General features: G+C 66.1%; 41 protein-coding genes (1 of these 41 only partly in view). 20 read left to right on the top strand and 21 right to left on the bottom strand.

The window, feature by feature from the left end; translation table 11 throughout:
- The 8 genes from C5689_RS08975 to C5689_RS09010 all read right to left on the bottom strand — a co-directional run.
- A protein-coding gene (locus C5689_RS08975) for a winged helix-turn-helix domain-containing protein (protein ID WP_108916931.1) crosses the window boundary here: on the bottom strand, positions 1 to 180 show its 5' end (the start). The gene continues 237 nt to the left of window position 1, outside the view; the window shows 180 of its 417 coding nt (coding positions 1-180); its start codon is at positions 178 to 180; its stop codon lies beyond the left edge, outside the window.
- An 88-nt stretch (positions 181 to 268) separates the two neighbouring features.
- Complete coding sequence (locus C5689_RS08980) at positions 269 to 1,138, bottom strand: xanthine dehydrogenase (protein WP_108916932.1); 870 nt, start codon at positions 1,136 to 1,138, stop codon at positions 269 to 271.
- Positions 1,139 to 1,306: 168 nt separating this feature from the next.
- Positions 1,307 to 1,642, bottom strand: coding sequence for a cupin domain-containing protein (locus C5689_RS08985; protein WP_108916933.1), 336 nt, complete (start codon positions 1,640 to 1,642; stop codon positions 1,307 to 1,309).
- Positions 1,643 to 1,687: 45 nt separating this feature from the next.
- Positions 1,688 to 2,872: a site-specific DNA-methyltransferase gene (locus tag C5689_RS08990; RefSeq protein ID WP_108916934.1), complete on the bottom strand. Its 1,185-nt coding sequence runs from the start codon at positions 2,870 to 2,872 to the stop codon at positions 1,688 to 1,690.
- 142 nt (positions 2,873 to 3,014) lie between these two features.
- Complete coding sequence (locus C5689_RS08995) at positions 3,015 to 3,641, bottom strand: ribonuclease HII (RefSeq protein ID WP_108916935.1); 627 nt, start codon at positions 3,639 to 3,641, stop codon at positions 3,015 to 3,017.
- Between the two features lie 81 nt (positions 3,642 to 3,722).
- Positions 3,723 to 4,904: a PA0069 family radical SAM protein gene (locus C5689_RS09000; RefSeq protein WP_108916936.1), complete on the bottom strand. Its 1,182-nt coding sequence runs from the start codon at positions 4,902 to 4,904 to the stop codon at positions 3,723 to 3,725.
- A gap of 282 nt (positions 4,905 to 5,186) precedes the next feature.
- Positions 5,187 to 6,635, bottom strand: a complete 1,449-nt coding sequence (locus C5689_RS09005) for a sensor histidine kinase (RefSeq protein ID WP_108916937.1) — start codon at positions 6,633 to 6,635, stop codon at positions 5,187 to 5,189.
- Positions 6,632 to 7,309: a response regulator gene (locus C5689_RS09010; RefSeq protein WP_108916975.1), complete on the bottom strand. Its 678-nt coding sequence runs from the start codon at positions 7,307 to 7,309 to the stop codon at positions 6,632 to 6,634. The genes C5689_RS09005 and C5689_RS09010 overlap by 4 nt, the downstream gene beginning before the upstream one ends.
- A 254-nt stretch (positions 7,310 to 7,563) precedes the next feature.
- Between C5689_RS09010 and C5689_RS09015 the strand changes: the two genes are divergently transcribed.
- Together C5689_RS09015 and C5689_RS09020 are read left to right on the top strand one after the other, a co-directional pair.
- Positions 7,564 to 9,810, top strand: coding sequence for a TonB-dependent siderophore receptor (locus tag C5689_RS09015; protein WP_108916938.1), 2,247 nt, complete (start codon positions 7,564 to 7,566; stop codon positions 9,808 to 9,810).
- A gap of 8 nt (positions 9,811 to 9,818) precedes the next feature.
- Complete coding sequence (locus C5689_RS09020; protein ID WP_425293396.1) at positions 9,819 to 10,667, top strand: DJ-1/PfpI family protein; 849 nt, start codon at positions 9,819 to 9,821, stop codon at positions 10,665 to 10,667.
- 12 nt (positions 10,668 to 10,679) lie between these two features.
- Here the strand turns inward: C5689_RS09020 and C5689_RS09025 are convergent, their stop codons facing one another.
- Entirely contained in the window at positions 10,680 to 11,126 is a 447-nt protein-coding gene (locus C5689_RS09025) for a cytochrome c (protein ID WP_108916939.1), read from the bottom strand.
- Between the two features lie 192 nt (positions 11,127 to 11,318).
- On the opposite strand from C5689_RS09025, the gene C5689_RS09030 reads away from it, so the two are divergent.
- Complete coding sequence (locus tag C5689_RS09030; protein WP_108916940.1) at positions 11,319 to 12,833, top strand: ATP-binding protein; 1,515 nt, start codon at positions 11,319 to 11,321, stop codon at positions 12,831 to 12,833.
- Positions 12,834 to 12,900: 67 nt separating this feature from the next.
- Here C5689_RS09030 and scpA read toward each other — a convergent pair whose 3' ends face one another.
- The 3 genes from scpA to C5689_RS09040 all read right to left on the bottom strand — a co-directional run bounded on the left by scpA (position 12,901) and on the right by C5689_RS09040 (position 17,312).
- A complete protein-coding gene (gene scpA, locus C5689_RS09035; protein ID WP_108916941.1) occupies positions 12,901 to 15,066 on the bottom strand; it encodes a methylmalonyl-CoA mutase in 2,166 nt (721 codons plus the stop codon).
- 318 nt (positions 15,067 to 15,384) lie between these two features.
- Positions 15,385 to 16,092 carry a hypothetical protein gene (locus tag C5689_RS18205; RefSeq protein WP_146188366.1) on the bottom strand — a complete coding sequence of 236 codons (708 nt, stop codon included), beginning with the start codon at positions 16,090 to 16,092 and terminating at the stop codon, positions 15,385 to 15,387.
- Between the two features lie 338 nt (positions 16,093 to 16,430).
- Positions 16,431 to 17,312 (bottom strand): retropepsin-like aspartic protease, encoded by an 882-nt coding sequence (locus C5689_RS09040; RefSeq protein WP_108916942.1) that lies wholly within the window; start codon positions 17,310 to 17,312, stop codon positions 16,431 to 16,433.
- A gap of 168 nt (positions 17,313 to 17,480) precedes the next feature.
- Between C5689_RS09040 and C5689_RS09045 the strand changes: the two genes are divergently transcribed.
- Positions 17,481 to 18,056, top strand: coding sequence for an EF-hand domain-containing protein (locus C5689_RS09045; RefSeq protein WP_108916943.1), 576 nt, complete (start codon positions 17,481 to 17,483; stop codon positions 18,054 to 18,056).
- Positions 18,057 to 18,063: 7 nt separating this feature from the next.
- Here C5689_RS09045 and C5689_RS09050 read toward each other — a convergent pair whose 3' ends face one another.
- The 5 genes from C5689_RS09050 to C5689_RS09070 form a co-directional block, all read right to left on the bottom strand.
- Positions 18,064 to 18,960 carry a PhzF family phenazine biosynthesis protein gene (locus C5689_RS09050; protein WP_244594645.1) on the bottom strand — a complete coding sequence of 299 codons (897 nt, stop codon included), beginning with the start codon at positions 18,958 to 18,960 and terminating at the stop codon, positions 18,064 to 18,066.
- 150 nt (positions 18,961 to 19,110) lie between these two features.
- Positions 19,111 to 21,003, bottom strand: coding sequence for a methyl-accepting chemotaxis protein (locus C5689_RS09055; RefSeq protein ID WP_108916945.1), 1,893 nt, complete (start codon positions 21,001 to 21,003; stop codon positions 19,111 to 19,113).
- Positions 21,004 to 21,244: 241 nt separating this feature from the next.
- Positions 21,245 to 21,580 carry a c-type cytochrome gene (locus C5689_RS09060; RefSeq protein WP_108916946.1) on the bottom strand — a complete coding sequence of 112 codons (336 nt, stop codon included), beginning with the start codon at positions 21,578 to 21,580 and terminating at the stop codon, positions 21,245 to 21,247.
- A 36-nt stretch (positions 21,581 to 21,616) separates the two neighbouring features.
- Positions 21,617 to 22,834: an LL-diaminopimelate aminotransferase gene (locus C5689_RS09065; RefSeq protein WP_108916947.1), complete on the bottom strand. Its 1,218-nt coding sequence runs from the start codon at positions 22,832 to 22,834 to the stop codon at positions 21,617 to 21,619.
- Between the two features lie 81 nt (positions 22,835 to 22,915).
- The gene (locus tag C5689_RS09070; RefSeq protein WP_146188367.1) at positions 22,916 to 23,287 is read right to left on the bottom strand and encodes a hypothetical protein; all 372 of its coding nucleotides are present in this window, start codon (positions 23,285 to 23,287) and stop codon (positions 22,916 to 22,918) included.
- A gap of 204 nt (positions 23,288 to 23,491) precedes the next feature.
- Here C5689_RS09070 and C5689_RS09075 point away from each other — a divergent pair, with 204 nt between their 5' ends.
- The 6 genes from C5689_RS09075 (at position 23,492) to C5689_RS09100 (ending at position 30,029) form a co-directional block, all read left to right on the top strand.
- On the top strand, positions 23,492 to 25,738 hold the full coding sequence (locus C5689_RS09075) for a class I poly(R)-hydroxyalkanoic acid synthase (protein WP_108916949.1): 2,247 nt from the start codon (positions 23,492 to 23,494) through the stop codon (positions 25,736 to 25,738).
- Positions 25,739 to 25,946: 208 nt separating this feature from the next.
- Positions 25,947 to 27,044 carry an acyltransferase family protein gene (locus C5689_RS09080; protein ID WP_108916950.1) on the top strand — a complete coding sequence of 366 codons (1,098 nt, stop codon included), beginning with the start codon at positions 25,947 to 25,949 and terminating at the stop codon, positions 27,042 to 27,044.
- 134 nt (positions 27,045 to 27,178) lie between these two features.
- Positions 27,179 to 27,439, top strand: coding sequence for a zinc-finger domain-containing protein (locus C5689_RS09085; RefSeq protein ID WP_108916951.1), 261 nt, complete (start codon positions 27,179 to 27,181; stop codon positions 27,437 to 27,439).
- Positions 27,440 to 27,449: 10 nt separating this feature from the next.
- Positions 27,450 to 28,613 (top strand): FAD-dependent monooxygenase, encoded by a 1,164-nt coding sequence (locus C5689_RS09090; protein ID WP_108916952.1) that lies wholly within the window; start codon positions 27,450 to 27,452, stop codon positions 28,611 to 28,613.
- 126 nt (positions 28,614 to 28,739) lie between these two features.
- Entirely contained in the window at positions 28,740 to 29,597 is an 858-nt protein-coding gene (locus C5689_RS09095) for a MipA/OmpV family protein (RefSeq protein ID WP_108916977.1), read from the top strand.
- 45 nt (positions 29,598 to 29,642) lie between these two features.
- Complete coding sequence (locus tag C5689_RS09100) at positions 29,643 to 30,029, top strand: hypothetical protein (RefSeq protein WP_108916953.1); 387 nt, start codon at positions 29,643 to 29,645, stop codon at positions 30,027 to 30,029.
- Between the two features lie 539 nt (positions 30,030 to 30,568).
- Here C5689_RS09100 and C5689_RS09105 read toward each other — a convergent pair.
- The 3 genes from C5689_RS09105 to hppD all read right to left on the bottom strand — a co-directional run bounded on the left by C5689_RS09105 (position 30,569) and on the right by hppD (position 34,148).
- On the bottom strand, positions 30,569 to 31,588 hold the full coding sequence (locus C5689_RS09105; protein WP_108916954.1) for a fumarylacetoacetate hydrolase family protein: 1,020 nt from the start codon (positions 31,586 to 31,588) through the stop codon (positions 30,569 to 30,571).
- A gap of 8 nt (positions 31,589 to 31,596) precedes the next feature.
- Positions 31,597 to 32,895 carry a homogentisate 1,2-dioxygenase gene (gene hmgA, locus C5689_RS09110; RefSeq protein ID WP_108916955.1) on the bottom strand — a complete coding sequence of 433 codons (1,299 nt, stop codon included), beginning with the start codon at positions 32,893 to 32,895 and terminating at the stop codon, positions 31,597 to 31,599.
- A gap of 176 nt (positions 32,896 to 33,071) precedes the next feature.
- A complete protein-coding gene (gene hppD / locus C5689_RS09115) occupies positions 33,072 to 34,148 on the bottom strand; it encodes a 4-hydroxyphenylpyruvate dioxygenase (RefSeq protein WP_108916978.1) in 1,077 nt (358 codons plus the stop codon).
- 87 nt (positions 34,149 to 34,235) lie between these two features.
- Here hppD and maiA point away from each other — a divergent pair, with 87 nt between their 5' ends.
- Together maiA and C5689_RS09125 are read left to right on the top strand one after the other, a co-directional pair.
- The gene (maiA, locus tag C5689_RS09120; RefSeq protein WP_108916956.1) at positions 34,236 to 34,868 is read left to right on the top strand and encodes a maleylacetoacetate isomerase; all 633 of its coding nucleotides are present in this window, start codon (positions 34,236 to 34,238) and stop codon (positions 34,866 to 34,868) included.
- A 124-nt stretch (positions 34,869 to 34,992) separates the two neighbouring features.
- The gene (locus C5689_RS09125) at positions 34,993 to 35,772 is read left to right on the top strand and encodes a L,D-transpeptidase (protein WP_108916957.1); all 780 of its coding nucleotides are present in this window, start codon (positions 34,993 to 34,995) and stop codon (positions 35,770 to 35,772) included.
- A gap of 1 nt (position 35,773) precedes the next feature.
- On the opposite strand, the gene C5689_RS09130 is transcribed toward C5689_RS09125, so the two are convergent.
- Positions 35,774 to 36,064, bottom strand: coding sequence for an acyl carrier protein (locus tag C5689_RS09130; RefSeq protein WP_108916958.1), 291 nt, complete (start codon positions 36,062 to 36,064; stop codon positions 35,774 to 35,776).
- Between the two features lie 203 nt (positions 36,065 to 36,267).
- On the opposite strand from C5689_RS09130, the gene egtB reads away from it, so the two are divergent.
- The 8 genes from egtB to C5689_RS09175 all read left to right on the top strand — a co-directional run bounded on the left by egtB (position 36,268) and on the right by C5689_RS09175 (position 45,556).
- Complete coding sequence (gene egtB / locus C5689_RS09135; protein ID WP_108916959.1) at positions 36,268 to 37,608, top strand: ergothioneine biosynthesis protein EgtB; 1,341 nt, start codon at positions 36,268 to 36,270, stop codon at positions 37,606 to 37,608.
- Positions 37,605 to 38,567 carry an L-histidine N(alpha)-methyltransferase gene (gene egtD, locus C5689_RS09140; protein ID WP_108916960.1) on the top strand — a complete coding sequence of 321 codons (963 nt, stop codon included), beginning with the start codon at positions 37,605 to 37,607 and terminating at the stop codon, positions 38,565 to 38,567. Before egtB ends, egtD begins: the two co-directional genes overlap by 4 nt.
- A 58-nt stretch (positions 38,568 to 38,625) precedes the next feature.
- A complete protein-coding gene (locus tag C5689_RS09145; protein ID WP_108916961.1) occupies positions 38,626 to 38,895 on the top strand; it encodes a ribbon-helix-helix domain-containing protein in 270 nt (89 codons plus the stop codon).
- A gap of 462 nt (positions 38,896 to 39,357) precedes the next feature.
- On the top strand, positions 39,358 to 41,154 hold the full coding sequence (locus C5689_RS09155) for a PHA/PHB synthase family protein (RefSeq protein WP_108916962.1): 1,797 nt from the start codon (positions 39,358 to 39,360) through the stop codon (positions 41,152 to 41,154).
- Positions 41,155 to 41,223: 69 nt separating this feature from the next.
- On the top strand, positions 41,224 to 41,916 hold the full coding sequence (locus C5689_RS09160) for a Crp/Fnr family transcriptional regulator (protein ID WP_244594646.1): 693 nt from the start codon (positions 41,224 to 41,226) through the stop codon (positions 41,914 to 41,916).
- Positions 41,917 to 42,106: 190 nt separating this feature from the next.
- On the top strand, positions 42,107 to 42,496 hold the full coding sequence (locus C5689_RS18680; protein WP_174800259.1) for a hypothetical protein: 390 nt from the start codon (positions 42,107 to 42,109) through the stop codon (positions 42,494 to 42,496).
- 142 nt (positions 42,497 to 42,638) lie between these two features.
- A complete protein-coding gene (locus C5689_RS09170) occupies positions 42,639 to 44,870 on the top strand; it encodes a CHASE2 domain-containing protein (RefSeq protein WP_108916964.1) in 2,232 nt (743 codons plus the stop codon).
- Positions 44,867 to 45,556 carry an HD domain-containing protein gene (locus C5689_RS09175; protein WP_108916965.1) on the top strand — a complete coding sequence of 230 codons (690 nt, stop codon included), beginning with the start codon at positions 44,867 to 44,869 and terminating at the stop codon, positions 45,554 to 45,556. The genes C5689_RS09170 and C5689_RS09175 overlap by 4 nt, the downstream gene beginning before the upstream one ends.
- Positions 45,557 to 45,790: the final 234 nt, after the last annotated feature.

The raw sequence follows: 45,790 nt of genomic DNA on the forward strand, positions 1-45,790 counted from the left end.
GAGCGCATCCACCGACAGCCAGCATTTGCGATAGGACACGCCGAGCGCACGGCTCGCCCCGATGATCGATCGCTCCTTGCGCAGCGCGTCGATCAGTTCAAGGTCCGCCGGAGCGAGAACTCCGCCATTGGGCAGCTTCAAAATCACGCCGACCTGCGGCGCATCCGCGTCTGTTCGCATCGTCCCGGGCCTCCTTAAGACGCCGCGATCTGTATCGAACAAAATATAGCTGAAATACGACGCTGCTGTCACATACGGGACAGGATTGTCAGTGGGCGACGAAGGGCCCCTCGATCCGCGTCGCATTCTGCTTGGCGAGTTCGATGCGAATCGCCCGGCTGACGCCGCTCGCGACCAGCGCCGAACGCTCGTCTATGCCGGTCCATTTGGCCGAGCGGCCGCGTGGATCGATCTCGAGCAATTTGACCCCGGCGGGAATATGCAGCCCGTCGCGGACGACGCCGCGCAGCACGCCGTCGAGCGGCGCGGTCACCGGCTCGCCGTTCAAATGGCCGACGACGAAATCCTTGAACACGCGGACGCCGATATCGACGGCGGAATGCCACAGGCCCGGCTTTTGGGAATAGGCGAAGCGCTCCTCGCCGACATCGCCGAGACGATTGGGGACATGGTCCGCCGGCTCGGTGGCCCCCTCCTGGATAATGAGGCCCTCCTGCGCAGGCTTGGTCTCGATCGCAATGTCGCAATTGCGGCCGACGGCGAAATTGGGCCCGAGGCCGACCGCCACTTTGGCCAAATGGCGCAGATCGGGCGTGGCCCGATATTTCTGCATCCGCGCATCGACCAGCGCATGGGCCGTCCGAATGGCCACGAGATCGTGGAACTGCAGCGGCGTCACGGCGACCTTGGTCGTGTAGTCGAGAATTTCGACGAGTTCGATCGTCGAATCGGCGCGTTCGGCCTCTACCTCTTCGAGCGTGATGCGCTCGCCATAGAGGCAGTCGTTGAACGCCATCTGGCGGCGGATGACCGGCGGAAACGCGTCATGGCTGAGCACGCAGGCCCAGCCGATCCGATTCATATGCACGGCGACCGCCGAGGCGATCTCATTCGTTCCTAAAATGACGGCCAGCGGTCGTTTCCGCCGCGGCGTCGCAATTTCGTGTCGAGGGCGCATCGCTCACTCCTGATCTGGGCAGTCGGAAGCAAGCGGCGCGCCAGCGCTAAGGCGGATATATTATTATTATTTTTCAATATGATATAAAAATTCACAGCGCCCGCTCACGCGACGCACCTATATTGTCGCGTATATAACAGTGGCGGTTTCCGACCGTTTGTCGGGCGCTCAGGCGCCGTCGGCGCGAAAATGTGCGGCGAGCCAGACGGTCGGCAGCGTCGCATCGGTCCATTCGACGCGATGGCGGCGATGCGCGGGGATTTCGAGATAATCGCCGGGCGCGAGGGTCAGAACCTCGTCGCGATCGGCGAATCGAAGACCGGCGGAGCCGGCGAGCAGGATCACCCATTCGGCCTCCTCCTGATCGTGCCAGAAGCCGGGCGGACTGGCCTGGCCGAAGGAGACGATTCGCTCGAGGCGGACGCCCGGCGCGGCGAGCAGAGGCAGAAACTGCTCCTGCTCCGCCTTTTCCGGCAGATCGACGAAAATATTCCCGAGGCGCATATGACCTCCGCTGCGGGCGTTGGTCCGCGCATCGCCGCGATGCGACTATTCCGCGGCGTCGCGCAGACGTGCGCGCGCCACCGCGCGCAATTCGTCGATCGGCGCGAGACCGGCGCCGGATTCGAAATGCCAGAAGGTCCAGCCGTTGCAGGCGGGCAGGCCTTGAACCAAGGCGCCGGTCTTGTGAATCGAGCCGACGATCGGGCCGATCGCCAAAGCGCCGTCGGCGCGCACGACGGCCTTGTGGTGCCCCTTGGCGTCGGTGAGCGTCACGCCGGGGGCGACGAGCCCCGCCTCGACGACGCTGGCGAAAGCGATGCGCGGCTCATTGCGTTTGGAGGGCGCCGGCGCCACCGCCACGGCGGGAAGCGGCGTGATCGCCGCAATTCGCGCCCGCGCCGCCTCGGCATAGGTCTGCTCGCGCTCTATGCCGAGGTAATCGCGGCCGAGCAGCCGAGCGACCGCCCCGGTCGTGCCGGAGCCGAAGAAGGGATCGAGCACGAGATCGCCGGGATTGGAGGCGGCGAGGATGATCCGGGCGAGGAGAGCCTCGGGCTTTTGCGTCGGATGCGTCTTGCGGCCGGCCGAATCCTTGAGGCGTTCTCCGCCCGAGCAGATCGGCAGCAGCCAGTCGGAGCGCATCTGGCAATCCTCATTGCCAGCCTTCAGCGCCTCGTAATGGAAGGTGTAATTGCGCGCCGAAGCGTCGCGCGCCGCCCAGATCAGCGTCTCATGCGCATTGGTGAAGCGACGGCCGCGGAAATTGGGCATGGGATTGTTCTTCCGCCAGACGATGTCGTTCAATATCCAGAACCCGAGGTCCTGCATGATCGCGCCGACGCGGAATATATTGTGATAGGAGCCGATGACGAAAATAGTGGCGCTCGGCTTCATCGCCCGCCGCGCCGCCGCCAGCCAGTCGCGGGTGAAGGCGTCATAGGCGGCGAAATCGGCGAATTTGTCCCAATCGTCATCGACCGCGTCGACGACGCTCTGATCCGGCCGGGTGAGCCGGCTGGCGAGCTGGAGATTATAGGGCGGGTCGGCGAAGACGAGATCGACGCTCGCCTCCGGCAGGCCGAGCATCGCCTCGACGCTGTCGCCGACGACGACCTCGTTACGCGACATCGCGCGCTTCGGCGCGCGAGGCGACCCGAAATTCGACATCCCAGTACGCGAGACCTTTATCTGGGACTTGGGGCGGGTCGCCCCGACGCGCGCGCTACTCATGGACAATCACCGGCTACGCAACCAACGCTGCGAACAATGCCCGATCGCGGTAAAAGCCGGGTTTAGAGAGCCCATGCGCGGCTGTCTCTTTTCCGCACGCCTTCGTTAAGAAATCGCAAGTTCACCAGTTATTTACGAAACATCATGACACGCCGGCGCCGCCGAGGCGCGGCTCCCGCAGCGGCGCGAAGCTCATGCGATGGAAGGGCGTCGGGCCATGTATGCGCAGTGCTGCGAGATGCTCCGCCGTGCCATAGCCTGCGTTGGTCTCGAATCCGTAATGAGGATAGAGCGCGGCGAGCCGGCGCATCTGGCGGTCGCGCGCGACTTTGGCGACGATCGACGCCGCCGCGATAGAAAGCGACAGCGCGTCTCCTTTGACGATCGCCTCGCCCGGGCAAGCGAGCTTCGGCAAATCACGGCCGTCGACCAGCACGTAATTCGGCGTGACATGCAGCGCCCCCACCGCCCGCCCCATTGCGAGCAGCGTCGCCCGGCGGATGTTCAGCCGGTCGATCTCCTCTACGCTGGCGAAGGCGACGCCGATCGCCAGCGCGCTCGCGGCGATGCGCTCGAAGGCCGCCTCCCGCGCCTTGGCCGACAGCGCTTTGGAATCGTCGATCCCCTCCGGCAGGCGGCGTGGATCGAGAATCACCGCCGCCGCCGCGACCGGCCCCGCGAGCGGGCCGCGTCCGACCTCGTCGACGCCGGCGACCGGCCGAGCGCCGTCGCGCAGAATGCGCGTTTCGGTGAGAAAATGTGGGGGCATATGCGCTCGGCTCGGTCGAAAAGGGGGCGGCTGAAAAAAACACAGCGGCGGGATCGAGGCAATCGATCGGCGAGCGGGCCGTCAAAAAAGGCTGAGCTGCTCGGCCCCGCAGCTGGGCGGCCGAAAAAGATCGGCGCGCAGCCGCGTGCGGGAGAAGCCGAGCCGCGTCGAAGCGAGCTCGAAACGTCGGCCTACCATCCATGCGTAGGGGCCGTCCCCCGTCATGCGCTTGTCGAAGGAGGGATCATAGAGCTTGCCGTCGCGCGCCGAGCGCACCAGCGACAGCACATGCCGGGCCTTGGCCGGGAAATGGGTGACGAGCCATTCGCTGAACAGCTCCCGCAGCTCGAGCGGCAGGCGCAGCATCACATAGCCGGCCTCGCGCGCGCCGGCGGCATGGGCGCGCGTCAATATGGTCTCGATCTCGGCGTCATTGAACGCCGGAATGATCGGCGCGACCAGAACCGCGACCGGAATTCCGGCCTCGGCCAGCCGCTCGATCGTGGCGAGGCGGCGCTCCGGCGAGGCGGCGCGCGGCTCCATCGCCCGCGCCAGCGCCGGATCGAGCGTCGTCACCGAGATCGCGACCTTGACGAGGCCCTTGCGCGCCATGGGCGCGAGAATGTCGATGTCTCGAACGACCAGCGAGCTCTTCGTCACTATGCCGATCGGATGATCGGCGCGGCTCGCTACTTCGAGCAGGCCGCGGGTGATGCGATAGCGCTTCTCGAGCGGCTGATAGGGATCGGTGTTGGCGCCGATGGCGATGGTCTTCGGCGAATAATTGCGCGCCGACAATTCGCGCTCCAGCAATTGCGCCGCACCCTCCTTGACGAAAATCTCCGTCTCGAAATCGAGGCCCGGCGAGAGGCCCATGTAGGCGTGGCTCGGCCGCGCATAGCAATAGACGCAGCCATGCTCGCAGCCGCGATAGGGATTGATGGAGCGATCGAAGGAAATATCCGGCGAGTCGTTGCGCGTGATGATCGTCTTCGCCCGCTCGGCATGGACATTGGTGCGGAACTCGCCGAGTTCCTCGATCGAGCTCCAGCCGTCATCGGTCTCGATGCGTCGCTCGCGTTCGAAACGGCCGCTCTCATTGGAGAGCGCGCCGCGCCCGCGCCGCCGCGCCGGATCGACGATCGGCCGCTCCTCGGAGGAGAAATTCACCACCGCGCCGATCGCCTCCCGGCTCAGCTGCGCCGCTTGGCGCCAGTCGCTTTTTTCCGATTTTTCGATCAGACGTTTCGCCGAGCTCGCCATGGCGACAATCTCCTTGCCGGCCTACTCCACCGGCGTCTCGGCCGGCCTTTCGCCGGCTCGCGGCGTCGCTTCGGCTCGCGGCGCGACACGCCCATGCGCGACACTGGGGCGCCTCGCGACCGCGAGCCTCGATGCGACGCTTACAACTCGAGGGGACTTGTTTACCGACGCAAAGAACATTTACCGAACGACAGAACATATATGGAACATTTCTGGGGCCGTCAAGCCTCCTCGTCTCGTTCGATCGCGCCTCTTCGCGCAGCCGAGCTCCGGTCGACTATTTCAGGCCGCATCCTCGGATCGGCGCCTCGCGTCGGCGACGTCCGCGAGCGGACGGCCGGGCGCCTCGCTGCTCTGGGCGGCGCTTCTGCGCAGCGTGATGCGAAAGGTGGCGCCGCCGCCGCTGGTTTCGTCCACGCCGATCGATCCGCCCATCTGCTCGACGAGCGTCTTCGAAATGGCGAGACCGAGGCCGATTCCATTGCTCTTATTGTCGCGCCGCCAGAACGGCTCGAAAATCTTCTCGCGATCGGCGCGCGGAACGCCGGCGCCATGATCGACGACCTCGACGACCGCGGTCGACGACGCGCGGACCAATATGAGGCCGCCGCGCGGTTCGGCGCGCAGCGCATTGTCGAGAAGATTGGCGACGACGCATTCGAGCGCCCATCCGTCGCCCGTGACGATCGTCGGCTCGCGTGGCGGCTCGAATTCGATGCGCCGGCCGTTCTCGATGATGAGCGGCGTATGATCGGCGACCATTGCGAGAACGACGGCGCCGAGATCCATGTCGACATCGGCGCGAGCGTCGCGCATCGAAAATCGCGCGCTCGCCAATAATTGCTCGACGATCGTCTGCACGCGGCGAATGTCGCGCTTCATATCGCGCCGAAACGCGGCGTCGTCGGGATTGTCCGCATGGGCGCGCATGATCGCGATCGGCGTGCGCAGCTCATGGGCCGCATTGGCGGTGAAGCGGCGCTGCGCCGCGACGCCCGCATTGAGGCGCGTCAGCGCGTCATTGACCGCCTCGATGAAGGGCGCGATCTCCTTCGGCGCGTCATCGGCTTCGATGCGCTTGTGCAGCGTGTTCACATCGATCGCCGCCACATCGGCGGCGGCGGCGCGCAATGGCGAAAGACCGCGCCGCACGACGATCCATGCGATGGCGAGCGCGCAGAGCACGGCAGGCGCGACGACAGCGGCGCTGTGCGGCGTCAGGAACAAGGCCGCCACAGCGAAGAGATCGTCCCAGGCGAAACGATAATTATAGGCTGCGATCGCGCAGGCCCCGACGGCCGCCGGCGCGCGCCGCAAAAAACCACGGGCGCGAGGATCGGCGTCGCCCGGAATGCGGAACTTCAACGTCGTCGCGCCGATGCGATCGAGGCCGCCGAGCGCTTCGACCAGTTCCGGCGCCGAGCCGCTCAACGCCGCGCCATTGCAATCGAAGGCGGCGTAACGCGCTTGCGGATTGACCTCGCGATAGGCGCGCAGCGCAGCGCTCGGCGCGAGAATGGCCTCGCCGGTCTCGGTTTTCGTCACCGAGCGCGCGACCAATCCATAGATGCGATGCTCGCCCCAATCGTCGGGCGCGACCTGCCAGCCCGGCGCGAGGCCGGAGGCGGAGATCAGAAAATCGGTGATCGGCACCAGAAGCAAAATGCCGACCATCTGCACGACCGCGAGAGAGACGATCAAGCGCAGCGCGAGCGAGCGACGGCGCCTCACGAGGATGCTCTCGCCAACATATAGCCGATGCCGCGCGCCGAATGAATCTCGACCTCGGCGCCGAGATCGCCGAGCCGCTTGCGCAAGCGCGACACCAGAATGTTCAGCGCATTGACGTCGACATTGTCGTCGAAGCCATAGACCTCCTCGACGAGCCGCGCGCGCAGCACGATGCGGCCGGCGCTGCGCACGAGCGTCTCCAGCAGAGCGAGCTCGCGCCGGTGCAGCACGGCGGGCGCGCCATCGACGAAAACCTCGCGCGCCGCGAGATCGAAGGAGAGTCGGCCGATGACGACGGGCGGAGCGACGGCGCCCAGGGCGCGGCGCAGGCAGGCGCGCACGCGCGCCATCAACTCGTCGAAGTCCACCGGCTTGGCGAGATAATCGTCGGCGCCGGCGTCGAGCCCGCTGACGCGCTCGCTCACCGCCTCGCAGGCGGTGAGAATGAGAATGCGCGCGTCCGGCTGCAGACGACGCAATTCGGGCAGAAGCTCGAGTCCGTCGCCGTCCGGCAGACGGCGATCGAGAATGGCGAGCCCATAGCGATGGCAGGCCAGCGCTTCTCGCGCATCGACGAGAGCGCCGACATGATCGGCGATGAAGCCCGAACGCCCGAGCCGCAGCGCGAGCGCATGGGCCATCTCCGTTTCGTCCTCGACGAGCAGCACACGCATCAAGGCGCGCCCTCGCTCGCCGCGCGCTCGGGAGACGCGCCGCTCGGCAGGAAAATTCGTGACATTGTTTCGTCGCTCCGCCGCACGCGAAGACTCAGAGCATAGGACAAAGCGCGCATCGAGCGCAACCGGCGACGGCGAGCGGAAATCGACGTTCTCGTCGTCCCATGTTATCTCCATGAAAGGTTGGCTTCCTACGCCCGGCGGCGATGCGGCGTGTCCCGCGGGACGAATTGAGCGACAAAGGAGGCCCTATGCTCGATCGCGATCTTCTGCGAAGCGTCGGCGCGAATGCGTTGGCCATTGTTCTCCTCGGCGGCGGGGCGCTCGCGCAGGAAGCGCTGCCGCCGATCGACATAGACGCGGCGCGGCAAAGACACAGCGCCGAGGCGGAGCGGCAGGGACCGGGGACCGTGCAGACCACGGCCGGCCCGGTGCGCGGATATCAGGCGCAGACCGCGACGGCGACGCGCCTTCCGACGCCGATCAAAGAACTGCCTTTGTCGATAGAGGTGATTCCGCGCAAGCTCATCGACGACAGCCAGGCCGTTTCGCAGAGCGAGGCGTTCCGCAATGTCTCGGGCCTGATTGCGATCGATCCGCGGTATCCCGGCGGCATAGGGCCGAGCCTGCGCGGAATGCGCGCCGAGCGCTATGTGGACGGATTGCCGAACTATTACGATCTCGGCGTGCGCGATCTTCTCGCCAATGTCGAGCGCATAGAGGTGGTGAAAGGTCCGGCGAGCATTTTGTTCCAGGGCGGCGCGAGCCCCGTCGGCGGCGTCGTCAATATCGTGTCGCGAATGCCGACGGCGGAGCGTTTCGCAGAAGCCGGCGTGCGCGCCGGCGGCTATCGTTTCGTCAGCCCCTATATAGACGTCAATCAGCCGCTCGCCGCCGATAAGAGCGTGCTGTTCCGCGTGACGGCGCAATATGAATCGACGCATTCCAACATAGACGTCGTGCATCGCCGCAGCTATTCGATCGATCCGACGCTGAAATTCGCACCCAACGAGGACACCTCGCTGACGATCCAAGGCCATCTGTCGCGGCGCGATCAGCCCGATTATCCCGGCCTGCCGGCGACGGGAACGATCGACCGCTCTTTCTATTCGCTGCGGCCGACGAGCTTCCTCGCCAATTCACGGATTCCCGATGCGACGACGGAATCCTCCGGCGTCACCATTCGCTTCGATCATCGTTTCGACGAGACTTTCTCGACCTTCACCAGCGCGCGCTGGACGTCTTCGCGAATGTACGAACCTTCGCAGATTCCCTTCGGCGGCAATCAGCCGAATTATTCGGTCAATCCTTCCCTCGGCGCCTATGGCGGGCCGAGTCAATTCGTCATGCTGAACACGATACTCGCGCAGCAGCTCGAAGAATTCGCCATCACCTCCAATGTCGTCGCCAAATTCGACGCTGGGCCGACACGCAATCGTCTGCTCATCGGCGGCGATTTCAATCGCGTCTGGGAGCGCGGCCAGCTCGCCGCCTCCTACGCCGCCGGACCGGATTCGAGCATTTACGGAGCGTTCGGCTTTCCGAAGCCGACGGATTTCCGTTCGCAGGCATTTCCGCTCTACGCCTATCCGCTGCCGGGCCAATCGGGCTATAGCGTCTTCAATCAGAGCAATAATCAATATCAGAACGCCGGCGCCACTGTGCAATTGCAGTCGACGATCTTCGATCGCCTGCATTTCCTCGGCGCCTTGCGCGTCGCAATGATCGACATCGACAGCTACGAGGGCGCCTATTCGCCGCCGCAGACTTTCTCCACCAGCGAGACCAAAGTGCTGCCGCGTGCCGGCGCGACCTATGATCTGCTCGATTGGCTGTCGATCTATGGAAGCTATTCGCAGGGCCTGCGCGCCGTCACTTTCTTCAACAGTCCGAATGGCGCGGCGCCCAAGCCCGAAGGCTCCGAGCAATTCGAGGCGGGCGTCAAGCTCGACGGACTTTATGGCCTTTCCGGCACGCTCGCTTTTTTCGATCTGAAGCGCACCAATGTGCCGACGACGGCGCCCGGCGGCCTCACGCAGACGCAGGCCGGCGAATGGCATTCCTCCGGCTTCGAGGCCGATCTCGTCTGGCAGCCGACCGCGGAATTTTCCGTGCTCGCGAGCTACGCCCATATCGACGCGAAAATCTCGCGCAATGCGAATCCGAAGCTGCAGAATGTGCCGCTCAATCTGGCGCCGGCGGATTCGGGACGACTGTGGGGCAATTACGCCTTCACCGGCGCGCTCGCAGGATGGTCGCTCGGCGCCGGCCTCTATGCCTCCTCTGGACAAGTGGTCGAGCTCGGCAAGCCGTGGATGACCAGCGGCTATGTCGTCTTCGACGCGGCGCTCACTTACAAGCACGAGAATTTCACCTTCGCGCTCAACGCCAAGAATCTCGGCGATCGGCGCTATCTGACGGCCTATCCCTATCTCTCGGGAAATCTCGCGGCGGCGGAAGGACGAACCTTCTTCGCCACACTCTCCGCGCGCATGTAGGAGCGACGATGAGCGACATGGACAGCCATATCGATCGACGCCGTTTCGGCGAAGGAATTGCGGCTTTCGCGGCATTGCTCGCGAGCGCCGCGCCCACGTTTCGCCCGAGCGCTGCGCGAGCCGCAGCATCCTCGCACGACATGTCCTCCATGCCGGCGCATTGGATGGGCAAGGAGAAGATCGCCTTTGTGATCTATCCCGGCTTCACCGCGCTCGACATGGTGGGGCCGCAATATATGCTCGCCAATCTGATGGGCGCGAAGATCGAGATCGTCGCCAAGACGAAGGAGCCTGTGCGCAGCGACACAGGCCTCGTCTTCACCCCCTCGGCGTGTTTCGAGGATGCGAAAGAAATCGACATTCTCTGCGCGCCCGGCGGCTCGAATGGCACGCTCGCGGCCATGCGCGACGAGGCGACTCTTGCCTTTCTGCGCGAGGCGGGACGCAGAGCGAGCCATGTCACCTCCGTCTGCACGGGCTCCATGCTGCTCGGCGCGGCGGGATTGCTCGACGGCTATCGCGCGACCTCGCATTGGGTGACGAAGCCGCTGCTGCCGATTTTCGGCGCGACGCCCGCCAATGGCCGCGTCGTGCAGGATCGCAATCGCATAACGGCGGAAGGCGTGACGGCCGGGCTCGATTTCTCGCTGGCTCTGGTCGCGCAGCTGCGCGACCGCACTTACGCGGAAGGCGTGCAGCTATTGGCGCAATATGCGCCGGAGCCGCCCTTTTCCGCCGGCGAGCCGGAGACGGCGCCGCGCGCGGTCACGACGATGATCGAAGGAATGTTCGTCGGGCTGAGGCAGGACATGAGCGAAGCCGGCAAAGCCGCTTTCGCCAAAATGCGCGAGCGCTGATGTGCGTCGCGCTCAGTCGCGCGCGTCGACGATCCGATAGGATTCGTGGCAGGCGACGCAATTGCGCATCAGCTCGCCGAGACGTGCAAGCGAGCGCGTCTCATTCTCGCCCTCCGTGAGGCCCTTGGCCAATTCGTCGAAGCCCTTGCGCATCGGTTGGCCGAAGCTGCGCCGTGTCTCCGGAAATTTTGGTCCGAGCGTAGGCGGCATGGCGTTTTCCGCCTGAAAGCGCTGCGCGCCGCGCGCAGCGGCCGCCTCCGCGGCCGCCGCTCTATCGCTCACGGAGAGCGCCGAGACGATCTGCTCGACGCTCTTTACGAAAAGGCGCATCTGGCCGAGAACGAAAGCCTTCTCCGGCGCCGTCATGGCGACGGCGACGCGCTGATCGGACTCGTCGCCGCGCGCGGCAATCGTCGAAAGAGACAGGCAGAGCACAACTCCCGCTTCACGCCAGCGCATCGCGCCCCCTTGTCGATCTCAGCTATATACTCACAGTATATGTTGAGATCCTGTCGAGCGACAGGCCAAAATCCAGGCGCCTTCGAGCGCTCTTGTCCACAGGCGCCGCGGCGCGGTTGAACGGGCGGTGCGAATCGATGTTTAACTCCGCGCCATGATCTTTCCCTCCTTCACGGCCGGAGCGGCGCCGCGATGACGGCGCCCGCCAAGGTTTCCATCGATCTCGGGACCCGCGCCGATGGCGGCGTCGCGACGCTCGATCTCGAGGAGCTTCTGGCGACGCGCCTTCTGGTGCAGGGCAATTCGGGCTCCGGCAAATCGCATCTGCTGCGGCGCCTGTTGGAGCAGAGCGCGCCCTGGGTGCAGCAGGCGATCATCGATCCGGAAGGCGATTTCGTCACGCTGGCGGAGCGTTATGGTCATGTGGTGGTGGACGCCCGCTGCGGCATCGCCGATCTCACGCGCATCGCCGCGCGGGCGCGGCAGCACCGGGTCTCCGTGGTACTCGATCTCGAGGGGCTCGACGCCGAGCAGCAGATGCACGCCGCCGCCGCTTTTCTCGGCGGACTTTTCGACGCCGAGCGCGACCAATGGTATCCGCTGCTCGTCGTGGTGGACGAGGCGCAGCTCTTCGCGCCCGCCGTCGCCGGCGAAGTGTCGGACGAGGCGCGCAAGGCCTCGCTCGGCGCCATGACCAATCTGATGTGTCGCGGCCGCAAGCGCGGTCTCGCCGGCGTCATCGCCACACAGCGCCTCGCCAAGCTCGCCAAGAATGTCGCGGCGGAAGCATCCAATTTTCTCATGGGCCGCACCTTCCTCGACATAGACATGGCGCGCGCCGCCGATCTGCTCGGCATGGAGCGGCGGCAGGCGGAAATGTTCCGCGATCTGCAGAGCGGCAATTTCGTCGCCCTCGGCCCGGCCATGGCGCGCCGCCCGCTGCCCGTGCGCATCGGCCCGGTGGAGACTTCCGCGCGCAATGTCAGCCCCAGGCTGCTGCCGCTGCCGGAGGCCGGCGCCGACGACGCGCATCTCATTTTCACGCCCGGCGCCAATGAAGCGCGCTTCGAGGCGCCGCGCCGGCCGCCGCCGCCCGCGCCGACCGCCGATGTGCTGGCGCGGCTCGCCCGCAGCGCGCCGCCGGCGCCGCCCGCCGCCGAGCCGCCGCCGAGCATCTCGCCCGAGCAGCGTCAGGCCGCGATCGATTCGGCGCTGCGCGAGATTTTGAGCGACAGCGACGCCAATTTCCGCACCATCGCCGTGCTGTATCAGGATTTTCTGGTGCGCTGCCGGATTCGCCGCATCGGCGGCGAGCCCTTGAGTCTGCCCGCCTTCCGCCGCCGCCTCGCCGTGGCCCACGCCGGCATAGAGCTCGCCGAAGCCGAATCCGCAGATTCGCCCTGGGCCGAGGTGCTCGCAATGGCCGGCGCTCTGCCGGAGGATATGCAGGGGGTTTTTCTATCGCTGGCCCGCGCGGCCTTCGACCGCCGCCCCTGCCCTTCCGACGCGGATGTCGCCAGCGCCTATGGCACGCGCTCGCCCGGACGGGCGCGGCGGCTGCTCGCCTATATGGAGGAGCGGCAGGCGATCGTCTGCCGGCTCGATCAGCGCGGCTGGCGCATCGTCGCCATCCCCGGCGTCGCCTGGGAGACCGAGCCCGGCGATCCGGGCGCCGCAGCGGCGACGGCCGAGGCGAGCCCCGGCTGACAAAAATTCAGAGTGCGAAAATTCAGAGCGGTAGAATGATGCGAGCCTTCAGGCTCGCATCGTGAGCTTACTGCCGAACCGTCGCCCGCTGCGCATAGCCGAGACGGACGTTCAGCTCTTGCAGCACTTTCTCGGCGGCTTCGGGAATATTGGTGCCGGGCGGGAAGATCGCCGCGGCGCCGGCGTCATAGAGCGCCTGAAAATCCTGCTCGGGAATGACGCCGCCGACGACCATCATCACCTCCTCGCGTCCCGCCGCCTTCAGCGCGTCGCGCAATTCCGGCGTCAGAGCGAGATGGCCGGCGGTCATCGTGTTCACGCCGACGATATGCACCTGTTCTTCCGCGGCGCGCTTGGCCACTTCTTCCGGCGTCGCGAAGAGATCGCCGATGACGACCTCGAAGCCCAAATCCGTGAAGGCGGAGGCGATGACCTTCTGGCCGCGGTCATGGCCGTCCTGGCCGAGCTTGGCGACGAGGATCTTCGGCTTGCGCTTGTCGTTCTCGGCGAAGGCCGCCGTCATGCTGCGCACGCGCGCGACCTTGTCGCAATCGGCGCCCGCCTCGCGCGCATAGACGCCGGAAATGACATTGGCCTTGGGCTTATGGCGGTCGAAGACTTTTTCCATCGCGAAGGAGATTTCGCCGACGCTCGCCTTGGCGCGCGCGGCCTCGATGGCGAGCGCCAGCAGATTGCCGTCGCCCTTCGCGCCTTCCGTCAGAGCGTCGAGCGCGGCTTGCGTCTTCACCTCGTCACGCTCGGCGCGCAGGCGCTGGAGCTTGGCGATCTGCGCGGCGCGCACAGCGGAATTATCGACCTTCAGCACATCCGGGGCGACGTCGCTGTCCGGGCGGAATTTATTCACCCCGACGACGACTTGCTGTCCGGTGTCGATGCGCGCCTGCGTCTTCGCCGCGACTTCCTCGATGCGCTGCTTGGGCAGGCCGGCGGCGATCGCCTTGGCCATGCCGCCGAGGCTCTCGATCTCTTCGATATGCTTCCACGCCGCCTCGGCCAGCTCGGCAGTCAGCTTCTCCACATAGAAGGAGCCGCCCCAAGGATCGATGATGCGCGTCGTGCCGCTCTCCTCCTGCAACACGATTTGCGTGTTGCGGGCGATGCGGGCGGAGAAGTCAGTCGGCAGCGCCAGCGCCTCGTCCAGCGCATTGGTGTGCAGCGATTGCGTATGGCCCTGCGTCGCCGCCATCGCCTCGACGCTGGTGCGGATAGCGTTGACGTAAACATCCTGCGCGGTGAGCGACCAGCCGGAGGTCTGGCAATGGGTGCGCAGAGTCATGCTCTTCTCGGTCTTGGCGCCGAGATCCTTCATCAGCCGCGCCCACAGCAGGCGCGCGGCGCGCAGCTTCGCCACCTCCATGAAGAAATTCATGCCGATGGCGAAGAAGAAGGAGAGCCGCGGCGCGAAAGCGTCGATATCGAGCCCCGCGGCGACGCCGGCGCGCACATATTCGACGCCATCGGCGAGCGTGTAGCCCAATTCCAGATCGGCGGAGGCGCCCGCCTCCTGCATGTGATAGCCGGAGATCGAAATGGAGTTGAACTTCGGCATATTCTTGCTGGTGTAGGCGAATATGTCCGAGACGATGCGCATCGACGGAAACGGCGGGTAGATATAAGTGTTGCGCACCATGAATTCTTTTAAGATGTCGTTCTGAATCGTGCCGGTGAGCTGCGCCGGCGGCACGCCCTGCTCCTCGCCCGCCACGATGAACAGCGCGAGCACCGGAAGAACGGCGCCGTTCATCGTCATCGACACGCTCATCTGATCGAGCGGAATGCCGTCGAACAGAGTGCGCATGTCATAGATGGAATCGATGGCGACGCCCGCCATGCCGACATCGCCGGAAACGCGCGGATGATCTGAGTCATAGCCGCGATGGGTGGCGAGATCGAAGGCGATGGAGAGGCCCTTCTGACCGGCGGCGAGATTGCGGCGGTAGAAGGCGTTGGAATCCTCGGCCGTGGAGAAGCCCGCATATTGGCGGATGGTCCAGGGCTGGGCGACATACATGGTCGGATAGGGCCCGCGCACATAGGGCGCGACGCCGGGGAAGCCGTCGATGAAGGAGAGGCCGTCAATGTCCTGCGGCCCATAGGAATTCTTGACTTCTATGCCCTCGGGCGTCAGCCAGCGGCGCGGCTCGGCGGCCTCTTTCGGGGTCGCGGCGACGGGGGCGAAGGCGATTTTGCTGAAGTCGGGAATTTGGGACATTGCTTTCCTCGGCAGGGCTCTACCGGCTTTTAGCGAAAAGCGGCGGGGCGCGCAAAGGGCCGCGGAGAGGCCGTCGTACAATCGGGAAGGCAATCCCCCTCGCCCTCATGCTGAGGAGGCGGCGAAGCCGCCGTCTCGAAGCACGAGGGCGAGCTCCAGAGGGCGCGGTGCCGACGGTTTCCTCGTGCTTCGAGACGCCCGCTTCGCGGGCTCCTCAGCATGAGGAAACCTTTGCCGGAGGCCTCGAATTGCAACGATTACGTTAGATCACGGATCACATGGTGCAGCGCTCCGAGGGCCGAATGGGCGGTGGCGCGATCACAAGTCTGCGCCAAGGCGCGCCGCCCGACCAGGGTGGATTAAATTTCGGAAATTTTGCGCCAATTTGGCTGCGCTCGGGGTGTCGCCTCTTATTATATCCAGGTGCGTCGCCACTTCGATGTATTGATCCAGGTTCCACCGGTCTAAGTCAGGTTTTGGCCGTTCGCATTTTCCGGCTGCCGTAACAGCCTTCGCAGCAAATTGAACGGCATTATCGTCTAACGGTGGCTCTTGGAGTTTCCAGAGTAAGAGAGCCTCTATAGCTGCACCAGCCAATACCGTCGCCGCCTTCCATTCAGAGTTGTCAAAGGCTCGGGTTGCCGCCCCTAAATCGCGGCGGATGCTGTTGCGTAATTCACGGTCGCCAATAAATATAAGTTCGGTCGTCGCCGATGGAGGAAATTCGTCTGGACATTTAACCAGAACTTGCCGTATAATAGAAATTGCATCCATTCCCTTAACAGGGGCCATGCCACCAACGTTCCCGCGTGCCTGCCAGACTCTCAAATGATACTCGATAGTGCTGATGGCAAGCACAAAATCGGCGTAATCATTAGATGACACACTGATTAATTCAGGGGGTATAGCCTTCGCTAAGCTGATAATGCCCGTCATCGCCGGACTATGGCTGGCTCTACCTTGTGCCGCGTGAGGGAATAGCTCGTCGATGGTTTGCACGACTTGACTTGGCATGACCTGGGACATACTATATTTCTACTCCTAATCGTGTTTCACGAGGTAATACAATGACAGAAGCGCCGCCAGGGAAGGTAGGGAAAACACAGCCTACGATATCAGGCGTAGGCGGACGTTACGGGTTTGGCTTTTCCGTGCAAGACGTGCGAGGCGCTCCCCTGCTCTCGGTCTCCTACGATACGGAGGAGGATGCAAGAGAGGCCGAGACACTCATTCGAAAGGCCCTCGAAAAAGCCACTGACATCACGAAGCCATAAGCCGGGTCGATAGAAAGACGCGAGCAGGTGCTTCTAACAATTTTTGTGCGACATTGGTCGCTCCAATGTACTTCGTCCAGAAGCCCGCCCCTACCTCCATCGCGGCCCCTCGGCCCCGAAATCCAGCTCCCAGCGAAACCGGCTCAAAACGTCGAAGCCGAGGATCATCGGCGCCTCGCCGCCGAGCGCCTCGCGCAAGGGGCCGAAATCATAGGAGACGAAGACGACATCCTTCAGCACGCGTCCCGCGCCTATGTCTATCTCCTTGGCCTTGTAGACTTTGGCGTCGATCTTCTTGCCGGAGGCCTCGCTCACCTTGGCCTTTTTCTTCACCAGGACGAAGAGCGCCTTGTGCCGCTCCAGAAAGCGGCGATCGACGGCGGAGATTTCCGCCCCCGTGTCGAAGAGCCCGACCGCCGCCGTCTTGCCGAGGCGCGCCTCGAGGCCGACGAGCTTTTGATCCGGCCAGAGCTTGTGGAAAGGTCGCCAGCCCGCGCCGTCGCCCTGCGGGAAAAAGACCATCTCGCCGGCCGCGAGATCGAGCGAGAAGCGCGCGCCTTGGAAGAAATCGAGGCCGAGCAGATCGTCCCCGTCCGAGGTCGCGCAGCGGGTGACGCGATATTTGGCCCGGCCGATATTATTGCCCTGCCCGGCCTTCAGCTCGACATTGGCCGCCTCCACATCCTCGCAGCGGGAAGCGACGCCCAAGGCGCTGGTGGATACGCTGGCGCCCAGCGCCGGAAAGCCGGCGTTCCAGGGCGCGAGCTTGATGCGGCTGGTGGAGGCGGCTGTGTCGAGCCGCATCGGCCCCATCACATTGCCGAAACGCATTGTGACATAGGCGCGCCCGCCGCCATCGGCGCTATGGATCACATTCAGCGGAACGATGGAGCGCTCCTGACCTCGCGCGGGAAGGAGACCGATGAGGCCGAAGAAAAGGAAAATCGGCAGGCGCGAAAGGATTTTCGTCATGGCGCGGCGACTCCGTCCCGGCAGGCAGAGCGTCTATAGCGCGACGCGAGGCTTTCGTCTGCCCGCGGAAATCGAGCAGAGACCGGGCGCGGCGATTTCGTGATATTGCAGAGCTGTCGGCTCTCTCGCGGCGCGCGATCGACCGACGAAGACACTGGAGGTCATCCCATGGGACGTGCGGCGGTCCGGCTGGCGGCCGGTCTATTGGCTTTGGTTTCGAGCGCGGCGCTCGCGCAGCAGCATCGACCGCGCGGCGTTCCGATCGACGCGCCGCGCGGGCTGGCAGGCGGCGGCGGGGCGGATGACGTGCTCGCCACATCGAGCGAATGGGGCGGCGCCGGCGGCGTCTATACTTGCGAGCAATGGAAGCAATATCTCGAACGCATGTTCCGCCTCGCCGACAAGCGTAAGCGCGGATTCATCGACGCACAGGATTTCGAGATCATTCCGCGCGCGAGCGTCGTGTTCCGCTCCGCCACATTCGATTATTTCGACATGGCCGGAAAAGGCCGCGTGACGCGCGCCGAATTTCTGGCCTTTCCGAGCCCCTTCTTCGCCCGCTACGACAAGAAGAAGAGCTGCCGTGTCTTCCAGGAAGAGCTGGCGCGGGCGCAGACGCCGAGCGCGGGAGCGCGACAGCCGCCGCCGGACGAGGGCGCGGGCTTCCCCGGCAGGAGCGGGGGCGGCGGTGGTTTCGGCGGAGGCTATGGCGGAGGCGGCATGGGCGGCGGCTTCGGTCGTTGAGCCGAGGTCAGGACGCCGCCAGCTCAATTATACCGCTCATGACTGGAACGCAGGAGCCCCCGACGAAAGTCTCGATCACGCGCCCCTGCGCCTTCACGGCCACGACATCGAGCAGGCTGCGCCGCCCCATTTCGAATGCCTGGCCGATGCGCATGGACAACCGCACATCGGATTCTTTCCCGAGCTCGGCCGAGAGGGCCGCCAGAGCGACGGCCGCGCTGCCGGTCGCCGGATCCTCGATGATCCCGTGCAGCGGGGCGAACATTCTGGACCTTATGTCCGTCTCGCCGCCGGGCGTCCGCACATAGAGATAGACGCCCGCCGCGCGCTCGCGCGGCAGATGCTCGGCGAAGGCCGATTCGCGCGGCCTCGCCGCCGCGAGCGCTTCGAGGTTCGCGAGCTCCGCGAAGAGAAAGGGCGCGCCGCAGCCGGCGATGAGCGGCGCGTGTCGCGTCGTCGCAATGTCGACGCTCCTGATCGAGCAGGCGTCCGCCAGCACGCCGACCGCAACGGCGTCGCCGACGGTCAGAGGCTGCGGCGACCGTAGCCGCGCGCCGACAGGCCGACCGCCTGTCTCGAGCAAGTCGATTTCGACCAAGCCGGCGATTTCCTCGAAGCGCATCGCCGCAGGAAAAGCCGCCCCGGCCGCGAGGCGCTCTCGCGCGAGCGCGAAGGCCGTTCCGACATTCGGATGGCCGGCGAACGGCATTTCGGCGCGCGGCGTGAAAATGCGTATTTGCGCGGTATGATCCGCCGATCGTGGCGGAAGAACGAAGGTCGTCTCGGCGAGATTGAACTCGGCCGCGATCGCCTGCATCTCACGCGTCGACAGTCCCGCGGCGTCCAGCACGACGGCGAGCGGATTGCCGCCGAAACGGCGATCCGTGAACACGTCGACAGTCACGAACCGCGCCGACGCCTGTTGTGGCTGGTCCAATGGCATGATGCGCCCCTATGACGGAAGGCGGCCGTCCTCGACCCGTCTCACGACGATGACCGCGAGTCCGCTCGAGTTCTACTCGACCAGCGCCGATGGCGCGAGCCGATTCCCCCCTCAGAACTCCGCCCACTCTTCCTCTTGCGGCGCCTCCTTGCGCACAGCGGAGCCGGAACGCGCGGTCGCGACGCGTCTCAGCATGGGCCTCGACGGCGCGCGCGTCTCGATCTCGCCGATCTTGAAGCGCGCGACGAGCTGCACCAGCTCGGCGCTGTCCTCGGCCAGCGAACGGCTCGCCGCATTGGTCTCCTCGGACATTGCGGCGTTCTTCTGCGTGACCTGATCGATCTCCTGCACCGCCGTATTCACCTCGCGCAGGCCGGTCGATTGCGCCGCGGCGCTCGAGGCGATGGCGGTGACGACGACATCGATGCGATTGACCTGCTCGACGATGCGATGGAGCGAGGCGCCCGTCTCGGCGACCAGCGTTACGCCATCCTGCACGCGCGCATTGGAGACGGCGATCAGATCCTTGATCTCCTTGGCGGCCTCGGCCGAGCGCTGGGCCAGCGAGCGCACCTCCGTCGCCACCACGGCGAAACCGCGGCCGGCTTCGCCCGCGCGCGCCGCCTCGACGCCGGCGTTGAGCGCGAGAAGATTGGTCTGAAAAGCGATCTCGTCGATGACGCCGATGATCTGGCCGATCTGCTCGGAGGACTTCTCTATGCCGCCCATCGCGTCGATCGCCTCGCCGACGATCTTCTCGCCCTTGACGGCGTCGGTCTTGGCGTCGCCGACGATCTCGCGCGCTTCGACTGCGCTCTCGGCCGCCTTGCGCACCGTATCGGTGATCTGGCCGACGGCCGCGGCCGTCTGCGCCAATGTCGCCGCCTGCTGCTCATTGCGCTGCGAGAGATCCTCGGAGGCGCGGGCGATCTCGCGCGTGCTGGAGCCGATCGCGCCGCTCGTCGCCACAATGCCGCGCAGCGTGTGCTGCATACGCTCCACGGCGGCGTTGAACTGCGCGCGGAGCTTCTCGTAATCCTTGATGAACTCCTTCTCGAGGCGGACCTCGAGGTCGCCCTCGGCGAGCCGCTCCATGGCGGCCGTATATTCGGCGAAAAAGAAGTCGCGATTCTCTATATACCATTTGGCGCCGGCGGCTTTTTCTTCCAGCTTGGCGGCGGCGGCGGCGTTCTGCTCGGCGGCGCGCGTCTCGGCGAGGCGCACCTCCTCGAGCTTGTCGTGAACCACGGCGATGGCGTCGCGCAGCCGGCCGATCTCATCGTCGCGCCCGGCGAAGGGCGGCTGTCCGAGCTTGTCGCCGCGCGCGAGCTTGGCGGCGTAATCGGAAAGCGCCACGATCGGCTTCACCACGCGCCGATGCGCCAGAAGCGCGGCGCCGGCGAGCGCGGCGATGATGGCGAAGGTCGCCGCGAGGCTCGCGAGATCATAACGCCCGACCAGCGAGATCGCGCTACTCTCCATCGACGCCGCAAAGCCGTTCGCCTCGTCGACCTGCCGCTCGACGAGCGCGCGATGCGCCGAAAAGCGCTCGTCGAGACGCGCCAGCGACGCGCTGACCGCGGCGCTGTCGCCACGCTCGACCGCGGGAAGGAAAACGTCGATCTCGCGCCAGAAGGCGTCCGCCTCCCTGGCGGCGGGTCCATTGGCGAGCGCGACGAGGCTCGCGGGCAGAAGCGTCGATTTGGACCAGAAGCCGCGACGCTCGTCGAATTTCTCGCGCAGCGTCCGAAGCCGCGATTTCGCCTCGGCCGCATCCAGCTTGAAGGAGGCGGCGAGCTCCGCGTCGAGATAGGCTTCCACGAGGAAGAGCGGAGGCGGCAGGAGATCGGCGTTGAAATCCTTGCCCGCGCCGATTTTCTGATAGGCGCTTCCGCCGATGCGCAGCTCGTCGAGAATGTAGCGCCCGGCGCCGGCCGTCGCGAGGAAAGCGAGAAAAGCGACGGCGGCGAGCAGGCTCGCGGCGCGGGAAATGGACAGGCGCATCGACAGTGCCTCCGAATGGAATGGCCGCTCGGAAACGATCTTAGTCCTGGCGGCGAAGATGTGATGGGAAAGAGCGGGCGTCGGCCCGCGGAGAATCTCCGCGGCCGCAGACAGCCGGATCGGCGCCGGAATGAAGGAGCGGCGTCATGCCTTCGCGCACATGCCGCCACATGCGCCCGATCCTCCATGCGACAAAATTACGCGGGATCGATTAAGAAATCATGCGCACCGCTCGGCGGCGTCATTTACGCTGGATCGACGCAATATAGCCGAGCAGCGCCTCTATTTGCGCCGGCGAGAATTCGAAGCGCGGCATGTCCAGCCCGCCATGGCCGACGACAATGCCTTCGGCCAATGCCTCCTCGAGATTTTCGAGCGGATATTTCTTGGTCAGCGTGCGGAAGGGCGGCGAGGCCGGATTCGGGCTTTTTCCCTGCGCCCCAGTCGCATGACAGCGGCTGCAATTGGCCTTGGCGATGGCGCGGCCGCGCTCGATCTGCCTATCCTGCGGCTTATCCAGCGCGAAAGCCGCGCTCGCCGCGAGGACGCCGGCGCTGGCTGCCAGAATGAAACGCATGGCGTCCTCCTCCCCTCGCTGCGGCGGTCGCGCGCGTCAGCCGCGCGCCTGCAGCGGCACGACATTGTGCAAGGTCGTCTCCGCGCCCTCGAAGAAGCGGCGCAGATTGCGCGCCGCCTGGCGAATGCGCTGCTCATTCTCGACCAGAGCGAGCCGCAAATAGCCCTCGCCATGCTCGCCGAAGCCGACTCCCGGCGCGACGGCGACATCCGCCTTCTCGATGAGGAGCTTGGAAAATTCGAGGCTGGTCATGCCGGAAAAGCGCTCCGGAATCGGCGCCCAGACGAACATCGACGCGGAAGGCGCCGGGATCGTCCAGCCGGCCTGCGCGAAGCTCTCCACCATCACGTCGCGGCGCTTCTTGTAGATAGCGCGCATTTCCCTGATGCAATCGTCCGGCCCGTTGAGCGCCGCGGTCGCCGCGACCTGAATGGGCGTGAAGGCGCCATAGTCGAGATAGCTCTTCACCCGCGCCAGCGCGGCGCATAAACGCTCATTGCCGACGGCGAAGCCGATGCGCCAGCCGGCCATTGAGAAGGTCTTCGACAAAGAGGAGAACTCGACCGCAATGTCCATTGCGCCATTGACCTGAAGGATCGACGGCGGCGGATTGTCGTCGAAATAGACCTCGGCATAGGCGATGTCGGAGAGCACGAATATGTCGTGCCGCTTCGCGAAGGCGACGAGGTCCTTGTAGAAATCGAGCGAGGCGACCGTCGCCGTCGGATTGGCGGGGTAGCAGACGACGATGGCGATGGGCTTGGGAATCGAATGCGCGACCGCCTTCTCCAGCGCATGGAAGAGCTGCGGCGTCGGATCGGCCGGCACGGAGCGAATGACGCCGCCAGCCATCAGAAATCCGAAGGCGTGAATCGGATAGGACGGGTTCGGCGCGAGGATCACATCGCCGGGCGCGGTGATCGCCTGGGCCATATTGGCGAAGCCTTCCTTGGAGCCGAGCGTCGCCACCACCTGTGTCTCGGGATCGAGCTTCACGCCGAAGCGACGCTCGTAATAGCCGGCCTGGGCGCGGCGCAGCCCGGCGATGCCCTTGGAGGCCGAATAACGATCGGTGCGCGGACGGCCGGCCGTCTCGACCAGCTTCTCGATCACATGGCGCGGCGCGGGCAGATCGGGATTGCCCATGCCGAGATCGATGATGTCGGCGCCGCCGGCGCGCGCCTTGGCCTTGAGCCGATTGACCTGCTCGAAAACATAAGGGGGAAGCCGCTTGATGCGATAGAAGTCCGACATCGCCTATATCCGTTGAAAGCTCCGCCGGCCTCTTCTTCGAGGCGCGACGGACGATTGTGACGCGAAACCCTTTCGAAAGAGCTAGGGCCGTTTCGTCTCGGCGCGCCGTTCTTTCGGCGCGTCGGGAATTTTGACGCGGGCTCCGCGGGCGCGATTGGCGGCCGCGGCGGCGGCCAGCTCTTTCTCGAGCGAGGCGGCGCGGGCGGCGCTCTTCTTGGCGTCCGTCTTGACGTCCGCCGCCGGCCTCGGCGCGGCGAAGGGCGTGTAGCCGGTCGCGCCATTGCGCGAGCGCTCGACGAATTCGGCCGGCGCCGGCGCCGAGCGCCGCATTTCCATTCCCTCGAAGAATTTGCCAATCGATTGCCCCACCGTCTCCGATCCGGCCTCCTGCGCGCGCGCAGCGACGGCGGCGACGGCGAACAGGGTCAGGCAGATCGCGAAACGCGGAATCATCGGCTTCTCCGGACAGCTGGCTTTCGTCATAGAGCGACAATACGGCTTTGATAAGGGGGCGCGCCCTTCCGCGACGCATCGCCGCGCTTAAGTATTGGAGGAAGCGCTTTTCTCCGCGCGAGACGGTTTCCGAACCTTCACGGGATATGCTCTAAGGAAGCGACGAGGCCGGCGGCCGGGGAGCCGCCGAGGACAGGACAGCCGATGACCGCACAAAGACGTTCGCCAGCCGGAGCCAAACGGCGGCCGCCGCTCCATGCCGTGGAGCCCAAAGGCGCCGCCGCCCTGAGCCCCGCCCAAGCCGCTCCTCGTGTCGCTCCTCAGGCCGCGCCCGTCGGGGCACCGAAGGGGCGCGCCGAGGCCGGCGAGCGAACGCCGACGCTCGCGCCCAAAAGCAAGGGCGCCGCGAAAGGCGCCGGCGCGGCAAAAAAAAAGGTCGCGAGCCCGGTCGTCGACACGCGGACCAAACCCGCGCCGCAGAAAAACTCCAAAAAACCCGCCCCGCCGAAAGCGGCGGATCGTCGCGAGGCGCTCGACGCCGCAGCCGCCCTGCTGGCGAACGCCGCAGAGGAGTTATCCGCCGATCAGCGCCGGCTGCTCATCGACCGGCTCGCGCCCCACGCCCCGGAGCCGGGGCCGGCCCCCCGCAAGCGGTCGCCGGCCCCGGCGCCGGCCGCGCCCAATGCGCATGACTTCGAGATTTTCGCGGAAAATCTGGCGCGGCTCGTCGATCAGGGCCGCAAGGCGCTGGCCGCTGCCATAGGCGGCATGGAGCCCGGCGATACGCGCAGCGAACTCGCCAGCAATGTCGCCGATGCGGTGAAGACGCTCGGCGTCGTCGCCGAACGCTGGATGGCGAAGCCCGAGCAGGCGGTCGCCGCTCAGGCGACGCTCGTCTCCGGCCTCACCGATATCTGGAGTCAGACGCTGCGCCGTTTCTCCGGCGAGGACACGCCGCCGATCGTGCCGCCCGACCCCAATGACAAGCGCTTCTCCGCGCCGGAATGGAACGACAATCCCTTCTTCGACTGGCTGCGCCAATCCTATGCGCTGACGACGCGCTGGGCCGGCGAGACGGTGGAGCGCACCGAAGGGCTCGACCCGCAGGTGAAGGCGAAGGCCGGCTTCTACACACGGCTCGTCGCCAGCGCGCTGTCGCCCTCCAATTTCGTCGCCACCAATCCCGAGCTGCTGCGCGCCACGCTCGACGCGCGCGGCGAAAATCTCGTGCGCGGGATGAAGATGCTGACCGAGGATCTCTCCGCCGGCCATGGCATGTTGAAGCTGCGGCAGAGCGACGAGAGCAAATTCGAGCTCGGCGTCGATATGGCGACGACGCCCGGCAAGGTGGTGTATCGCACGCCGGTGATGGAGCTCATCCAATATGCGCCGTCGACAGAGACGGTCTATGAGCGCCCGCTGCTGATCGTGCCGCCCTGGATCAATAAATTCTACGTGCTCGATCTCAATCGCGAGAAGAGCTTCGTGCGCTGGGCGACGGCGCAGGGCCTCACCGTCTTCGTCATCTCCTGGGTCAATCCCGACGAGAGCCAGGCGGAGAAGGGTTTCGACGCTTACATGAAAGAAGGCGTGCTCGCCGCGCTGGACGCGGTGCAGCAAGCGACGGGCGCAAAACATGTGGCGGCGGCCGGCTATTGCGTCGGCGGCACGATGCTCGCCGCGACGCTCGCCTATCTGGCCGAGAAGGGCGACGATCGCATCGACAGCGTGACCTTTCTGGCGACGCAGGTGGATTTCACCGACGCCGGCGACATGCAGGTGTTCATCGACGAGGCGCGCCTCGCCGCGCTCGACGAGGCCATGTCGCGCACCGGCTATCTCGAAGGCGTCAAAATGGCGACGACCTTCAATCTTCTGCGTCCGAACGAATTGTTCTGGACCTATTTCGTCAACAACTACATGAAGGGCGTCGAGCCGGCGGCTTTCGATCTCCTCACCTGGAACTCGGACTGCACGCGCATCCCGCGCGCGAACCATCTCTTCTATCTGCGCTATTGCTACATTGAGAATGCGCTGTCGCAGGGCCGCATGGTCATCGACGGCGTCACGCTCAATCTCCGCAAGGTGAAGATTCCGATCTATGAGCTGGCGGCGAAGGAAGACCATATCGCGCCGGCGCGCTCCGTCTTCACCGGCGCGAAATATTTCGGCGGCGAGGTGCGCTATGTGCTCGCCGGCGCCGGCCATATAGCGGGCGTCGTCAATCCGCCGGCCAAGAACAAATATCAATATTGGACCGGCGGCCCGCCCGTGGGCGTCTATGAGGATTGGGCGAAGACCGCCCATGAAAACAAGGGCTCTTGGTGGGGCGACTGGCTCGCCTGGATCACCGCGCAAGCGCCGCAGCGCGTGCCCGCGCGCATCCCCGGCGACGGGAAGCTGAAGCCGCTGTGCGACGCGCCGGGGGAATATGTGCGGGTGCGGGCGTGAGGCGAAAGCGTCGCTTTTCGTCGCGCTGAGCCACGCCTGCGCTCGGGCCTTTTTTCGCCGAAATATCCGGTGCGCGCCGCCCGCTCGTCCCGGGGCGGGAGCCTTTCCTTTCGCGCGGCACAAAACTTCCTAACCCAGGGAGGAAATTCGCCACCGCCTCGCTGCGACGCAACAATCGCGTCAAAACGAGACACAACCCGGGTATGAAATGGCTGCTGTCGTCGAGAAAAACGCCCACCTCGTCGCAATCCAATGGCTGCGCGCCATAGCGGCCGCGATGGTCGTTCTGCATCACGCCGGCTATTACGCAAATTCGGTCCGGGAACAATACGGCGCCGCTCACGCCGATTTTCTCGGCGTCTCCTTCTGGTGGTTCGGCATCCATATTTTTTTCGTCGTGTCCGGCTTCATCATGATCTACACGACGCGCGATTTCGGTTCGCCGGGCGCGTGGCGCAAGTTTCTCTGGCGTCGGCTGCTGCGCATCGCGCCGCTCTACTGGATCGTCACGACGGTCGCCGTCGTTCTGCTTCTCATCTTTCCGCATTCGCTCGACATAACCAGCGATCGCCTGGCCTATGTGCTGAAATCCTACGCCTTCATCCCCGTGCTGCGCTCGGAAGGCGATCTGCGCCCGATCGTCGGCCAGGGATGGACGCTCGACACCGAAATGTTCTTCTACGCCGCCTTCGCGCTCGCGACCGTCCTGCCGCGCCGCCTCGGCGTGCTCGCGCTTTCGGGGAGCTTCTGCCTGCTGGTCGCGCTCGGCCGCAATCTCACTTCGGCCTCGCCGATCCTCTTCACCTGGACCGACGGCCTGCTGCTGGAATTTCTGTTCGGCGTCTATCTCGGCCTCGCCTTCGAGCATGGCCTGCGCATTTCCAACGTCATGCGTCTGGCCGCCATCACGCTCGGCCTGGGGCTGCTCGCGCTCGAAATGAAAGGACCGACTTTCCTGACCTCGGGAATTCCCGCGGCGCTGATCGTCGGCGGCGCGACGCTCGGCCCCGCTCTGCGAGAGACTTCCGCGACGCGGTGGCTCACCTATTTGGGCGACGCCTCCTACAGCCTCTATCTCACGCATACTTTCATCGTTCGCCCGCTGCGCAACCTCTGGGTCGTGGCGATCGGCGATCGGGCGCCGGCGGATTTCCTGATTCTCGCCGCCTTGTTCGCCTCGATCGTTTTCGCAGTCGCGGTTTATCGCTTCGTCGAAAAGCCGATCACGACCTATCTGCATCGCCGTTTCGCCGCGCGGGCTAAGCCGCCGCGCGAATCTTCGGCGATTGCGCTGGCGTTGAAATGAGCGGCCGGCCGAGGCGCGCGGCCGGCCTGCGCCTGGAGAACCACCCGCGTCACTGCGCCCCTCCCCCTACCCAAACCGCCCCGGCTCCAATATAGCTTCGCGCAGCCAACCGACCGCTCGAGGGACTTCCCGCCATGTCGCACGACACCACACCGCATTTCCACAATCAGCCGGGCGTCGCCAAGATCAAGGTCGGCTCCAAGGAATTCATGTGCATTGGCGCGCTGCCGCCCTTCGACCACCCGCATGTCTTCATCGACATGGGCGCGGCGGACGAGGCGGTCTGCCCCTATTGCTCGACGCATTATGTGTTCGACGCCGCCCTCGGCCATGGCGCGGCCGATCCGGCCGAATGCGTCTATCACTCCGAAACCGTCCTCGACCCGACCGCCTGACGCCGCGCGAATGGGCGCTCCTTTCGTCGTTGTCGGCGCCGGCATAGGCGGGCTCGCCGCGGCGATCGCGCTAGCGCGCGCCGGCCGGCGGACGCTCGTTCTGGAGCGCGCCGAGCGCATAGAGGAAGTGGGCGCCGGGCTGCAAATCTCGCCCAACGCCGGGCGCATCCTGCATGAATTCGGCATGAGGCCGGCGCTGGACGCCGTCGCCCTCGAGCCCCGCGCCCTCAATATTCGCCGCGCCGCCGATGGCGCCGTGCTGGCGCGCCTGCCGCTCGCCGAGGCGCGCAACCGCTGGGGCGCGCCCTTTCGCGTCTTCCACCGCGCCGATTTGCAGAAGGCGCTGCTCGACGAGGCGCGCCGTCTCGGCGTCGAGACGCGCACCGCTGCGCGCTGCGATGGTTTCACCGAAGCGCCGGATGGGATTCGGCTCGCCATCGGCGAGGAGCGGCTGGAGGCCGAGGCGCTGATCGGCGCCGACGGGCTGCGTTCCACGATTCGCGACGCGCTGGACCTCGTCGCTGGCGACGCGCCCCGTCCCGTCGGGCTCACCGCCTGGCGGACGCTCATGCCGATCGATTCGGCGCCCTCCGCTCTGCGCGAGCGGGAAACCCATATCTGGCTCGGGCCGGGCGGGCATGTCGTTCATTATCCGCTGCGCGACGCCAGCATCGTCAGCGCGGTCGCGATTCTCGAGGATCGCGCCGATCGCGGCCCCGCCGCCGAGACGCGGACCGGCGAGGAGCTGGCCCGCGCCATGGGTTTTGCGCGCTGGAGCCCCGATCTGCGCGCGCTGCTCGAGGCCGGCGCGACATGGCGACGCTGGCCGCTCTACGCCCGGCCGGAGATCACGCGCTGGGGCCGCGGCCGCGTCGCGCTGCTCGGCGACGCCGCTCATCCCATGGTCCCCTTCCTCGCGCAAGGCGCTGCGCAGGCGATAGAGGACGCCGCCGCGCTCGGCCGCGCCTTTGCGGATGGCGGAGCGACGATCGAATCGGCGCTCGCGGCCTATCAGTCGGCGCGCGTCGAGCGGGCGATCCGCATTCAGCGCGCCTCGCGCCGACAGGGCGTCAATTGCCATTTCGCCGAGCCGATGGCGACGCTGCGCGACATAGGCGTGCGGCTGATGGGCGGCGAGGGCGTTCTCTCCCGCAACGCCTGGATTTATCGCTGAAAGGCGCCCTCTCGCGGCAGTGGACGCATCGCGGCGAAAAAAGGGCCGCGTCTCCACGGACTTGGCAGTCCTGTCCGCCGGCTGATAAAGATGACGAATTGGTTACGCTGCAACGAGGGTCCGCAGATGCCACTGCCCCGCGCCGCGACGATCGGCCTTTTCGCCTGCCTCGGCCTCGCCGGCGCAGCGTCTTTCGCACAGGCGGAGACTGCGGCGCGCGCCGAGGAAGCGCCGGCGCCGGCGCCCGTCCCGACATTCGCCGCGGCGGAACAAGGATGGATCGTGACCGTCCGCGCCATCGGCGCCCTCGCGCCGAGCTTTCCGGGCTCGGCCAAGCTGCGTCCCTACCCGTTTCCGTCGATCAGCTTCCGGCGCATCGGCGAGCCGGAGCTGTTTTCGACGCCCGACGACGGATTCGGCTTCGCCATCATCGACTCCAACGGCTTTCGCGCCGGCCCGGTGGCCAATTTCGTGTTCAAGCGCGGCCAGCGCGATGGTCTCTACGGACTGCGCACGGTCGAGCTCACTCATGAGATCGGCGGCTTCGCCGAATATCAGACCGAGCATTTCCGCACGCGCGCGGAACTGCGGCAGGGCATAGACGGCCACAACGGCTTCGTCGCTTCGCTCGGCGCGGACATTTTTGGCGGCGACGGCCGCGCGTCCTTGTCCTTCGGACCGCGCCTCAGCCTCGGCGACAATCGCTATGCGAACGCCTATTTCTCGGTCTCGCCGCTCGAATCCCTGGCCAATGGGCGAATCGAACCCTATGAGGCGAACGGCGGATTCACCGCGGCCGGCGGCCTCGCCACCTTCCGCTACGATTTCAGCAAGGACGCCAACGCCACCATTTACGGCGGCTTGCAGCGGCTGACCGGCAGCGTCGGCTCCAGCCCCATTCCCAACGACATCGGCTCGCGCAATCAGTTCACCGCGGGCCTCTCCATCGCGCGCTCCTTCGAGATTCGCGGATTCGCTTGGTGACGCCGCGTTGAAGCGCGCGGCGCTCCTTGACTCTCACCAAGATGAGTGCAAGTCTCGTTCACCATGGCCGATAGGTTACGCTCGCTCTTCTTCCGGCGACTTGCGCTGGGGCTCTATACGCTAACGATCATCGTCGGCGCGCTGGGCTTCGCGTCGCATCGCGGCCATGGCGGAGCGGGCGTCGGCGTCTTCCAGGATCGCGCCGCTTTCTGCCAGGACTTCCAAAAGGCTCATAGCGCGCCGCAGACGCCCTTCGTCGTCTGCTGTGACGCCTGTGTGGCCAGCGCGCCGCCGACCCTCCCGGCGATGATTACACATATCGTCTATCGTTTCGAGATTTCCACACGCTTCGATTTCGCCTCTCGCCTCGGCCGGGACCTCGATGAGAGCCCGGACAATCTCCGCTCGCGAGCGCCGCCTGCCTTCGTCTGACATCGATGCGGCCCTCCCGGGCGCGATATGCGCTCGGCTTGTCTCCTAAAGCAGCTTCCTCGCTTCGTCCTGCGTTCTCTCGCGCCGGCGTCGCATAGGCCACAGGAACGCATTCGCCACAGGAACAAGGAACGCGAATCGTCGCTCTCTGTCTCCCGAGAGCAGCGACGATTCGAGCGGACTTCCGCGAGCGCTCGCCGTCTTTTGATGGCGGACCCCGCAATCCATGTCGCCCATGCGTCCTCGACGCGCCTTTCCCCGAGGCGTGACATCTCCCCCGATACGAGGCGGGCCAGGGCGACGGGAGGCGGTTCAGAGCCGGCGAGGCTCGCGGAATCTGTCGACCGACTTGGAAAAGGCGGAGATCGGACCTCCCTCCGACGACCTGCGCCTTTCGAGCGAGCGCCGAGCGGACCTCGACGGGTACTGCCGCACGGGTTCACGCCGCCTCGCTCTCTCGTCGGCCGCCACTGCGCGGCGCTCCCTCTCCCCCCGGGGGAGCGCCGCCCTTGGGCCGGCCGCCTTTCCATCCTCGCCACTCATTGGCCTGCTCGGGACGCGACCACCTCCTGCTCGATCGCACCGAAGATCGAATGGCCGGCCGCATCGCGCATCTCGATCCGAATGCGATCGCCCGGCTGCAAAAATCGTGTGCGCGCCGCTCCGCCGCCGAGGCTCTCGACGACGCGCTGCTCGGCGAGGCAGGAATAGCCGACGCCGCCCTCGGCGACGGGCCGGCCCGGCCCGCCGTCCGCGGCGCGATTGGAGACAGTGCCGGAGCCGATGATCGAGCCCGCGCAAAGCGCGCGCGTGCGCGCGGCATGGGCGATGAGGCGGCCGAAATCGAAAGTCATGTCGACGCCGGCGTTCGGCCGCCCGAGCGGCGCCTCATCGACGAAGGAGAGCAGCGGCAAGGAGAGGCGCGCGCCGTCCCACGCGGCGCCGAGTTCGTCCGGCGTCACGGCGACCGGCGAGAAGGCCGAGGCGGGCTTGGACTGGAAAAAGCCGAAGCCCTTGGCGAGCTCGCTGGCGGTGAGGCCGCGCAAGGTCACGTCATTGGCCAGCATGACGAGCGCGATTCGCGCGCGCGCCGCCTCGGCGCCGAGGCCGAGCGGAACGTCGTCGGTGACGACGGCGACCTCCGCCTCGAGATCGAGGCCGAATTTCTCATCGAGATAGGGAATGGGATCGCGCGGTCCCGCGAACCCGTCCGAGCCGCCCTGATAGATCAGCGGATCGCTCCAGAATGAGGGCGGCATCTCGACGCCGCGCGCCTTTCTCACCAGCGCGACGTGATTCACATAGGCCGAGCCGTCGGCCCATTGATAGGCACGCGGCAGCGGCGAGGCGCAATCATGCTCGCGAAAGCGAAAGGAGGGGAGCAGACCCGCCTCCAGCCGCTCTGCGACCTCGGCGAGGCGCGGCGCGGCGCGCGGCCAATCGTCCAGCGCCGCCTGCAAGGTCGGCGCGACCTGCGTCGCCTCTATGGCGCGCGTCAAATCCCGCGAGACGACGACGAGCTTTCCATCGCGCCCATGCTTCAAGGAAGCCAGCTTCATCTTTGTCCTCACCGCGTCCCGCAAAAGCGGCGCGCGAGCCCCGCCCAGCAATCGGAATAGTCGATCTGCAATGTCTCGAGCGCGGCGGCGTAGTGCGTCACATGCTGCGGCAGGCGCGTCTCCAGCATGAAGGCGAGCGTGCCCGCGAGCTTTTGCGGCGCCAGCGTCGCCCGCGTCGCCTGCTCGAAGCTCTCCGCGTCGGGCCCGTGCGGCAACATGCAATCGTGCAGCGAGACGCCGCCGGGGAGAAAGCCGTCCGGCTTGGCGTCATAGCGCCCATAGATGAGCCCCATGAATTCGCTCATCGCATTCATATGGAACCATGGCGGTCGAAACGTATGTTCGGCGACGAGCCAGCGCTCTGGAAAAATCAGAAAATCGAGATCGGGAGTCCCTTTCCGCTCCGACGGCGCCGTCAGCACGCAGAAGATCGACGGATCGGGATGGTCGAAGAGCAGCGCCCCGACCGGCGAGAAGCGCCGAAGATCATATTTGTAGGGCGCGTAATTGCCATGCCAGGCGACAACGTCCAGTGGCGAATGATCGAGCGCGCAGACGAAGAATTTGCCGCCCCATTTCACCGTGAGCCGGCAAGGCCGTTCGATATCTTCGAAAGCGGCGACCGGCGCCTCGAAATCGCGAGCATTGGCGAGGCAATTTGCGCCGATCGGCCCGCGATCGGGCAGAGTGAAAGGCGCGCCGTAATTCTCGCAGACATAGCCGCGCGCCGGGCCGGCGACCAGCTCCGCCTTGAATTTCACGCCGCGCGGAACGACGCCGATCTCGCCCGGCGAAATCTCCATCGCGCCGAGTTCTGTGACGAAGCGCAGCGCGCCCTCTTGCGGCAGAATGAGCAATTCGCCGTCGGCGTCGTAGAAATAATCCTCGGCCATGGAGCGCGTGACGAAATAGAGCCCCGCCGCCATGCCGCTCCGCGCATCGACGTCGCCCGCCGTCGTCATCACGCGCAGGCCGGCCGGAAAAGTGAGCGCGTCATCCGGCATGGTCGGCGGCCCCCAGCGATAGGGTCCGAGCGGCAAATCGCTCTCGTCGCGCGCGGGCGCGCTTTTCCAAAAGGGAAAATCGCGCCGCTCGAAACGCCCGACATGCCGCACAGAAGGGCGAATGCGATAGAGCCAGGACCGCGCATTGGCGCCGCGCGGCGCGGTGAAGGGCGAACCCGACAATTGCTCCGCGTAGAGCCCGTAAGGACAATGCTGCGGCGAATTCTGCCCCACGGGCAGAGCGCCGGGCAGCGCCTCGCTGGCGAATTCATTGCCGAAGCCGGACATGTAACGCAGTGTCATGGCTCAATCTCCGATGACGGCGCGCGCCCCACCCTCTCTTTCAGGGGGAGGGTGGGGCGGCGATAGCCGGACGGGGTCGTGCGAGCGCGAGTCTTTGCAGCGCCCTCCTCCCGCCTTCGGCGGTCGACCTCCCCCTCGAGGCGGAGATGAGTTCCGCTCAGCGTCGAACTCATCCCTCACGCTCCCGCAGGCAGCACGCCGCGCTTCACCTGATCGTCCTCGATCGACTGGAACAAAGCGCGGAAATTTCCTTCGCCGAATCCCTCGTCGCCTTTGCGCTGGATGAATTCGAAAAAAATCGGCCCGATCACCGTCTTCGAAAAAATCTGCAACAAGAGCTTGCGTCCCTCGCCGTCGATCAGAATGCCGAGTTCGCGCAACGCGTCGAGATTTTCGCCATGTCCCGGCAGCCGCTCGTCGACGCGCGCGTAATAAGAGTCCGGCGGCGCCGGCATGAATTGCAGCCCGCGTGCCCGCAGCGCCGTCACCGTGCGATAGATGTCGTCGCAGGCGCAGGCGACATGCTGAATGCCTTCCCCCCGATAAGCGACGAGATATTCCTCGATCTGACTCTTGTCGTCGACGCTCTCGTTGATCGGAATTCGTATCTTCCCGCAGGGGCTGGTCATGGCGCGCGAATGCAGGCCGGTGAGCTTTCCCTCTATGTCGAAATAGCGAATCTGCCGGAAGGAGAAGAAGCGCTCGTACCAGCCCGCCCATTCGTCCATATGGCCGCGATGGACGTTGTGGGTGAGGTGATCGATCACCGTCAGGCCGACGCCTTCGGGATGCGGATCGGGCTCGCCGGTCCAGCGGAAATCGACGTCGAAGATCGAGCCGCGCGCGCCATAGCGATCGACGAGATAGATGAGCGCGCCGCCGACGCCGACGAGCGCCGGAATCTTCAATTCCATCGGCCCGATCTTCGTCTCCGCCGCGCGCGCGCCCAAGGCGAGCGCGCGCTCGAAAGCAAGGCGCGCATCCGCCACGCGAAAGCCCATGGCGCAGGCGCAGGGCCCATGCGCGCGGGCGAAATCCGCAGCGAAACTGTCCGGCTCGGCGTTGAGCACGTAATTCACGTCGCCCTGCCGATAGAGCGTCACATCCTTGGAGCGATGCCGCGCGACGGCGACGAAGCCCATTTGCTCGAGCAGAGCCGCGAGCTTCGCCGGCTCGGGATGGGCGAATTCGACGAATTCGAAACCATCTGTCCCCATCGGATTTTCAGGCGAAGGCGACGGAGAAGGCGACATGGCGGCCTCCTTGCGAATGACGCTCGCCTTCAACATATTGCGCGCTGCCGCCGATTGAAGTCCCGGCGGACGGCGGAGGCGGCGGCAATGAAGCTCTATGATTACTTTCGGTCCTCGGCCGCCTATCGCGTGCGCATCGCCATCGAGCTGAAAAGCTTGGACGTCGAGCGCATCCCCGTGCATCTGGCGCGCGGCGAGCACCGCCTGCCCGAATATCTCGCGAAGAATCCCCAAGGCCTCGCGCCGGCGCTGGAGCTCGACGACGGGACGATCATCATCCAATCCTTGGCGATCATCGACTATCTCGACGCGCTCGCGCCGCGGCCGCTGCTGACGCCGAAAGACCCTCTGCTCGCGGCCAAGGCGCGCGGCGTAGCTCTCGCCATCGCCTGCGACATTCATCCGCTCAACAATCGCCGTGTGCTCGACTATTTGCGCGAAAAGCTCGGCCAGGACGAATCCGGCGTCGACGCCTGGATCCATCATTGGGCCCTGAAAGGCGGGCTGGAGGCGGTGGAGCGGCTGATCGAGCCCGGCCCCTTCTGCTTCGGCGCGCAGCCGACGATCGCCGATGTCTGCCTCGTTCCGCAGCTCTTCGCGGCGCGGCGCTTTGCGACGCCGCTGGACGCGCTGCCGAAGCTTCTCGCCGTGGAGGCGCATTGCCTCGCCCAACCCGCCTTCGCCGCCGCCGAGCCGTCACGACAGGCCGACGCCGAATAGAGCCGCGCGCCCTGTCACGCCCGCGCCAGCGCTCCATATGCTCGAGACAGCGTGGCGGCCTCGTTCCACTTTTCGCCGTCTTCGTCTTCGACAAAAGGCGTTTCCGCTTTTTTAGGAAATCGGCATGTCGCTTCGTCTGCGTCTCGTCCTCGCCGCCGCCGCTCTGCTCGTGAATGCGGGCGCGGCGGTCGCTCAATATTATTATTGGCCGGAGTCGAGCTATGGCCCACAGAGCGGCGCCGCCGACGATCCCTACGCCGAGCCGAAGCCTCGCCGCCCGCGCGCCCGCGCCAATTGGCCGTTCGACGAAGAGCGCCGCGATCCGCCGCGCGCCCGCAACCGGGCGCCTCGGGAGAAGGACGAGTTCGAGCGGCGGCGCCTCGCCGCTCTGCCGCCGGACGCCGATCCCGATTATTCGACGCCGATCGACTATGACGACGACGTCGACATGCGGCAGACGCGTCGCCGCTTCGTCGCCGATCCGACCGCCGGCGATCCGGGCACGCTGACGATCGACACGCGCGCCCGGCGTCTCTATCTCTCGCTGGAGGACGGCCGCGCGGTCGAATATGCGATCGGCGTCGGCCGCACCGGATTCTCCTGGAAAGGCGAGGCGAAGATCGGCCGCAAAGCCTTCTGGCCGGGCTGGACGCCGCCGCCGGAAATGCTGGAGCGCCGCCCCGATTTGCCCGAGCATATGGACGGGGGCTTGAGAAATCCGCTCGGCGCGCGGGCGCTCTATCTGTTCCAGGGGCAGAAGGACACTTTGTTCCGCATTCACGGAACCAATGAGCCGGAGAGCATCGGCCGCGCGGTCTCGTCCGGCTGCATCCGAATGCTCAATGCGGATGTGATCGACCTCTATGGCCGCGTCGCCAAAGGCGCCCGCGTCGTGGTGCGCTGACTCACGCCGCCCGCGGGCGCGCCTCGGCCTCCAGCAGATCGCCGATGAGCGCGGCGGTCGTCGCCATGGTGGCCATGCTGCGGCGCTCGAGCATGGGCTTCGGAAACTCGACGTCCAGCGTCGCCTCGAGCCACAGCATCACCTGCACGGCGCAGAAGGGCGAGAGCCCGGCGACGTAGAGATCGGCCTCGGCGGAAAGGCTCGCCGCGGCGGCCGGCAGATTGCCCTTGGCGTCCACGGCGCGGCGGATAATCTCGATCGACGTCTCGCTGTTCATGATTTCGGTCTTCATGGCCCCATCCCCTCGCTTCGCGCTCTCGTCTCGTCGAGCGTGAGAGAAGCATAGGACGCGCCATCCAGGGCCGCTGTGCGCCTTCGCACGAGCCTCGCCGCGAGCGCGGCTGTCGCCGATTGCCGACGCATCGGCGCGGCCTATATGGCCCGCTGTTCGACGGCGCCGAAAACGGCGCGACCTTTGCCCCAGGATGAGAGCCGATGGCGACGCGGCCGATGGCGCGAACGGATTTCGCTTCGCCTCCACATGGCGACCCTCCCCTCGAGACCGAGACATTGCGCGCTCGGCTCGCCGCGACGCGCGCGCGCACTCTGGCGCTCGCCGCGCCACTCGGCCCTGAGGATATGGCGGCGCAGGCGATCGAGGAGGCGAGCCCCACGAAGTGGCATCTCGCCCATACGAGCTGGTTCTTCGAGACCTTCGTGCTGGCGCGCTTTCTGCCCGGCTATCGCCTCTTCGATCCCGCTTTCGGCTATTGCTTCAACTCCTATTACGAGAGCGCCGGCGCCAGGCAGCCGCGGCCAAGACGCGGCCTGCTGAGCCAGCCTTCGCTCGAGCGCGTCATGGCCTATCGCCGCCATGTCGAGGAGGCGCTGGAGCAGCTCTTCGACTCGGGCCTCGCGCCGCAGAGCGAGGCGGCGCGGCTGCTGGAGCTCGGACTGCAGCATGAGCAGCAGCATCAGGAGCTGATCCTCAGCGATATTCTCGCGCTTTTCGCCGCCAATCCGCTGCGGCCGGCCTATCGCGCCGCGCCGCCGCGCGGCCTTTGCGGCCCGCCGGAGCCGCTGCGCTGGATCGGCTACGCCGGCGGAATCGTGCGCATCGGAAGCGACGCCGACGACCATTTCGCCTTCGACCGAGATTTCGCTTTCGACAACGAGACGCCGCGTCACGACGCGCTGATTCATCCTTTCGAGATCGCCGATCGGCTGGTGACCAACGCCGAATGGCTGGAGTTCATCGAGGATGGCGGCTATGGCGATCCCGCCTTCTGGCTTTTCGACGGCTGGACGACGATCCAGCGCGAGGGCTGGGAGGCGCCCGCCTATTGGGAGCGGCGGGGCGGCCTCTGGCTCGCCATGACGCTCGAGGGATTGCGGCCGCTGGAGCCCGCCGCCCCTGTCGTCCATGTGAGCTTCTACGAGGCGGACGCCTTCGCCCGCTGGGCCGGCGCGCGCCTGCCCACCGAATTCGAATGGGAGACGGTGGCGCAGCAAGAGCCGGTCGCCGGCAATCTGCTCGAGGACGGCGCGCTACGTCCGCTGCCGCCAGCGGAGACATTCCAGGGCCATGCGCGCCAGCTCTTCGGCGATGTGTGGGAGTGGACCGGCAACGCCTATCTCCCCTACCCCGCCTATCGCCGGCCGGCCGGCGCCATAGGCGAATACAACGCCAAATTCATGTGCGACCAGCATGTGCTGCGTGGCGGCTGCTGCGCGACGCCGCAGAGCCATATTCGCGCGAGCTATCGCAACTTCCTCTATGCGCGCCAACGCTGGCTGTTCGCCGGCCTGCGCCTCGCCAGGGATGTCGGCCGATGACCAATGATATCGATCGCGCGACGCCTTCGGAGCCGAAGGGCCGCGGCTTCGCGGCCGATGTGCTCGACGGTCTCTCGCGCGCCGAAAAGCGCCTCTCCTGCGTCTATTTCTACGATGCGGTGGGCAGCGAATTGTTCGACGAGATCACGCATCTGCCGGATTATTATCCGACCCGCGTGGAGACGGACATACTCGCCGCGCATGGCGAGGAGATGCTCGACGGCGCCGGAGAGGATATGGCGCTGGTCGAGTTCGGCTCCGGCTCCAGCCGCAAGACCGAAATATTGCTCGAGCGCGCGCCGCGCCTCGCGCTCTATGCGCCGATCGACGTCTGCGCCAGCGCGCTGGAGAAAGCGCGCGCCCGTCTTTCCGCGCGCTTCCCGCATTTGCGCGTGCGCCCCATCGTCGCCGATTTCTCGCGGCCGGCGCCGCTGCCCGCCGATATCGCCGATCGCCGCCGCATCGGCTTCTTCCCCGGCTCGACGATCGGCAATTTCACGCCGGACGAAGCGCGCGCTCTGCTGCTGGCCATGCGCGTATTGCTCGGGCCGGGCGGACGGCTCATCGTCGGCGTCGATCTGAAGAAAGACCCGTCACGCCTCATCGCCGCCTATAATGACGCGCATGGCGTGACGGCCGCCTTCAATCTCAATCTATTGGCGCGCATAAATCGCGAGCTCGGCGGCGGCTTCGATCTCTCGGGCTTCGGCCATCAGGCCATTTATGACGAGCGCGCCGGCCGCATAGAGATGCGCCTCGTCAGCCGCCGCCGCCAGACGGCGAAGATCGGCGGCCGCGACTTCGCCTTCTCGCGCGGCGAGGCGATCCATACCGAGGATTGCTACAAATATGGCGTGGACGAGTTCCGCACGACGGCGAGCGACGCCGGCTGGGCGCCGGGCCGCGTATGGACGGATGCGGAGGCGCTGTTCAGCGTGCATGAACTGCGGGCGCCGTAGGGGGGAGTTAGCCGCGGCCGCGCGGCTCGGCTAAGCTCCGAGCATCGGAGAATCCACCATGGCCGCCAAGCAGCAATTCAGCGTCACCTTGCCGCCCGACATGGCCGAGGTCGTGGAAGAAAAGCTGCGCCGCGGCGAATACGACTCGGCGAGCGAATTGATGAGCGAGGGCGTGCAGGCTCAGCTGGACCGTGACGCTTCGCTCGAGACATGGCTACGAGATGTCGTCGTCCCCGGCCATGCGGAATATCTCGCCGACCCCTCCAGGGCCGTCCCGGCCGAAGAATTGCTCGCACGGATAAAGGCGCGGCGCGCAGCGGGACGATAGCTCGCGTGACGAAGGTCGTCTTCACGCCCGCGGCGGAGCGCGAGGTCGATCGTCTGCACGCCTGGATTTCTGACAGGGCAGGCCAAAGCGTCGCCGACGCCTTCATCCTGCGAATCGTCGCGGCTTCTCCACCTTCCCCGAGCGAGGGCGAAGGCGTGACGATCTCTTGCCCGGCTTGCGGACGATCGGTTTCGAACGCCGCGTCACCATCGCATTCATAGATCGGGACGTCGTCTCGATCGAAGGCGTTTTCTATCGGGGACGCGACATAGAGACGAGCTTTGCCCGCGAGCAATGACCGAATGCGACTTCGGCGCCCTTTCCGAAAGGCGCGGCAGATCGCGCATGGCGCATCCCCGCCTCGCGGTATAAATTTCCACGGTCTCTGCGGGACGCCGCACGCGGTCACAGGCATTTCATGAAATAGGGGACATAAGCCCTCACCTCCACAGGAGACCGCGGATGAACATCGTCTCCCCCACTGTCACTTCGCCGCCGCTCGCAGAAGCGACGCCGCGAGAGATCGACCGTAGCGGCGAAATCCCCTCCTTCGACACGCTGGATCGCGCCGCCCGCGCCTTCACGGCGCGCATCACTCATGGCGTCTCGCCGCTGGCGCAAATGTCGGCTTGGCTCGATTGGGCGACGCATCTGACACGCGCCCCGGGACGGCAGATCGAATTGTCGCTCGCCGCCATGCAGGACGCCGCCAGATACGCTCACTTCGTCGCTCATGCGGCGCGTGGCGAGATCGTGGTCCCACCCTTCGCGCCCGCGCCTTTCGACAAGCGCTTCGACGATCCCGCTTGGGACGCGCCGCCTTTCGCCTTTTGGAAGCAGGGATTTCTCGCGAGCGAGCATTGGTGGCGGCAGGCGACGCGCGAGGCGCGCGGCATGACCCCCAATGACGCCGCCCGCGTCGCCTTCATGGCGCAGCAATGGCTCGCGCTGTTCTCGCCCTCCAACGCCTTCTGGCTCAATCCCACGGTCATCGACCGCACGATGAAGGAAGGCGGCGCCAATCTGCTGCGCGGGGCGGAAAATTTCATCGAAGATTACACCCGCGCGCTTCTGAACACGCCCAATGGAGGCAATGGCATTCGCGTCGGCGTCGATGTGGCGGCGACACCGGGCGAGGTGATCTTCCGCAACGAGCTGATCGAGCTGATCCAATACGGCCCCTCGACGGGAAGCGTCCACGCCGAGCCGATATTGATCGTCCCGGCCTGGATCATGAAATATTACGTGCTCGATCTGCAGCCGCAGAATTCGCTGGTGCGCTATCTGGTCTCGCAGGGCTTTTCCGTCTTCATGATCTCCTGGCGCAATCCGACGCCGGAAGATCGCGATCTCTCTTTCGACGATTACCGCGTCTGCGGCGTGCTCGCCGCGCTGAATGCGATCGGCGCCGTGCTGCCCGGCCGCAAGGTCCATGGCTGCGGCTATTGCCTCGGCGGCACGCTGCTCTCCATCGCCGCGGCGGCGATGGCGCGCGATCACGACGAGCGTTTCGCCAGCCTCACTCTGCTCGCCGCGCAGACCGACTTCAGCGAGCCCGGCGAGCTGATGCTCTTTGTCGACGCGGCGCAGGTGGCATTTCTCGAAGATATGATGTGGGACCAGGGCGTGCTCGACACGCGGCAGATGGCGGGGGCCTTCGCGGCGCTGCGCTCCAATGAGCTGGTCTGGTCCAAGGCGGTGCGCGAATATCTGCTCGGCGAGCGGCAGAAGCCCAACGACCTCATGGCCTGGAGCGCCGATCAGACGCGAATGCCCTATCGAATGCACTCACAATATTTGCGCGGCCTGTTCCTCGAGAATCGCCTCACCGCCGGCCGCTACGCCGTGGAGGGCGAGGTGGTGGCGCTGAAGGATATATCGGCGCCCATGTTCGTCGTCGGCACGGAGACCGATCATATCGCTCCCTGGCGCTCTGTGTACAAAGTCCATCTCTTCACCGACGACGAGCTGACCTTCGTGCTGACCACTGGCGGCCATAACGCCGGCGTCGTCTCGGAGCCTGGCCATCACGGACGCTCCTATCACACCGCCCTGCGCCAGGCAGGCGGTCACTATGTCTCCGCCGACAAATGGCTGGCCGCGGCGCGGCGGGAAGAAGGCTCCTGGTGGCCGCTCTGGGCCGATTGGCTCGTCGCCCACGGCTCGACGGAGCGCGTCTCGCCGCCGCCCATGGGGGCTCCGGCGCGGGGATTCGCGCCGCTCTGCGCCGCGCCCGGAAACTATGTCCACGAACATTGAGCGCTTTCCGCTCGACGCGCGATCAAATACTCGTCAAACTGCGCTCATGGCTCTGGGCGGGGCGATACCGTGTCGAATTCTTTGTTGCGAATTGCCTATTTCGAGGGGCTCGACTCCGCCGAGGCGGAGCGGATCGCCCGCAAATGCATTTGGCGGCGCGTCGACGAGCATGAGCTCGTCGTCGATTACGACGATCGCTCGACGGACGTCTATTTCATCGTCTCCGGCGATCTGCGCGTGCTCATCCGCACGCCGGCGGGCAAGGAGGTCATTCTCTGCGACCTCCATCCCGGCCAGATTTTCGGCGAGATGGCGGCGATCGACGGCGCGGAGCGCTCGGCCAATGTGTCGGCTCTGACCAAATCCGAGCTCTGCATCATGCCGTCGAGCGTGTTCAAAAATGTGCTCTTCTCCCAGCCGGCCGTCTGCGAGAAAGTGCTGCGCCTGCTGACGAAGCGCATTCGCGATCTCAACGCGCGACTGTTCGAGCGCTCGGTGCTCGATCTGCGCCACCGGCTCTACGCCGAGCTGCTGCGCCTCGCGCTGCCGCGCAAGGGGCATGAGGGCCAGTCGATCATCTCGCCGCCGCCGCTGCAGCATGATCTCGCCGCCCGCATCGGCTGCCGGCGCGAGCAGGTCAATCGCGAAGTGCAGGCGATGATCCACGAAGGCCTCGCCGAGAAAATCCGCGGCGGACTGGTGCTGCTGCGGCCCGCGACGCTGGAGCAGCGTCTGACCGCCTGCCTGGAGCAGGCCGGCTGAAAAAGATTTATGAATCGCGCCGGGACCGCGCCGGCCGTCTGTGCGCCGACGCACAAACAGCCGCGTGGGGGCCTGCTAAATCTTTTTGCTTCGAGGCGCTTCCGACGCCGAGCCGTCCCCTTCGGCCGGTAGCGCTCTCGAGTGGCGACGCCGCTCGCGATGAGCGGCCAACCGGCTGGACGAGCCCGCAATGCCCTTCGCGCTCATTTCGATTCCCCGTTGCGCCGAGCTCTGCGGCCTGGAGCCGCACGAGGCGATCGCCGGCGCCGTCCCCTCGCCCTCGCACCAATCGCTCTACGAAAGCTATCTGATGCTGTGCGATCGCGGCGCGGATTTCGTGCGCGAGCTCGTCATCGCCGACCTGCGCCGCGCGCTGGACCTCGGCGCGCGGCGCCTCGCCGCCGAGCTGCTGCTGGTTCTGCGCCGCTTTCTCTCCGCGCCGCGCGGCGCGCCGCGCTCCCGGCCGCCGCCGCTGGACGGGAGCGCGCTCGAGGCCGCTCTCGGCCTCGTCGAGCGCCTCGCGGCCTATCGCACGCCCGGCGCGCGCGGCGGCGGCGCTGGAATTTCGGAGACGGCGTGAGAAGGCCGCTCCGGTCGACACGATCGACCGCTCGGTCTAGCGTTCCCGGCCGAAGTGGACATCGGTTCGGCATTGGAAACGCGTCGAATCGAGAGCGCTCGCGGCGCAAGTCGCGCCCTCGGCCGGCGCATGGGAGGCGTGATTGAAGCGCACACGGCGACGCAGACCGGCCTATTATCTCGCGACCGCGACTGCGGCTCTCGCCGTGCTCGCGATCGGCCGGCTGCAGCCGCCGGCGCTGGACGATCTGCGCAATTTCGTCTTCGACACGTTTCAGCGTCTCGCCCCGCAGCCCTATGATCCGGGCCTTCCGGTGCGGGTCGTCGCCGTGGACGAGGAGAGCCTCGCCGCCTTCGGCCAATGGCCCTGGCCGCGCACGCGCCTCGCCGAGCTCGTCGACAAGCTGGCGGAGGCGGGCGCCGCGGCGATCGCCTTCGATATCATCTTCTCCGAAGAGGATCAGACCAGCCTCGATCATTTCGTTCGGCGATTGCCGGATGGGCCCGCCAAGGTCGAGATCGTCGCGGTCGCGGCCAACGCCATTCCCAATGATCGGCTGTTCGCCCGCGCGATCGCGGCGGCGCCGGTGGCGCTCGGCCTCACTCTCTCCAACGTCGGTCCGAAAAGCGCGTCGCCGCCAAAGGCCGGCGTCGCCATAGCGGGCGACGACCCGACGTCTTTCCTGAGCCGCTTTCCCGCCGCTGTCACGCCGATCGCCGAGCTGGCGGAGGCGGCGCGCGGCCTCGGCGCGACCAATTGGGCGCCCGATCGCGATGGCGTCGTGCGCCGCGTTCCGCTGCTCGGCGTCGGCCCCGGCGGGCTCACGCCCTCACTGGCGCTGGAGGCGCTGCGCCTCGCCCAGGGCGCCTCGACGCTGGTCATTCGCTCCTCCAACGCCAGCGGCGAGACCGCCTTCGGACGCCAGACCGGCGTCAATGCGGTGAAGGTCGGCGCCTTCGAGATCGCCGTCGGCGCCGCGGCCGACATTCGTCCGCGCTATGGCGCCGAAGCGCCCGAGCGCGTGCTCTCGGCGGCGGCGGTACTCCAGGGCCGCGCGCCGCGGGACGAAATAGAGGGGCGCATCCTCTTCATCGGCGCCACGGCGATCGGTTTGGGCGATATTCGCGCCACGCCGTTGCAGCCGACGCTTCCGGGCGTCGAGATTCATTCGCAGATCGTCGAATCTCTACTCTCCGGCGCGCTGCTTTCGCGGCCGGATTGGGCGGCCGGCCTCGAGCTCGTCGCCGCCGGCGCCGCTTTCGTCCTCGTCGCTTCGCTGCTGCTGCTGGTCGCGCCGCTGTTTTCGGCGCTCGCCGCGATCGGCCTGATCACGGCCCTGTTCACCGCGTCCTTTTGGGCCTTCGATCGCGCCGGCCTGCTCGTCGACGCCGCCTTTCCGAGCCTTTCGGCCGCGCTCGCCTATGGCGTCGGTGCGGTGGCGCTGTGGCGCAACGATCAAGCCGCGCGGCGTCATGTGCACATGGCCTTCGGAAAATTCATCGCGCCCGCCGTCGTCGAGGGCCTCGTCGAGCATCCAGAGCGGCTGGTGCTCGGCGGCGAGACGCGCGAGCTGACGGTTCTGTTCTCCGATCTGCGCGATTTCTCCACCATTTCGGAAGGGCTCACCGCGCAGGAGCTCACGCATTTCATGAACGCCTATCTGACGCCGATGACCGACGCCATTCTCGATCGCGAGGGCACGGTCGACAAATATATCGGCGACGCCGTCATGGCGTTCTGGAATGCGCCGCTCGACATCGCCGACCATCCGCGCAAGGCCGTCTGCGCCGCGCTCGACATGCGCGCCGCCATGGCGCGCTTCAACGCCGAGCGCGCCGCCGAGGCCGCGCGCGCGGGGCGCGACTATCGCAAGGCGGCGATGGGCATAGGCCTCAATCTCGGGCCCTGCAGCGTCGGCAATATGGGTTCGACGCGACGCTTCGACTATTCGATCCTCGGCGATGTCGTGAATCTCACCTCACGGCTCGAAGGACTATGTAAATGGTTCCGCGTCGATATTCTGGTTTCCGGCGATTTGCGCGACGCCGCCGCCGGCTTCGCCTGGCTCGATCTCGGCGCGGCGCAGGTGGTCGGGCGATCGGCGCCGACGCGCATCTATGCGCTGGCGGGAGACGAGGCCTTTGCGGCGAGCGAGGCGTTCGCCGCCTGGCGTGACGAGCATAGGACGATGATGCGCTATCACGCCGAATGGGATTTTACCCGCGCCCGCGCCGCGGCGGCGCGCATGATGGCCATCGTCGAGCCGCATTGGACTGGCTGCTATTTGGCGTTGGAACAGAGATTCGCGGCTTTCGAGGCGGTCCCGCCCGCAAAGTCCGATGGCGGACCCATTTGGAAGATGGATAGCAAATGACGGGCGTGACGGAAGAAAGCGCGGAAGCGCGCAGGCTGCGCTATTGGGGACGGATCGAGCCGGCGCATGAGCCGGACGCTTTCGCGGCGCTCGATTCGGCCTATCGGCAGCCGCATCGCTCCTACCACAGTTGGGCGCATATCGACGAGCTGCTGGCGGGTCTCGAGCGTTTCGGCGCGCTGGCGACGCGGCCGGATTTGATCGCCGCGGCGATCTTCTGGCACGACGCCGTCCATCTCGCGCGCGATCCTGACGGCAAGACGCGGCTCGACCGGCAGAATGTGCGCGACAGCGTCGCCGCCTTCCGTCGCCACACGACGCTCGAAGGGAGCGAGGCGCAGGCCGTCGAAGACCTCGTCATGGCGACATCCGATCATGTCGGCGCGCGCGCGACGACCGAGCATTATCCCGGCTTCGCCGCCGATCTCGATCTCTTCGTCGATCTCGATTTGAGCCCGCTCGCGGCGCCTTGGGAGATTTTCGCCGCCAATACGCAGAAAATCCGCTCGGAATCGGTGGGCGTGGAGGAAGCCGAATTCGCCGCCAATCAAGTGAAGATGCTGGAGGGGCTCGCGCGTGGCGATGCGCCGGTCTTTCGCCGCGCCGAGACGCGCGCGGCCTGGGACGCCACGGCGCGCGTCAATCTCGCGCGCTGCATAGCGGGGCTGCGCGCCGCCGGACGCTGAGCGTCGCGGCGATCGACCTCCCCCCATAAAAAAACCCCGCCGAAGACCGACGGGGTTTTTGTTTCCAGTCAGACCGGATTGGGTTCGAGCCCGCCGGCGTCCGGCTCCGGCGAAGGACGCGCCGCGCCGGCCGTCGGCACGGGCGAGGGGCGCGCCGGCGGGGCCGCGGGCGGCACATCCTCGCGCACCGGGCGCTTGCCCTGCAGCAGGCCGATCATCTCGTCGCCGGTCAGC

This window comes from Methylosinus sporium (assembly GCF_003113265.1).
GTDB lineage: Bacteria > Pseudomonadota > Alphaproteobacteria > Rhizobiales > Beijerinckiaceae > Methylosinus > Methylosinus sporium.

Bases quoted from the DNA above. Each gene is read 5' to 3' on its own strand.
- C5689_RS09075 (WP_108916949.1), top strand. From the start codon at position 23,492: ATGACCGCACAAAGACGTTCGCCAGCCGGAGCCAAACGGCGGCCGCCG.
- C5689_RS09030 (WP_108916940.1), top strand. From the start codon at position 11,319: ATGACGGCGCCCGCCAAGGTTTCCATCGATCTCGGGACCCGCGCCGAT.
- C5689_RS08995 (WP_108916935.1), bottom strand. From the start codon at position 3,641: ATGCCCCCACATTTTCTCACCGAAACGCGCATTCTGCGCGACGGCGCT.
- C5689_RS09155 (WP_108916962.1), top strand. From the start codon at position 39,358: ATGAACATCGTCTCCCCCACTGTCACTTCGCCGCCGCTCGCAGAAGCG.
- C5689_RS09025 (WP_108916939.1), bottom strand. From the start codon at position 11,126: ATGCGCTGGCGTGAAGCGGGAGTTGTGCTCTGCCTGTCTCTTTCGACG.
- C5689_RS18680 (WP_174800259.1), top strand. From the start codon at position 42,107: ATGCCCTTCGCGCTCATTTCGATTCCCCGTTGCGCCGAGCTCTGCGGC.
- C5689_RS09085 (WP_108916951.1), top strand. From the start codon at position 27,179: ATGTCGCACGACACCACACCGCATTTCCACAATCAGCCGGGCGTCGCC.
- maiA (WP_108916956.1), top strand. From the start codon at position 34,236: ATGAAGCTCTATGATTACTTTCGGTCCTCGGCCGCCTATCGCGTGCGC.
- C5689_RS09000 (WP_108916936.1), bottom strand. From the start codon at position 4,904: ATGGCGAGCTCGGCGAAACGTCTGATCGAAAAATCGGAAAAAAGCGAC.
- C5689_RS09060 (WP_108916946.1), bottom strand. From the start codon at position 21,580: ATGCGTTTCATTCTGGCAGCCAGCGCCGGCGTCCTCGCGGCGAGCGCG.
- hmgA (WP_108916955.1), bottom strand. From the start codon at position 32,895: ATGACACTGCGTTACATGTCCGGCTTCGGCAATGAATTCGCCAGCGAG.
- C5689_RS08990 (WP_108916934.1), bottom strand. From the start codon at position 2,872: ATGAGTAGCGCGCGCGTCGGGGCGACCCGCCCCAAGTCCCAGATAAAG.
- hppD (WP_108916978.1), bottom strand. From the start codon at position 34,148: ATGTCGCCTTCTCCGTCGCCTTCGCCTGAAAATCCGATGGGGACAGAT.
- C5689_RS09020 (WP_425293396.1), top strand. From the start codon at position 9,819: ATGAGCGACATGGACAGCCATATCGATCGACGCCGTTTCGGCGAAGGA.
- C5689_RS09065 (WP_108916947.1), bottom strand. From the start codon at position 22,834: ATGTCGGACTTCTATCGCATCAAGCGGCTTCCCCCTTATGTTTTCGAG.
- C5689_RS09040 (WP_108916942.1), bottom strand. From the start codon at position 17,312: ATGACGAAAATCCTTTCGCGCCTGCCGATTTTCCTTTTCTTCGGCCTC.
- C5689_RS18205 (WP_146188366.1), bottom strand. From the start codon at position 16,092: ATGTCCCAGGTCATGCCAAGTCAAGTCGTGCAAACCATCGACGAGCTA.
- C5689_RS09015 (WP_108916938.1), top strand. From the start codon at position 7,564: ATGCTCGATCGCGATCTTCTGCGAAGCGTCGGCGCGAATGCGTTGGCC.
- egtD (WP_108916960.1), top strand. From the start codon at position 37,605: ATGACCAATGATATCGATCGCGCGACGCCTTCGGAGCCGAAGGGCCGC.
- C5689_RS08985 (WP_108916933.1), bottom strand. From the start codon at position 1,642: ATGCGCCTCGGGAATATTTTCGTCGATCTGCCGGAAAAGGCGGAGCAG.
- C5689_RS09125 (WP_108916957.1), top strand. From the start codon at position 34,993: ATGTCGCTTCGTCTGCGTCTCGTCCTCGCCGCCGCCGCTCTGCTCGTG.
- C5689_RS08980 (WP_108916932.1), bottom strand. From the start codon at position 1,138: ATGCGCCCTCGACACGAAATTGCGACGCCGCGGCGGAAACGACCGCTG.
- C5689_RS09095 (WP_108916977.1), top strand. From the start codon at position 28,740: ATGCCACTGCCCCGCGCCGCGACGATCGGCCTTTTCGCCTGCCTCGGC.
- C5689_RS09080 (WP_108916950.1), top strand. From the start codon at position 25,947: ATGGCTGCTGTCGTCGAGAAAAACGCCCACCTCGTCGCAATCCAATGG.
- C5689_RS09130 (WP_108916958.1), bottom strand. From the start codon at position 36,064: ATGAAGACCGAAATCATGAACAGCGAGACGTCGATCGAGATTATCCGC.
- C5689_RS09175 (WP_108916965.1), top strand. From the start codon at position 44,867: ATGACGGGCGTGACGGAAGAAAGCGCGGAAGCGCGCAGGCTGCGCTAT.
- C5689_RS09010 (WP_108916975.1), bottom strand. From the start codon at position 7,309: ATGCGTGTGCTGCTCGTCGAGGACGAAACGGAGATGGCCCATGCGCTC.
- egtB (WP_108916959.1), top strand. From the start codon at position 36,268: ATGGCGACGCGGCCGATGGCGCGAACGGATTTCGCTTCGCCTCCACAT.
- C5689_RS09145 (WP_108916961.1), top strand. From the start codon at position 38,626: ATGGCCGCCAAGCAGCAATTCAGCGTCACCTTGCCGCCCGACATGGCC.
- C5689_RS09070 (WP_146188367.1), bottom strand. From the start codon at position 23,287: ATGATTCCGCGTTTCGCGATCTGCCTGACCCTGTTCGCCGTCGCCGCC.
- C5689_RS09105 (WP_108916954.1), bottom strand. From the start codon at position 31,588: ATGAAGCTGGCTTCCTTGAAGCATGGGCGCGATGGAAAGCTCGTCGTC.
- C5689_RS09055 (WP_108916945.1), bottom strand. From the start codon at position 21,003: ATGCGCCTGTCCATTTCCCGCGCCGCGAGCCTGCTCGCCGCCGTCGCT.
- C5689_RS09090 (WP_108916952.1), top strand. From the start codon at position 27,450: ATGGGCGCTCCTTTCGTCGTTGTCGGCGCCGGCATAGGCGGGCTCGCC.
- scpA (WP_108916941.1), bottom strand. From the start codon at position 15,066: ATGTCCCAAATTCCCGACTTCAGCAAAATCGCCTTCGCCCCCGTCGCC.
- C5689_RS09045 (WP_108916943.1), top strand. From the start codon at position 17,481: ATGGGACGTGCGGCGGTCCGGCTGGCGGCCGGTCTATTGGCTTTGGTT.